Here is a 57,671-nt window from a genome sequence, read left to right as displayed (position 1 = left end):
GCCGGAAGCGCTGCTCGCCGAACTCGAAGGCGGAGCCGCCGCCAGGATCTTCAGTTCGGGCATGGCGGCGACTGCTGCCGTCTTCCAAGCGCTCAGCCACGGCGATCATGTCGTCGTTCAGGACACACTCTATTGGGGCGTGCGCGCGTTTCTGAAACAACTCGCCGTCAAATGGGGCATCGCCATCGACTGGTTCCCGTCGGGCGATCTCGACGCGTTGCGCGCCATGGTACGCGACGGCGAGACGAAGGTTGTCTGGATCGAAACGCCGGCCAATCCGGAAATGACGATCATCGATATCGCCGGTGCCGCGGCGATCGCGCACGATGTCGGCGCGCGCCTTGTTGCCGACAACACGTTCGCCACGCCGCTTGTGACCCGTCCGCTCGACCTGGATGCCGACATGGTCATGCACTCGGCGACCAAGTACCTGAACGGCCACAGTGACGTTGTCGCCGGCGCGCTGGTCACCGCGCGTGACGATGATTTCTGGCAAGAGGTCGCGGCCGTCCGCCATCTTGCCGGTGCGATCCTCGGCCCGTTCGAAGCCTGGCTCTTGATGCGCGGCATGCGCACGCTCGATGTACGCCTGGAGCGCGCCATGGCCAACGCGATGGCGGTGGCCGAGCACCTGGAGAATCACGGCGCGGTCAGCCAGGTGCTTTATCCCGGCCTTGCCAGTTTCGCCGGTCATGACATGGCGCGTGGACAAATGGCCGGCGGTTTCGGCGCCATGCTCAGCATCCGCGTCGGGGGCGGCGAAGATGCCGCCAAGCGTGTATGGTCGGGCTTCCGGGTGTTCAAGACGGCGACGTCCTTGGGCGGTGTCGAGAGCCTGGTCGAGCATCGTGGCAGCGTCGAGGGCGCGGATAGTCCGGTGCCTAAGGACCTGTTGCGCCTGTCGGTTGGCATCGAACACATCGACGATTTGATCGCCGATCTCGACCGCGCCCTGACCCATGCGTGAGGTGAAGCAGAGCCCGTGCCTTTCATTCCGATCAGCGACGAAAACGACCTCCGCCTGATCGGCTTTCAGATTGTGACGGCGGTGCTAATCGCCGCCAACGTCCTCGTCTTCCTGTGGCAGTTAACGCTGGACGACGAGAGCCTTTGGAGCTTTTGGTACAGCTACGGCCTGATCCCGGCGGTGCTGACCGGCGGGCGCGAGTTGATGCCGTCGCTTGAGAAGGTCCCCGCCTGGGCGACGATCTTCACCAGCATGTTCCTTCACTCCAGCTACTGGCATGTCGGCGGCAACATGTTGTTCCTGTGGGTCTTTGGCGACAACATCGAGGACGCCACCGGCCATGTGCGCTTTGTCTTTTTCTTTCTCCTGTGCGGCATCGTTGCCGGCCTCTCGGAGGTGGTCGTTGCTCCCAGCAGTACGGTGCCCGTGGTTGGCGCCAGTGGCGCTATCGCCGGCATACTCGGCGGCTACCTCGTGCTGCATCCACGCCGGCGCCTCCTGATCCTGGTCATGCGCACGGTACCGATACGGCTCAATGTCGGTCTGGTGCTCGTCTTCTGGATCCTGTTTCAGATTGGCGCGGCGCTTGTCGTCGGGGGTGATGAGGACAACGAGACCGCGTGGTGGGCCCATGTCGGCGGTTTCCTGGCCGGTATGGTGTTGATACCTTTGTTCAAGCGGCGCGACATCCCGCTGTTCGATGGCCAGCCTCTGGCATTCGCCATGTTCTACCGGCGGCACGATGCCGCCGACAATCCAGACGAGAAGGACGACAGACCGTGAACAATGGCGACCCAACCGATCTCGATGCCTTCGTGACGTTTATCTATACGCCGGACACACCGCGCGCCTTCGCGTTCTACGAAGAGGTCCTGGCGCTGCCGCTGATCCATGACGAAGGCGTGGCGCGTATCTATCGCATTGCCGGCAGCAGCTATCTGGGAGTCTGTCAGGAAGGCGAGGGACGCCCGTGCGAGCCGCGCGGCCTCTGCTTGTCCTTGATCACCGATGATGTCGACGGTTGGTACGCGCGCCTGACGGCCGAGGGTGTTTCCACCGAAGGCCCGCCCAAAGCACTGCCGCAATATGGCGTCTACAGTTTCTTTCTGCGCGACCCCGATGGCCACTTGATCGAGGTGCAGCGCTTCGACAATCCCGACTGGGCGAAGACATAAAAGGGGAGCGAACACGATGATCGATCTTTATTGGTGGGGCACACCAAACGGCCGCAAGGTCTCCATCATGCTGGAGGAAGTAGGGCTTCCGTACCAGGCGCATCACGTCGATATCGGTTCCGGCGATCAGTACAAGCAGGCGTTTCTGGAGATCAGCCCAAACAACAAGATCCCAGCAATCGTCGATCCTGACGGTCCGGACGGCAAACCGATCTCGGTCTTCGAGTCCGGCGCGATCCTGATTTACCTGGCTGAGAAGACCGGCCAGTTCCTGCCCAGCGAACCACGCGCCCGGTTGGACGTGCTGCAATGGCTGATGTTCCAGATGGGCGGTGTCGGGCCAATGTTCGGCCAGGCCAATCACTTCATCAAATTTGCCAGGGAGGAGGTGCCTTACGCCGTCGAGCGCTACCGCGCCGAGGCTATGCGCCTGCTGGGTGTCATCAATACGCGTCTTGCCGATGTCGATTATCTGGCGGGTGAGTATTCGATTGCCGATATCGCGACCTGGCCCTGGGTCATGCGCGCGGAGTGGTACGACACCAACTGGGACGACTTTCCCAATACAAAACGCTGGTACGACACGATTGGCGAACGCCCGGCCGTCCAGCGCGGCGTTGAAGTCGAGTAAGCAGAGGAACTCCCATGAGCCGCATGTTCAATGACAGCCACCGCGAGCTACAGGACGCCTTCGGCACCCGCCGGATGGCCGACCTCAACATCGAGAGCGACCTGCACGACAAGCTTGAAGAAAGCGAACGGGCCTTCATCGAATCACGGGACATGTTCTTCCTGTCCACAGTCGACGATCGCGGCCGCCCGACCGTCTCCTACAAAGGCGGCGATCCCGGTTTCATCAAGGTCGCCGATCCCGGTACGCTGCTGTTTCCAAGCTATGACGGCAACGGCATGTTCTATTCCATGGGCAACATCGCCGGGAGCGCAGAGGTCGGCATGCTCTTCATCGACTTCGAGAAGCCGCGTCGGATGCGTCTGCAGGGCATCGCCGAACTTGTTCGCGACGAGGCCGTGACCGGCCTGTGGAAGGAGGCCGACCTTGCTGTGCGGGTCGCGATAACGGACATTTGGGTCAACTGCCCGCGTTACGTCCATCGCTACCGCAAGGTGAAGGCGTCTCACTACGTGCCGCGCGAAGGCGAAGAGACGCCGCTGGCCGAATGGAAGCGCATCGACACGCTGAAAGACGGCCTGCGCGACCATGAGCGGCGGGAGGTCGAAAAGCGCGGCACGATCTCCGAGGAGGAGTGGGTGGCCAGAGTCGAGGAGGGTGCCGAGGACGCATGAGGCGCCTGCCGCGCCCAATCCGGAATATTGACGCGGCCTGCCGCCATCACTAGAAACGGCGGCGGAGAGGTGGCCGAGTGGTCGAAGGCGCTCCCCTGCTAAGGGAGTATGGGTCAAAAGCCCATCGAGGGTTCGAATCCCTTCCTCTCCGCCACTAACCCTTGAGAACCCGGCTTCAGAAGGCCGGCCTGCATGACGTTCCATGGGCACAGACGGGCCGATGACATCGCTCGTGGCGTTGTGCTACCCTCCGCGCCGGCGCTGGTGGAGGTGTAAAAGAGTGCGGTCTCAAGCTGCCAATTCGTGTGGTGTCCAAGCGGGTGGTCCATGATCAACCCGTCTAGTCGTGGTGACGGGGCAGCTACAGAAAACACAGACCAAACGAAATCCGAGAGGCGAACGGCGAACTGGAACTATGCCGTTTTTCTGGCTCAGGGCATTGTCGCGAATGCCTCGAAGTCGATAGGCAGCGCGCGGCTCCTACTTCCCTACCTCTATGTTGCGACTGGATCGCCGGTATTTCTGGCCGGCATGCTCATGCCGATCGTGTCGGGCTCGCGGCTGGTCGGACAGGTCGTTGCCGCGCCCTATGTCAGCGCCGCGCGGGGCCGAAAGTGGATCTTGTTCGCCGGCTGGATGATGACGGCGGCCGGGTTGGCCGCGGCGGCGTGGAGTGCCAGCATCGCCGATCACTGGGTCGTCATGCTCATCTTCGCCAGCGCATCCGTCGCCATGGGGCTCGCCAAGGGCATCAATGGTCTCGCGTTCAACGACTTGATGTCGCTCAACCTCAGCAAGTCGCGGCGAAACTCCGGCCTCTACCTGATGTCGGCCGCAGCTGGTGTGGTCACCATTGCCGTCACCTGGTCCATCTACGAATTGTCGGAGGGCGACAAGTCGGTCGTCCACTACGTCAACCTGGCAATTGCTGCGGCGGCGGTCACGGCGGTGGCGGCGGTGATTATTGTGTTCTTCCGCGAGGTCAAGGTCGCGCCGAAGACGCCGCGAGGCGAGGCGGGCGAAGGCCACCCGAGGCGGGAGACAAAACCCAGTTTGTTCGTGCGAATGGAAAAGTTTCGCGACGTCCTGCAGTTCCGCTGGTTCCGCCGTTACCTCTATATGCGTTGCCTGACGACCACCGTCATCGTCGCGATGCCGTTCTACGCCGTGCACGGTGCGACCCACCACGCCGACAAGAACGCGTCGGGCCTTAGCGCCTTTGTTATCGCGACGAGTGTGGCGGTCATCATTGCTGGGCCGATTTGGCAGCGGGTCGGCAAGCGCTCGCAACGGGTCGCGATGGCGCTGGGTTCAGCGCTCGTGGGTGTCGCGGGCATGTGGGCCCTGGCCATCGATGAAGTCTCGTCGCTCCAGACCGTTCTGGCCCATTGTTTTGTCTTCGGCATGGCCGCCGCCGGTATTCAGGCGGTGAACCAGTCGCGCATGCTGTTCCTGATCGACGCGGCGCCGAAAGAGGAGCTTACGTATTATGTCGCGGTGACCAACACGGTGAGCGCGATCCTTGCGCTCGTCGTCGCGGCCTTCTTCGGCTACATCGCGCAAATCCAGGGTGTCATCTGGCCGGTCATTCTGGTGGCAATTCTGAACTTCATCGCCGCGGCTTACTCACTCACGTTGAAGGAGCCGTCGTCCGGCGAAACCAACGGCGTGTCCCAGGGCGCCGAGAGCGCGGCAAAGCCGTGACATGTTTCCGCCACGCGGCTGCCGATCTGCAGATAGGGGCGTGAACGGTCGGTAATGGAGGGTCTCAATCAAACGGCTCAGAAATTCCTGAGATCCTATGAGCAGCAGTACCGGCAGTTTCAGGCAGAGGCGGAGCTTGCCCGGGGCTTCATCAAAGAGGTAACGCGCGGCAGCAGCGCCCTTGTTCACACGATTGCCGCGCGGGCGAAGACGCCGGAATCCGTGCTGCGCAAGATCCGCCGCAAGCATTACAGCGATCCGGATAAGCAAGTCACGGACCTGATCGGCGTCCGTGTCATCACGTTTTACAGCGACGACGTCGATGCGATCGCGGCCCGGCTTCAGGATAACCTGGACATCAACCTGCCGGAGAGCATCGACAAGCGTGTCCAACTGGGCTTGCGCGAGTTCGGGTATCGTTCGGTGCAGCTCATCGCCCGGTTAAAGCCGGCGCATCCCTCGACCGAGGACTTTAAGGTCCTGAAGGGCAGGTGGTTCGAGATCCAGGTCCGGAGCATTCTCGAGCACGCCTGGGCCGAGATCGAGCACGAGGTCGTTTACAAGTCCGGTGTGCGGTTTCCCGAGGAGGTCGTCCGCCGGTTCGCGTCATTGGCCGGGACGCTGGAGCTACTCGACAGCGAGTTTCTAGCCTTGCGGCAGGAGCGCGACGACCTAATCGATGGTTACCGTCATGCCTATACGAAACATGGCGATGATCGAAGGGCGTTCGATGTTGCGCGGCTCTTGGGATACCTGGAGGCCGCGCGGCCCAAAGGGCTGAGTTGGCGCCAAGCGGAGGAGGCCGGAACGCCCTTCCACGCGGGCCTCGACAGCTCTTGCGTCGACGCGCTGAAGGCTGTCGGACTGGGTACGGCGCGCTCGCTCAGTGATGTCTTCAAGTCTCGCCGTTTTCGTTACGCCGCATCCTCGTTCGCTGCATCGCAGGGCATCGCTCCCAAGAGCGTCTCGCATGTCGCTGCGGTGGTGCTTGCGTTGGTCGTGACTGATGCCAACGTCATTCGGCGACACTTTCCCGATGTCGTCTTCGATTCGGCGATCGAGGAGATGATCGAAAGGCGCTTGGCCAAGCGGTCCGGTTGAGAGCGCACGCGCCCGAAGGGCCGTGGCGCAAAACTTCCCCAAGAGGGCCGTTGCGAGACGGCTGGCGCGGGTCGGCCCAGAACCGGTGGGGGTCGGCAAGCGCTTTTCATCGCCGTTTCTGGGCGACACAATGGCTCGGCGCGAAAACAGGGGGCCGCATGAGCGAGACGGACTTTCAGGCCGCGATCACCGCGCGCTATGACGCGCCAATGTATCGGGCGTTGCTTGAGGTCTATGGCGACCAGATCCATCCCGGCTTCTTCGAGACCGGCAGGGAGGACCTGCAGGCGGCGGCCCTTGAAGCGACCAAACGCCTCGCCGAACTTGCCGATCTGCAGCCAAGCAGCTGCGTTTTGGAGACCGCCTGCGGCGTCGGTGGAACGGCGCGGTATCTGGCGGCAGCATACGGCGTGGACATGACGGCGACGAACATCTCCAAGGGCCAGCTTGAAACCGCTGCGGAGTGGACCGCCGGAAAGCCGGGCGCCGAGCGCATTACTTATGCCTTCGCGGATTTCCAGGCGCTGCCCTATGAGGACGGGTCGTTCGACGTCTATTGGTGTCAGGACTCCCTGTTGTTCTCGCCGGACCGCTCGCGTGCGATCGCCGAGGCGGCGCGCGTGCTTCGTCCGGGCGGAACGATCGCGATCACGGATCTGACGGTCGTCGGTATGCCCGCGGGCGCGTCCGAGGCCTTGCTGGCCGAGATCTCGGAGCCAGGCTTCTGGTCGCTCGGTGACTACATCCGGGGCCTGGAGAGTGCGGGGTTCGTGGTCATGGCTCAGGAGGATTGGGGACGTCATGTCCTGCCGTTCTTCGAACGTATTCGCCGCGACATAAGGGACAATCGCGAGAAGCTTGCCGCGTACGCTAGCCTCGCTGAGGTCGACGACACCATCGTGCGTTATGATCTGTGGCGTGACGCCAGCCGAACCGGACATCTGGGTTGGGGCGCCGTCATTGGCCGCAAACCAGAGGAGTGACTTGATGAAGACCACTGACGACGACCTTGCCATTGCGCGTGAGGCCATGAGCAAGGTGCCGTTTCTCGCTACGATTGATCCCTCATCGTGCACGATCGAACGCTTGCATGGTCTGACCAACAAGGTCTACCGGGTCGATGCGCCTGATGGTGCGAGCTACTGCGTGCGCGTGCCCGGCGACGGCACCGAGGGGTTCATCGACCGGTCGGTCGAGCGGGTCAACGCACGAGCAGCGGCCGCTGCGGGCGTCAGCCCGGAGGTCCTCTATTTCGGCGACGACGCGTTGATGGTGACGCCTTTTTTGGGCGATACCACGACCATGTCGCAGGAGCTTCTGCAGACATTGCCGGGCGCGCCGGCGCGGGCCGGAGACGCGTTCCGCAAGCTGCATACCTCGGGCGAGACGTTTGAGTTCCGCTTCGAGCTGTTCGCGATGATCGACGATTACCTGGCCCATCTCGACAAGCTCGGCGTCACCGAACTGCCTGAGGGCTACCATGAGGCGGTCGCCGAGGCTGAGGCCGTGCGCAAAGCGCTGGATGCTCATGAGATGCCACTCACCGCCTGCCACTGTGATCCCATGGTCGAGAACATGCTGGATGACGGCAAGCGCATGTGGATCATCGACTGGGAGTATTCCGGCATGAACGATCCGCTTTGGGATCTCGGCGACTTCTCTGTCGAGGCCGGCTTCAATACCGACCAGGACCGCGACATGATGGAAGCCTATTTTGGCCGCGCGCCCACGGCTTTCGAGCACGGTCGCATGGTGCTCTACAAAGCCATGTGCGACCTGCTGTGGACCCTGTGGGGCCTCATCCAGCACGCCAACAAGAACCCGGTCGACGACTTCTGGGCCTATGCGGTCAATCGCTTCGAGCGTTGCAAGACGCTGATGAACGACCCGTCCTTTAGCGATCACGTGGCGGCCGCGCGGGCCGGCTGAGGCCGCGGATCTGCCACTATCCGCCGCGAAAGCGCGAACGTAAGCGGCCGGGCTGTCTCGCGCAAGTGTCACTATGTGACATAGCTGCGCATTACTTGACAGGTATCATGACAACACCGAACATTTATGGGCAGGGAAACGCAACGTCTTCTGCCGCCATGCCCGGGACCGGCATGGCAGGACACCAAGTGGCCGAAAACCACAATCGGCCCGGGGAATGGGGGAGGTTTGTCGGACAGGGCCGCATCGTTGCCGATGTGCCAGTCACCCAAGTCTTGGGTTACGGCAAGCTGTCGCGATAGCGTCTCTCCAACCATCGCCCCAGTCCCAACCTGCAAGCTCAACAGTGTTCCACCGCAGTGGATGTTGCCGAGTTCGGTGACACCCGCATGTGCTGCCGCATGCCCAGGTGTCGTCGCCAGCCAACAACGGGAGTGAGGTGCATCATGTCGAGGAAGTCACAATCAACAAGCCGCGCTGGCAATCAGACCACGCGTCGACAGGTTCTAAGAGGCGGCGCCGGTCTTGCGGCGGCTGGCGCGGTCAGCTCGCTCGGATTTCCGGCGATAGCACAGTCAAAACCTGATCAGTTGGTGATTGCCTCGGGCGGTGGCGCCTTGGATGAGGCTTACAAGGCAGCCTATTTTGACTCGTTTACCGAAAAGACCGGCATCGAGATCATTACCGCGCCCTATGCGGGTCTTGCCAAGATCAAGTCGATGATCGAGGCAGACAATGTCGATCTCGACATTCTGAACATCGATGCCGCCGAGGCGCCGGTTGCCGGCAACAACGGGTGGCTCGAGCCGATCGACTGGGGCCTCACCGACCGCAGCGCTGTCCTGCCCGCCGCCGCCTGGGACGACCACGTCTATGCCGAGGTTGCCGCCAAGGTCGTCGCCTGGAACACGGACACCCTGGGCGACAATCCGCCCGGCGGCTGGGTCGACATGTGGAACATGGAGGCCTATCCCGGACGGCGCAGCCTGTGGAAGCAGGCCTTTCAGACCCTCGAGGTCGCCTTGATGGGTGATGGCGTTCCGAAGGATCAGATCTATCCGATTGACGTGCCGCGTGGTCTGGCGGCACTCGACAAGATCAAGCCTGAGCTTATCTGGTGGGAGTCCGGGGGACAGTCCGCGCAGTTCCTGATCGACGGCGAAAGCGATGTTGGATCGACGTGGAACGGTCGCGTCTATCAGCCGAAGGTCGATGGTGCGCCGGTGAACTACACATTCAACGATGCGCTGTTCGTCTCCGGTGCATGGTGTGTCGTCAAGGGCGCCAGCAATGTCGGTTGGTCGATGGAGTTCATCGCCCATACGCTTGAGCCGGAGCGCCAGGCAATCTATTCGGAGAACATCCCCTATGGACCGGTTGTTCCCGCGGCATTGGAATTCATCCCCGCGGACCGCTTGCCGCTGCTGCCGAGTTCGGCTGAGAATATCGACAAGGGCGTGTGGTCGGACTTCCAGTTCTGGGCCGCTGATGGTGAAGAGGTCATCAACGAGTTCAACGAGTGGCTCCTGAGTTAGTCACCATGTGCCCGCCGTCAATTTGAGCGGGGCTCATGGCATTTGATCCCAGTGTGAACACGAAAGCCTCGGGCAAGGCGTGGAGCCTCGCCCGGGGCTACTTCGTCATTCTCTCTTTGCCGGTTCTGTTTCTGCTGCTCTTCTTCCTGTGGCCGCTTTTTACCGTTGTCACACGCAGCTTCGGCGTCGACGAGCCGCTGTTCGCCCACTTTCTGACCGTGTTCGACCGGTCGTCGTACATCAAGGTGCTTGGCTACACCTTCCAGGTGGCGGCGACCGTCACGGTGCTTTGTCTGTTGATTGCTTATCCGGTCGCGGCGCTCATCGCGCGGCTCAGGGGCGGCTGGCTGCAGATATCCTTCGCACTCATCCTGGTCCCTTTCTGGACCAGCACGGTGATCCGCACCTATGCGTGGATGGTGCTGTTTCAGCGCAAAGGCGTGATCAATGGGTTCCTGCTTGATCTTGGACTCGTCGATGAACCATTGCGGTTGATGCACAACAACATCGGCGTCCATATCGGCATGGTGCACATCATGCTGCCGTTCATGCTGTTGCCGTTGATCAGTGCGTTCCGCAACATCGACCCCAGCTTCATGCGCGCCGCCGGCGTGCTCGGCGCCAATCCGGTACGCGCCTTCTGGCATGTCTACCTGCCGCTCTCGATGCCTGGTGTCAGCGCGGGCGTCGCGCTCGTCTTCATCACGTCGCTTGGATTCTATATCACGCCCGCCCTGCTTGGCGGTGCGCAGAACATGATGGTTGCCGTTCTGATCGAGCAGCAGGTTTCGATAACGGTCAACTGGGAGCTGGCCTCCGCGTTGGCGACGCTGCTGCTGTTGCTGACCGTCGCGCTCTACATTCTATACGATCGGGTGGCCCGGCGCGCCGGCGCCGGCGGCGTGCTTGAATGATGACGTGGAGAACCACAGGGCGTGTTGCCAAGGTCGCCATGGTCGGGTTCGCGGCGATGGTTCTGCTTTATCTCGTCATGCCCACCTTCGTCATCGTGCCGATGTCGTTCTCCGACAAGCTTTACCTGAGCTTCCCGCCAACCGAGTGGTCGTTCCGGTGGTACGAGGCGATGGCGGAGCGTGTCGACTATCCTCAGGCGCTGTGGAACAGCATCAAGATCGGACTGCCGGTTGCGTTGCTTGCGACCACCTTTGGGACACTGGCCGCACTTGGCGTTGTCCGCGGCCGGTTCTTCGGGGCACGCCCCATGTCGGCCCTGGTCATTGCACCGTTGATGCTGCCGCAGATCATTCTCGCCATCGGTCTCTATCCGGTCATGGCAAAGCTGGGGATGGCCGGAACCTATCCCGGCGTGGTCATCGGCCACACCGTGATCTGCATTCCGCTCGTCTTCATAACCGTCGCGGCATCGCTGAAGGGCTATCACCCGGCCTACGAGTACGCGGCGATGACCTTGGGTGCGGGGTGGTGGCGGACGTTCTGGTACGTGACGTTCCCCATGATCCGTGTTGGCGTCATCGTTGGTGCCATCCTGTCGTTTACCTTCTCGTTCGACGAGCTGATCATCGCGCTGTTCCTGACCAGCCCGGAAACGCGCACGCTGCCGCGTCTTCTTTGGGAAGACTTGCGCCAGTACGTTACGCCGATCATCGCGGCGGCGACGACCCTGGTGCTTTGCCTGTCGTTTGTGTTGTTCGGCGCGCTTGCCGTCGCGCAAAAGCGCCTGCAAAGGGACCGGTCGCCATGACAGGGCAGGGTGCGCGTATCGCATACCGGAACATCGCCAAGTCCTACGGTTCCGTTCAGGCGCTATCGGCAACGACGCTCGACATCGAGCCGGGCGAGTTCTTCTCGATCATTGGGCCCAGCGGATCGGGCAAGACAACTTTGCTGGGCGTGACCGCCGGCTACATACCGCCGACGGGTGGTGAGATCCTGATCGACGGCCGAAACATCGTTGGCGTGCCGCCGTTTCAGCGCAACATTGGGATGGTCTTTCAGAACTATGCGCTGTTTCCGCACATGACGGTCGGCGACAATGTCGGTTTCGCACTTAAGATGCGCGGCGTTTCGAAGTCGGAGACGGCCGAGCGGGTGGGACGGATGCTGTCGCTCGTGCGGTTGGGCGACATGGCCGGCCGCAGGCCCAGTCAACTGTCCGGAGGACAACAGCAACGTGTCGCGCTCGCGCGTGCAGCCGTTTATGACCCCTTGCTGCTGTTGATGGACGAACCGCTTAGCGCGCTTGACAAAAACCTGCGCGAGGCGATGCAGGACGAGATCAAACAGTTCCAGGCGGCGTTGGGCTCGACGGTGCTTTACGTCACGCACGATCAGGCCGAGGCAGCGGCAATGTCTCACCGCATCGCGATCATGAACCAGGGACGGGTCGTGCAGGTCGGGTCACCGCGCGATCTATATGAACATCCGGTCAACCGTTTTGTCGCCAGTTTCCTGGGTGAAGCGAACCTCTTCGATCTCAAGGACATCACCGCCCATGGGAAAGGTACGCGCGCCATCACTACCGACGGGTTTGTTGTTCAGTCCGCGATGGCGCCCGATGGTTCTGGCCAATGTGCCTGTGTTCGACCAGAGACCATCAACCTTGATGTTGCGCCGGTCGAAGCGGACAACTCACTGGAAGGGCATATTGTCGATGCCACGTATACGGCGGGAAGTCTGCGCTATCGCATTCAGGTAGCGCCTGACCTGGTCCTGACCCAACGCACGCCTTCGGTTCGTGGTGCGGCGCTCCTACCCGACGGGACCAAGGTCCAATTGTCATGGCGCGCGGAGGACACGTTGTTGGTAAGCAGTGACTGATGACGTCGGTGATGCGTCGTCGCTGTCAGATTGACCGTTGGTAGGCAAGCGACACGGTCTGAGCCGTTTTCAGCACGATTGACGTCAGCTCGCGCCGCGCGCGCGATACGGTGTAGTCGTCGATGTCGACAGTAAGGGCAAGCGCCGCAATGGGCTGGCCCGCGTAGTCGAAGACCGGGGCGCCGATCGCAATCGCGCGCGGGTGGCAAGCGCGGTCTGTCAGGCTATAGCCGTGCTCCCGTGTCTTGACCAGGGCCTCCATGATGGCGTCGGTCTCGACGATGGTGTGGTCCGTGATCGGTTCGCGTGGCCCCGCATCGATGAGTTCGTAGGCGCTTCGCTGCGGCATGAAGGCCAGGATGGCAAGGCCCGTTGGTGAGCAAAAGGCCGGTTCGCGCACGCCGACCGATGGTCCTTTGATGAGGGAAAGGCGTTTTTCGGCGCCTGCCATGGAAACGAGAACAACGCAATCGCTGCCATTGAGCACGCTGAGCTCGAGCTGGAAACCGCTTTCGTCCGACACGTTCTGCAGAATGGGGAACGCACATGTCACAAGCGGGTCATTGCCCAGATAGGCGACGGACCAACCAAGGACCTTGGACGAGAGACGGTAGCGTCGTGTCTTCTGGTCCTGCGTCAGATAGCCGGCGCCGACCAGGGTCGACAGCAGGCGCCTGGCACCGCTGATTTCCAATCCGCTGACGTGGACAAGCTCGGTCAACGACAGCTCCCGGTGGCCCACGTCAAAGCACTCCATCACCCTCAGACCCTTGAGGAGTGTCTTTGAGACGTTCGACGAGGAGCGTTTTCCGTCGGGCGGTATCGTCGATTGGTCCACTTTGTTACTCCACCTCAGTCAGATCGCTGTATTCTGCATTCGGGCGACGTGGAGATTGGGCCGTGCCCGCCCACCACTGTCACTATATGACAACGATAGTCTATATTTGTTGCGATGTCTCACCCCCACACCTACGATTTCTGGCTCGTTGCCTGGCGCATGGCGGCATGATTGCCGTTGCTCTGCCCCTGCTGCCGGGATGAGGTGGGAGTTGATGTGACGAACACGAGGCGCACCAAGGATCGAGCCGACGTCTTCCTGTGTGACGGGCGCGCCTGGGATCGCGGCCTTCTGATCGACATCGGCTCGACCTTCACCAAGGTCATGGTGATCGGTCCAGATGGAGCCATGCTGGGGCGTGCGCAGGCACCGACGACGATTGATGACGACGTCATGAAGGGAGTGAACGGCGCCCTGGATGCATTGCCGGCCCCGTTGCGTGGCGGTCATGACTGGGCGCTGGCATCAAGCAGCGCGGCGGGTGGGCTGCGCATGGCGTCGGTCGGACTGACCGCCAACCTGTCGGGCCGCGCCGGCGCACTGGCGGCGTTTGGCGCCGGTGCAAAGGTCGTTGCCGACGAACACGGTTTCCTCGACACCGAAGCAATCGGACGCATTGATGCCGCAACGCCGCATCTGGTTCTGCTTTCGGGCGGTCTGGATGGCGGCAATAGCGAAGCTCTGCTGCACAACGCCCGCATGCTGGCTGGGCTGCGGTCGACGCGGGGTTTCATTGTGGCCGGCAATGCGGCGGTGTCCGGCGAGGCTGTCGCGCTGCTTCAGGACGGCGTGCGTGATGTGCGGGTTGTCGACAACGTGTTTCCGCGTGCCGGCGAGATAGCGATGACGGCGACGCGCGAGGCGGTCCGCGATTTGTTTCTGCGTCACATCACCCATGCCAAGGGCCTTGATGGAATGATGGCAGCCTTTGCGACGGAGTGCGAGCCGACGCCGCTGGCGGTCAGTCGGGCGCTGCCCTTCGTACCGGCAAACGAGGGGCCGGTTGTTTTTGTCGACCTGGGTGGTGCGACCACCGATGTGCATTCCCTGGGTGGCGTGCGCGACGATCACAGGGCCGCAGAGGTGCCGGAGCCCGAGGTCATGCGCACCGTCGAAGGTGATCTTGGTATGCGCTGGGGCGCACCAGGCACGGTGGAGGCGATGTCGTCTTCGGCAAGAGCTGCGGCGGAGCAGCAATTGAACTGCGACCTCGGTCGCGAGGCGGAGCGGCGCCGTGAAACACCGTCGTTCCTGCCCCAATCCGACCATGACCGTGCGGTGGATTGTGTGTTGGCACAGGCCGGTGCCGCGACCGCCATCGAGCGCCATGCCGGCAAGGTCGTCGTACGCCATCGCCCGTGGGGCGATCGGTATCACGTGTCAGGAAAGGACCTTCGTCCGACGCGGGTTCTTGTGGCGACCGGCGGCGTGTTTCGCCACGGGCGGGATCCGCACGCCCTCATGTACGCTGCGTTGGGCGACATTCAGGGCGCGCAATCGCCTCGCGACCCAGCCATTGCCGTCGATCACAGTTACGCGCTTTACGCCATCGGCCTGCTGGGCCGCCTTGCACCCGATCTGGCACGCGCGCTGGCGGACCAAACGCTTGATTGTTCCATTGCATCACGCCGACCACGGGAGGCACGAGCATCATGACATCCCAACTTGAGTCTTATCTGCCGCGTGACTGCCCCGACGGCCTCGCCTTACTGGAAGAGGGGCGCCGGATTGGCGACGACGTAACCGTTGGCCGAAGTTTGTTGTGTCAGGACCACGGCGTTCGTTCGGAGGTCGCCTACAAAAAGAAAATGGTCGAGGAAGGCCGGTTGATGACCTCCCTCAACATCGGCATGCAGACCTGGGCGGAAACGGCGCAGGCGCTTGAGAACATCTGGAACGAGTCCGAAAGGCGCGGCTTTCGAATCGATCGCTATCAGATGCAGATGGATCGCCGGATGGGGTTGCCGCCGGAGCTTTGGGAGCGCGCGCCAAAGGAAACCGGCCCGATGCTGGAGACCAAGGATGATTGGCACGCGACCGCGAATACCGTGCCGATCCAGCCCAATCTGGGCGACATGATGATCGGCTCGCCCATGTCCCTCAGCAACGCGCGCAACGCGTTGGAGGCCGGCGTCAACTACATCGGCAACATGTCGCAGTTCGCCTGGAAGTACCCGGGTTGGCCGGGTGACGACGTCGAGCAAATGGCCGAGATGGTCAAAGCACTGGGTCTGATGGCATCGAAACGCGACGACGATGCGATGATGCAGTCGTATCTGGAGGACGGCTTTTGCGCGACCTTCAAGGACTATTGCTCCTATATCGGTTGGGCCCTGTTTGAACGCTATGTCATCAACGAGGTTGTCGGCGCGCGCCTTTCAATTTCCTACGGCGGATTGACTCATAACCCCGTCAACAAGGCAGCCGTTATCTTGTCGCTGGAGGCGATCAAACCGGAAGGTACCTATAACTCCTTCTACCATTGCAACACGACGGCCTACGTTCCGGAGATCGACGAGAACTTTGCGGTCCTCTCGATCGACGATCTCTATCTGATGCTGGCGCAACTCAAGACCAAGAGCGGTGCGGCAACCCTCTCGATTCCCGTCACCGAGGCCTTGCGCGTGCCGTCCTGGGAGGAAATCGTTCAGGCCCAGACGGTCGCCCATCGAATCGCCCGGGATGCGCCGCGCCTGATGGAGAGTGTGAACTGGCCGCATATCGAGGCCTTGAGCGCGCGGATGATCGATGGCGGGCGCCGGTTCTATGAGAACATCATGCAGGGGCTTGAGGAACTCGGTGTGGATATGTCCGATCCCCTGCAGATCCTCTTGACGGTCCGGCGCATGGGCGCCGCCGCCATCGAAAACCGATGGGGTGTCGGCGAGCTGCCGATGTCGGATGCGGAAATGTACGTGCCGGAGGTGCCGACCGATACCTACCTCGACTATGTCGAACGGCGGTCTCGTGTGAAAACGATCTTCAGTTCCGCCGGCATTCCCGAAAAGGATCAGATCCGACTCGTGGTGGGATCAACCGATATCCACGAATACGCCATGTTCCTGATCGTCGAAGGGTTGACCATGGCCGGTATCGAGCCGGTTGTCGCCGGCACAAGCGTCGATCCGGATGAGTTTGCCGATCTGGCCCTGGAGGCGGGCGCGACGGCGATCTTGATCTCTACCCACAACGGCATGGCACTGACCTATGCGCGACAGCTGCAGGATGAGATCGTGGCCCGTGATCTTGATGTGACTGTCGCGATGGGCGGCACGCTCAACCAGGATGTCGATGGCGAATCGACACCGGTGGATGTGCAAGCGGACCTGCGTGCCATGGGCGTCCACGTCTGCAACGACGTGGCGGACCTGTTGCATCTCATCGGTGCCGCACCGTCAAACTAAGGTCAAAAAGAAACGCGCAGTGCGGTGACGCCTGTGGCAGGTACTCTTTAGCGATCCAGGCTCTATGGAAGTCCGGAGCGGTTTCGCCGGCCGTTAGAGCAGGTCGTGCGTTGACGGAACCGCGAATCGATTCCAGCCAACCATAATCCGTACTAACCGTTGGCGAGCTGAAGGCTGGCCTGACTGTGCACGACGACCCTTCTCTTAGCCGGATTGCGGAGCCGGCTGCGGCGATGAACAACCGGGGCGGCGTCGACGACGGTGTCGTCGACGATGTCCGGTTCATTGTCGCCAAAGGTCACCAGATTGACCGGCTCGGCGACGGCGAGCAGATCCGATGCGAACTCGGCACCAATCTGCGCAAAGGCTTGGCGCGCCGTTGGCCAGTCGGCTGACCAGGTGACTGTTGGGGCCGATATCCGATCCGCCTTTTTGGCAATAACGACACCCGTGCCATCGTCGCTCATCGACCAGAGATAACCGTGCGAGGCGATGTCGCCATTGCACCGTCCAACGCGGTAGCGCTTCATGACGGCCTTGAAGGCCTCCAGGTCGCTGTCGCGAAGTCGTAGCTCAATTTGCCAAGACGTCTCGTCCATGTTCGCCCTCTCGCTCGCCAGTCTCCGACCACCGCTCCCAAGTTGGATCGTCCGTCTCCAGGCCGCTCCGGACAAGTAACAGCGCCTCACATATCCGTTGATCATGGCGCGATGCCGGTCAATGACTTGTGATACCGGGACGCTGCCGCGGATTGCGCCGTATCGGGTTCGCGATTTCGCGCGTTCAAGACGGCAAGACGATCGAAACCGGCAAGGCGGCGCCGCAGAGGCTGTGTGGTGATTTACTTACGGCCACAAGCGGAATTACTTGAGCTTCGGCGTGGCATGGTTCGGCGTTCATGCAAGGCGAGCCGCCGACCCATCGATGGGCGGTTCGGCGGGGGACCGCCACTGCTTGCTCCAGTTTACATCCCCATTTGAGAAAATAGGTATGGTCGGTTGTCCTGATACGGAACGCAGCGGCCGCCCGAAACTGATTCGACCGTATCGACCCAACCCATCGGGGATGTCACCGAAGAACGGACAACGCTCCTGACGTGAGTTGCGGGTGTGGGCCCGACTGTTGCCGCACCCATTTGTCCCGGTATGGGACTTCTCTATCGATATGCATGGTGTCGCCAGCATCGAAATACAATCAGAGATAGCAAGAGTGGTGCGGCGTGCTGTTTTGATGTCATGATACCAAACGCAACGCGCGCCATTCTCGGTGTCTCTCACACCAGTGCCGGAGTCGATGTCGCCTCAACCTCCTTCAATTGGAGGCTGGGACGTGCGCCGTGGATGTCCTTACGTAGCTGATTTTATGCCATCAACTTTCTGTGATCGCGCTAGGTTGCCGCACATTGCGTTGATGTCTGACGTTTACCCGATCACGGCGGTGGCATGAGGGTCCGTCGACGATGACGCCAATGCGCTTCCGGACTGGCAGTACTCTGGCGCACGGCTGGGCGACGTCCATAAAGTTGTTTTTTATCAATAGGTTGGTGGGGCCGTGCGAAAAAGATGACTGGACGAGCTTGTGTTGACGTGTGGCGCGTCAAGCGCTCACCAATGGGTCGGTACGGCCGCGTCCGCCCCTGGACGCCGGGCATTTGGTCATTGATGGGGCAATTCACGCGCGCGTCACCCAAAGATCGGTGGCCAAACGGTCGGACGGTGATGGTGAGTGGCCAAATGTCGAGGGTTTCCAAGGCGGGCCGGACATGCATGAATGCGGTTCACGGTCTGACCCAGGCGATTGCGCGATTGGGCATCCTACCCTTACGTAGTTCTACTTAAGTAGATGACCGGATTCTTGGAACTGTAGGTTGCGATCTAACATGTGCTATGGGGAAACCGGATTGTTTGAGCGGATTTCCAATCGAAATGGATAAGCTAGATCTGACGATTGGAAATGTGAGATCCGGAGTGGCACGGTTCATGCATCGGAGGGGGTATGACCATGTGGCCTACATCGCAAACCGTATGGCGGACACGCCGCGATCGGGGTGAGGACGAGCACCCCGGAAGCGGCGTGCCGCGTTTGTTCACGCAATGCGTTGCCTATCCCTGTGGGCAACGTGAGTTACGGATGGATTAACTCCTGTGGTCGAGGTCTATTCATTGGTAGTGTTCATCTCAGCCGGAAGGGTTCTCCAACGGAGATAAAGTAGTGTTTTTGGCTGCGATGAAATTTCCACATCAGGATGTTGCTTAGTCAGAATAGAGAGTTTTTACCCACTAAGCATAGTTGTTCATCTGATGAATAGCTGAGAACCTATCAGAGTGGAAGGTAATAGATATGTCGATCGGGTAGGAGGACTTTTTCGAGTTGTTTCGGAAGCAAAATAAAAGGCAAAGAGCTACCGAAAATCGTTGTGGGGTCGCTGAGTAAGTAAAGCTGGTCCGAGCATTGTGGATAGGAAATCTAAATCGATGGTTCGGACTGACAGTCCAAAAAGGGGAAATCCCATGAGTACCACGTTTATTGTCGACTCCAACCGCCTCTCAAGAGAGGGCATGGTTCGTCTCTTGAGCGATACGAATTTCGATGTCCTGGGTCACGCTGGTGACATTAGCGGTCTTGATGATGGCATGGCTGAGTCCAGCCCGCCTGATCTGCTGCTGCTTGATCTGCCGCGTGAGACCGAGGGGCTGAAAGAGCGTTTGATCGAGCTGCGCGAGCGCGCACCCAACATGAAGGTCGTCGTGCTGACCACGTCGGTGCAGCCGCGGCCGCTTGCTGAATACTTCAGCGCCGGCGTTGACGGCTACCTGCTGAAGGACATCTCGACGGAAGCCCTGATCGGGTCGCTTAACTTGGTTCTGGCCGGCGAGCGCGTGTTCCCGTCTCAACTTATTCCGCTGATTCTCCGCGGTACCTCGGCGATGCCGACGATGGCGAACACGGCGACCGCGGAAGGTGCCAACCTGTCGGACCGCGAGCTTCAGATCCTCGGCTGCCTCGTCGAGGGAGCCTCCAACAAGATGATTGCGAACCGCCTTAGCGTGACCGAAGCGACCATCAAGGTTCACGTGAAAAGCATCCTGCGCAAGATCAACGCACAGAACCGCACGCAAGCGGCGATCTGGGCGCTGAACAACGGCATTGCTGCGGATGCCGGCTTGATGATGGGACCCTCATCGCCCAACTGAGGGAACCCAACACTTGTGCGCTTACGAGGATGCCGCCCCTAGGAAACAGGGGCGGCATTCTCTTTTGTGGGGCTGCCAACGACGGGCGCGTCCGATCAAGTGCCTTAGTGTTGTGGGTCGACCACGGCCTGTCAGTGTGCCCTCAACCGGATCTTGAGGTGCACGGGCCTAGCCCGAGATACATCAGCCCGATATCAACCGTCGTCGCGTGGCAGCCGTCTCGTTGCGGCATCGGCCGCTGAAAACACGAATCGCCCTGTCGGAATCACTTCGCCGACGGTGGTATTGCGGCCATTGACCGCACTACCGCTACCGTCGGCGAAAATGTTGGCAGAAGAGGGCGCCCAGCCAGGCTCGGCGCCGGTACTTACCGTCCGATACTATCCACCCAGGCCGAAGACCTGTGATGTCCAGGTGTTGATGGCATCCGCGGATCCGCCGCCATAACCATAGCCGCCACCGAACGACGGATAGCCGCCGCCACCGGTTGTTGCCGCCACCAGGCGGAACGTCCAGCTTGTCACGGTGATGCCGGAACTCGAACCGAAGCCGAGCAACAACTGACCACCGTCGCCGCTGCCCGTGCCGACGTTCTCAAAGAACAGACCGCCCAGGTCCAAGCCGCGTCCGCGGAACTGCGGGATTATCTCGCCGCTGGCGCTGGTCACGATCGGCACACGGCCGCCGCGGTTGTTTTGGGTGATCGTCAGCAGCGTTCCGTCCGCGGCGCGCATGATGTTGTCGGGCGTCGCGTTGAAAAGTTGCTGGTTGATGATGGCCTGGCGCGCCGCCGTGCTCATGCCGACACCGCCATCGGGCGTGTCGAACGAGAACGGCTCGTTGTTCAACTGGGCGCTGGCCGGTGCCATATGGAGCAAGGCAACTGCACCAATCATGGCTGCCAAGACGAGACGAAATCGCATCGGTTCTCTCCTGCCGTACATGGACGGGGCCGAACCTTCTGGCCCCCCTCATCGCAAATTAAGCCGTAATCTGGACCAAATAATCAAGTGGATTGCGAACAACCGGTATGCAATCCCGCCTAATAACCTTGATCCACCCCTTTAGATCGTCAATTCAAGCTGGTTTCATATGATCGTGCGGCCGGCACGAATGCTTGAATGGCGGCGAAAACAGCGGCTTCAGTTCTGTTTCGCAGTTGCAATTTACCCAAAAGGCTCCTGACGACGTACTTCACGTTGGCTTCGGTCATATCCAATTCTTCGGATATCGTCCGATTGCTCTTGCCTTCGCCAAGCAGCGCCAGAACCTGCTGTTCCGTCGGTGTCAACGATGCCAGCAGCTGAAGGCGCAGTTCGGTCACCGTGAAGGACGGCGTCATGAACGGCGGCACCAGGCAATAGCCGTCGAGGCTGAGCCTGGCGACTTCGGCCGTCAGTGGCAGCTGCTCGTCAACGAACAGCCAGGCATCGACCAGCGACAAAAGGTTTGTTGCCTGCAGCAGGTCATCGCGCCTCAGCGCCACGACGATGGTGGCGCGCCGCGACACCCTGAGCAGATCGGCATACTCCATGTCGTTCAGTTTGGTGTGCCAAACGATCACGACGTTCGGGCGGCCGTTCTCGGAGGCTTGCGTCGGCAAGTCCGACAGGCGCTTGGCCTGATTGAGTTGAATGCCGTGCTCTTCGGCCATAGCCCGCTGAAGCTGGAGCTCTGGCGTGGAGCCTTCGGCTACGATGGCGACATTGAGGGGTCGTGCCGCACTTGTTTCACTTGTTTGCATCCTCATGCAGTCCCTGTTCAGAATTGGTCCCTAATTCTTGCATTACGTTGGTTCGCGCACAGTGGTGCCTGGTTTTTTTGTGCGGCACCTTTATTGGGCGGATGACGAGCGCGGTTGCCTCGCGGCAATCGCGACCGGGTAACATGGTGACTGGCCAAGACGTCTTCTTCATGGCGACGTCACGGCAGCCGGCCGAGCGCGGTCTTGAGGCAGATCGCGCCCATCCTATCGATCGGACGGTATGGCTTTTGACGAGTATCCAAGCTTCTTAACCGGCCAACATTAGATAGGTGTCGCAACAGGCGAACACCACGACCCGCAGTTTGTCAAAAATCCGTGACTACACCACGGGTAAAAAGGTCTACGACTTTGGATGAACGTTAACTAAATATTAAGAACAGTATTACCCTTTAGATAGTAGCCTATCCTTTTTAATTACGAGGAGAGAAGGGGGTAATCCCTTTTCCAGCACGATTAGTACTTCTTAACTCTTACCTTTCTGGACCTCTTCCGTAAGCTTCAACGCACGAGATTTCACGTCATTGCCGGAGGCGATCCGGCGTACCCGGTCCCGGCTGCGAGCGTGACCGAGGTTTGAGGAGGGTCCAGCAAAATGCGTCTATTCGTTCCTGCGGCAATTGCGGCTGTTGCTCTTGTTGTAACGGCTTGCAACACCGGCCCCTACCCGAAGGAAGGCGTGCAGCCTGCCTTCAGCTTCCCGGTTACCAGCAACGACACGCCTTACAGTCAGTGTCTGCGCGCGTTGGGCGGTGTCCAGGGTAATCATCTGCCGGTCTTCGCCGTGGGTGAAGTCGCCGATAAGACGGGCCAGATCAACTATGACGAGAACGGCTACGCGCTGTCGCAGGGCGTTTCCGAGATGGTCATCAGCGCGCTTGCCAAGACCGACAAGGCGAACCTGGTTGAGCGCCTGGACCTGCGCATCCCCCTCGCCGAAGTCCAGTTGGCCGAACAGGGCCGCCTGTCGCGCTCGGCTGATGAATACACCGACCTTCCCGCCAGCGATTTTGTCATCGCCGGCGCGTTGACCGAGCTCAACTACAACATCGTCAGCGAAGGCGCCCAGCTGTTTATCGACGGCATTGGCGGCGGCGCTCGCACGGTGGTGATCAACGTTGCACTCGACATGCGCGTGATCAGCTCGCGCACCTTCGCGGTGCCGTTTGTGGTGAGCCTCCAGAAACAGATTTACGGGTTCGAAGTCGAAGCGAATGTGTTCCGCTTCTTCGGCGACACCCTGGTTGAGTTTGACGCCGGACGGATCAGGAATGAACCGCTCCAGCTCGGCGTCCGTTCCGTCGTTGAGATGGGTGTTTACCAGATCATGACGGAATTCCTTGGTCTGCCCGCGAGCGAGAGCTGCCGTCTCGTTGAGACAGACCATATGGCGTCGTACCTCGAGCAGCTCTAAATCCTGAAAGGAGAATGGTAGTTATGAATACGTTCGGTAAAGCGACCCTTCTGGCCGGCGCCTCCGCCGTTGCCATGGGTCTGGCGAGCACCCAGGCTTCCGCTTTCGATACGGTCGATTGGGACTGGTACGCCGACATCTACGAGAAGGTCCTCATCAAGGTTAAGATCGATCCGGAATTCGACCCCAGTGGTCTGGTCCAGGTCGAGAAGCTTCAGATCTTCGTTGGCGACGTGAAGGCCAACGCTTGGGTCGAGGCCGTCCTGCACAAGCCTGCCGCGCCGGGTTATGACATCGTTCGCTTGGAAAGCGGCGGTTCGGGCTCGTTCGAAGGCAAGTTCAGCGGTTACTTCTCTGGCCACACCCAGGGCAAGGTCCTGGACGAAGAGATCGCCTACCTGACCGAAGAGAAGAAGTGCTGGTGGGGCAAGGGCTGCAAGGAGTGGATCGAGCCGCACTACGTGAAGGACATCGATCCGTTCTATGGCAAGACCAAGGGTCATGTCGGTGGCAAGCTCTATGGTGGCTTCGAGTGGAGCGGCTACCAGGAAGTTCTGGTCCCGGATCCGTTCACGCTTGACCAGCTGCCGTTGGTTGAGATCACCGCGACCGCGATCGGCAACGCCGAGAGCATCGACTCTGACGTGGCCGTCATGGTCCACGAAGGTCAGTTCGTCGTGGGTGATGGCGACCATGCCTACCTGCCGTACTGGCTCAGCGGTAAGAATGAGCACACCCAGCTCGCTGATGCGTTGCTCTACCTGGCCCTCAACGGCCAGCTGGAGAAGGCCAACATCTCGGCCAACGCTGGTTCCTGGTACATCCAGCAGGCTCAGGCTGACATCTCCGCGACGGCTGTTGCCAACTCCAACAGCATCAACGTTGATGCCGCCACGCCTGATGATGCGGTCGTTATCGCTGACCTGACGCAGTTCGCGTATGCCGACGTTACGGCCAACGCTTACCTGGGTCTGCACGTCATCGACAACTACGTTGACCTCGGCACGCTCGACGGTGCTCTGACTTCGGTCACCGCCACGGCCGTTGGTAACGTCTCCAACATCACCGTCTGCGCCGTCAACTGTGGCGACGAGTAAGACTGTGTGAGGTGTAAGGTTCGGATGAAGGTTTAATCATCCGCAAGTGTTGGGAAGCCGGGATGCAGCAGCTGTTGCATCCCGGCGACCCTCCTCTCCCGCAAACATTCTTGGATCGGCAAATCCTGTTCGGAAGGAGAAGAATGATGGTAACAAAGTTTCAGAACATCGTCGCCGCCCTGGCCGTTACGACCGCCATGGGCGTGCTTGCCGCGCCGGCCGGCGCGCAGATGTTCGAACGCGCTTACAGCAACAGCAACCGCGACGGCCTGAGCAGCGCCGTGGTGATGAAGCAGGTCGACGAAGGCCTGTTCTCACCCCAGCAGCCGGTCGTGTCATCCGGCGGCGGCGGCGGCGACGTCCTGCTGTGCGGTTCCGATGAGTCGCAGTCTTCCGCGACCGCCAACTCGTCCTGCATCATTATCGGTGATGGCGCTACCGCGATCATCGACATGGGCCAGGACAGCCTTGGCGATCAGGATGCCAATGCCGAGTCCAACCAGGACGTGAACGGCGACCTGTCGGACGCCCTGGAGGCTTTGTCTGGCGGTTAATGGTTGATCAACCCACAAGGGTTGATGGCTGATCTAGATTTTCTCGTCTCCTGACCTACGCTCGGGGCCGAGCCTAAGAAGTGAATGGCATCTTTAGGGTGTCAAAGCGGGATAGCGCCCGTCTGAACGTCTCATGACGATCAGGCGGGCGCTTCGCGTTGGTTGGGGGGAAGGCAAACCCGAAGAAACGGGCCACCAATCAGCGTCTTGCGTGACTGGTGTCATAGCCTCGTGTTAACGAATTCGGCATTCTCGATGTTGTTGGAAGGGCGTTCCACCCCAACTGACACGATACGGACCGCATCTTGCCGTTTCAGCGGCCGGGTACAGTCGCGATAGCTTTTACTGATTGTGTGCGCGGCTCTTGGCGGGTCGGAAAAGACGTAACTCATGCTTATTCTTGCTGACAATCTGGGCTCCGTTACCGACCAAGCGACCGGGACACGCTGGCAGGGCGAGAAGATCGCTTCGGAAGCCCGGGAACGCTGTCTTGCCTTGAGCGAAGGCGGTATCGGACCCGGTGACACCGTGGCGCTGTGGCAGGGCGGGTCCGGCGCTTTTTTTGCCGATCTGCTGGCCGCCTGGTCTGCTGGCGCGGCGGTCGCTGTCCTCAATCCCGGGTTGACGGCCGATGAGGTGGATGCGGTCATCGGTCATGTTCGGGCCAAGCTTGTCCTGGTTGATGGGGATCTCGATCGTGCCCGCGCCATGTCCAGCATCCCGGTCGTTGATTTCGGCGCGTCGGTCGGTCCTGATCCGGCGCCGCGTACTGATCGCCGGGCCACGCTTGATGATCCCGCCCTTATGCTCTTTACGTCCGGCACGACCGGCACGCCAAAGGGGGTTGTCCACACGTTTCGTTCTTTGGTGGCGCGCCTGGCGCTGAACGAGACGTTTATCGGCCGCGACGATTTTCGCCGAACGCTATGCACCCTGCCGACCCATTTTGGCCACGGCCTGATCGGCAACAGCCTGACGCCGCTGCTCCACGGCGGCGACGTCACACTGATCGCCGGCAGTGATGCGCGTGCGGTCATGCAGCTGGGCGCTGTCATCGACGAGCACGCGATCACGTTCATGAGTTCCGTTCCCGCGCTGTGGAAAATGGCGCTCAAGATGTCGAAGCCGCCGTCCGGCGGCTCTCTTCGTAGGGTACACGTCGGGTCCGCGCCACTCTCGGCGGACTTGTGGTCAAAGATCATCGAGTGGTGCGGCACACGAAATGTCGTGAACATGTATGGCATCACGGAAACGGCGAACTGGATCGGCGGCGCGTCGGCGGCGGCGTTTGAGCCTCAGGATGGCTTGGTCGGACGCATGTGGGGCGGCCAGGCCGGCGTGCTAAAGGACGACGGATCCATTGCCGCCGAAGGCGATGGTGAGATCGTCGTTCAGGCTCCCTCGCTCATGGCCGGCTACTTCGAGCTTGATGACTTGACGGCCGCGGTGCTGAAAGACGGCTGGTTTCATACCGGCGACATCGGTCACGTCGAGGGTGGCGTCGTCCGGCTCACGGGGCGCGAGAAGTATGAGATCAACCGCGCCGGCATGAAGGTCCATCCAGAAGATATCGATCTGCTTCTGGAGCGCCACGACGGTGTTGTCGAAGCCTGCGCGTTTGGCGCGCCTGATCCAATCGTGGGGGAGATGGTTTGTGTCGCTGTCGTCATCGACCAGGGCCACGCCATCGACGACATAAAGTCCTGGTGCCGAGAGCGCCTGGTGCGCGAGAAGAATCCGGAGAAGTGGTTCGTTCTTGACGCCATCCCCAAAACCGACCGTGGCAAGATAAACCGCAACGTGGTTGCGGAGGCTTGCTTTGCTTCCGACTAGGGCGATGATCGCCGCCCCACAACGACAGCCGGCGCACCGCGCCAGGCATTGCGCATAGAGGCGGACGATGCAGCCGACACGACGACGCGAGAAGGCCAAGCCGATTAGGCTGGTTACCAAACGTTTTGTCTTGCGTTCACTTCGGCCGGAGGATGCAAAGAAGCCATTTCTCGATTGGGTCGCCGACCCCGAGGTCATGGGTCCACTCAATCAGGAGGTCGATGACAACCCTCGACGTGAAGTTTGGGCAGCTTCCATAGCCGATTGCGACGGCATCAACAGGTTTCAGATTGGCATCTTCACGCGCCGCACTGGCGATTTTATCGGTGTCTACTATGTGACCATGGACTGGGAGAACCGCAACGGTCTGTTCAGCGTGATGATTGGTGACAAGGCCTATTGGGGCGACAAGGTCGTCCTTGAAACCCGCGCTGCCTTGCTTGATCACTTCTTTCTGCAACGCGGCATGGAAAAGGCTGTTGGCCGTCCGCCTGCGCGAAACATTCCGTCCGTGTTCAATTACAAGGCGGAAGGCTGGCGACTGGAAGGCGTTCTAAAGGGGCAGATCCGATCGATTGACGATGGAAGCCGGTTGGACCAGTACGAGTTCGGTTTGTTGAAGGAAGAGTGGCTGGAGCTGCGTGAGTCGATCGTGGGTGATGGTGGTGTCTGACGGTTCACCCGCGACATCAACCGACGCGCGTGGCGTGCCGCCGGTTGCCTATGCTCAGCCGGTCGATGGCGTGCGCCGCGATGCGTTTTGGCCCGTCGCAGCCGAGGTGGGCCATGCCGGCGGGTAGGGTGCGGTCTCGGCCCAAACCGAAGCCGATCAGGTTGATGACCGATCGCTTTCTGTTGCGTTCGCTCCGGCCGGAGGATGCGGGCGAGCCTTACAGCACCTGGTTGGCGGACCCCGAGGTCATGACGCCGCTCAATCAGGTCGCCAGGTCGCTAAGTCGCGACGAGTTGCGCGGCACAATCCTGTCGCGCGATGGCATCAACGACTTTCTGATCGGCATTTTTGTGCGCCATCCCAGCAAGTTCATCGGGCTCTACTTCATCGACGCAGACTGGCACAACAAGACGGTGACGTTCAGCGTTCTGATTGGCGACAAGTCCTATTGGGGCAGCAATGTCGTCGCGGAGACACGCGCGGTCTTGCTCGATCATTTCTTCGACGTTCTGGGCGCTGAGAAGGCCATCGGCCAACCGCCGGCGCGCAACATTCCGTCGGTGTTCAATTACAAGGCCGAGGGTTGGCGTCTGGAAGGGACGTTCAAGGGTCAGCTGCAGTCCAACCTCGATGACAGTCGGCTCGATCAATTCCAGTTCGGCCTCCTAAAGGACGAGTGGTTCGCGATGCGGAAGGGTAAGAACAGTGACAGCAAGTCTTGATTCAGCACGACAGATCCTTGCCGAAGCGCTTGAAGTGGAGCCGGAGACCGTCTCGGCACAGGCCCGTCTCGGCGATCCCGAAGCCTGGGACAGCCTGGCCCACCTGCGCCTGATCCTGGCGATCGAAGCCAAGCTGGGTCACGAGCTTGGGCCCGATCAGATTATCGCGATTGAATCGCTCGACGACGTCGCGGCGATCCTTAACGGCAAAGCGTCTTAACCGACGCCGCCGCACAGGATAAGCAGACACCAACATGCCGCCGACAGACAAGAAACCGGTTCCGATCCGACTCACCACCGAGCGATTTCTCTTGCGATCGCTGGAACTAAGTGACGCAACCGAGCGGTTCGTCTCCTGGTTGGCGGACCCCGGTGTGATGAAGCCTCTCAACAAACCGACGAGCCAATTGACCGTCCAGCAGCTGGAGGCGATCATCCGAGCCGTCGACGGAATCAAGAACTTCCAGATCGGCATCTTTGAGCGTCGATCCAAAGCGCATGTTGGCAATTTCTACGCGAGCATTGACGACATTCATCAAACGGCGACCATTGATGTGATGATCGGCGACACCGGCTACTGGGGCAGCAAGGTCGTCAACGAGTGCCGCGCCGCCTTGCTCGATCATTTCTTTCGGGTGCGCGGTGTTGAGAAGGTCATCGGCCGTCCGCTCGTGCGCAACTTCCCGTCCGTTTTCAACTACAAGACGCAAGGTTGGCATCTGGAAGGCATCCTGAAGGAGCAGTGGAGATCGTTCTATGGCGAGGGACGGTTGGATCAGTACCAGTTCTGCATGCTGAAGGATGAATGGCGGTCCCGCCGGCAGGCCGACCAGGCAAAGGCCAAGCCCAAGAAAGGTGACCGGAAGAAAGCTGCAGCACGCCGGCGCTCTTGATGGCACTTTTCAGCCAATCGTGTGTCTCTCGCCTCCAACTGGCTTCGATACGCCGGTTTCCTCCGGTTGTCTCACAACGTCCACATTCTGTGGACAAGCTGATGGCCAGACGCGTGGCGGGGACCGTCAGTCGGGCCAGAGCGCTGTCCCAAAGGGATGTTATCCCGATGCACCGCAGGTCCGGCACCTGGCCACATGGGCCGGATGGCGGGTTCTGTTATGATAGGCCGAGCGGATTGGCCTTACGGGATCAGGGCTAGGGAGTGCGTGTGACGACGTATCGAAACGGGCATTCGACCGAGAGATTGGGCAAGAAGCCTATTTGGCGCCGGCACGGCAGTTGCTGGGGTTTGGTGCTTGCGCTTCTGTCTGGCGTGATCGGTTTCGCAGTAAGCAGCCCAATCGTTGCGAGCAAAGCGCGCGCGGTAGAGCCCTACTTCTGTATCGAGCTGGTCTTGTCGAGGAACTGGCCGGCGGCGCAGTTCTATTGCGACGCCGCCGCGATGCCCGACAACACGGGCGTGGTGTTGGCCGAGGGCATTGCCTACTTCTTTGGCGCGCAAGACGCCGGCGATGTCGCCCATGCCGGCCGCCTGTGGCGCGGCCTGCCGCCGTTGGCTGACGAGGGTGAGTGGCGCAATGTTGCCGGCGTCTACGATGCCGAGATCGACATCGTCGAGCGCGAAGCCGCGACCCTCAATCGGCTCGCGCAATACAAGCTTGGTGTGCTGCACGAGACAGGCCACCTGACGACCGCCGACCCACCGGTCGCCGTGTTCCGTTATCAGCAAGCCGCCAATGCCGGCCTGCCGGAAGCCCACATCGCGCTTGCCCGCTTGTTTCAGCACGGCATCGGTGTTGAGGCAGACCCGGTTGCCGCGCAACAGCACTTGTTGGCGGCCATCGAAGCGCGCCCGGCTCTGCGACTTCCTGCCCGACCGGCACCAAGCGAGGCCGTGGCCGATGCAAGTTCCGTCGAAGAACCCATTGGGACAGCCGTATCCAGCGGCGGAAGCAACACTGAAGGTGGCATCCTGGCCGCCATAACCGGTGATGACGAGAACACCCAGAGTGTCGTTGAGTCGAACGACACCCAAACGGACGACACCCAGATTGCGGCGATTGACCCCAACATGTCGGAGGCGGAGCTGGAAGCGCTGGAGACCTCGATCGTGACGGGACAGTTACGCCGGAGAACGATTGTCGGTGACGCGGCCGGGCAGGGGACCGTGGATGGTGACAGCAATGATGTCGACGTCGAGCCGGTCGGCGAGACCACAATCGCCGCCGCCGTACCCGACGACGACGCATCGACCAGCGATGGCGATCGTGAAACCGATACCGGAATTGGTGCCGGTATCTTGGCGGGCCTTTTGGGCAGCGGTGACTCGGTAAATGACGACGAGATCGAGTCGGACGAGCAAGCCGTGGTCCAGCTATGGGATACCGATTCTGGGGTTGCGATCGTGCCGCCTGAGGCATCGGCCGGCGCGGCGGATGTCGAGGGCGAGTCCGAGACGTCCGGGGTGTCCATTCAGTCCGATAGCGCCGTTGCCGACGGCGAAACGGCAGACACGGATTCACGATGGGCGCCGCCTGCCGAGGTCGCGGCGCTGTACTATCCCAAAGAGCCGTTGGAAGAGACGTCAACCGATCTTGCGCCCACGGCTCCTTCGAGCTCCGCCAGCAGTGGTCAGACCGTCGGAAGCGGTGAGTCAGTTAGTGTAACGACCGGTCGCCTTGATACGCGCCAGGTCGATGATGGGCCGAACTTCTCCTGCGCCGACACGGCGACCGGCGCGACAATGGCCATGCCGGTCATTCGCGAAGAAGGCGACCTCGGTGATGAGCCGTCCGAGATAGATCAACAACCGGGCGAGCCGCTAAGCGCAGATCAGCTTGCGTCGTTGGAGGCCGGTTTCCGCGCGAAAGCGGCGGGCGACTTCGACGGCGCGCTTGCAGCGTGGGAGCCGCTTGCCGTGGATGGCTTGCCGACGGCGCAGTATCTCGTGGGTTTATTGTATCTGACCGGCGATGCGCTGCCGCGCAACCTCCGTGCGGCCTATGCCTGGTTCAGCCTGGCCGGTGACCGCGGCCATCAACTGGCGAACTGCGAACGACTTCGCTTGGCCGAGCGCCTTTCACCCGATGATATCGCCCTGGCGAACGATCTGGCCGGGACGCTGGCGCCGATTCCTTAGGGACAGCAGATCGGTTCCGACCGATAGGTCGCCAACAACGATCGGCCCAACGACGGCACGGGCGATCGGGTTCGCGTCAGTTAGAACAGTGGCTCTAGGGAACTGGAGCCGGCCAAGGCGGGGCCGGGGTCTGTTTATGGTGAGACAGTCTCGTCGCCCTCGGTCCACGCCCAGGTCGTGTTGCTGGGAATGGACGTCTGAGGCGCGTCCGCTTGGGCCGTTGTTACCTCGACATCCGAGCACATCATCATCTCGACCGGAAAACTATTGCCCGGCAGACAGACGGGCTGAACGCTGCAGACCTTTTCCGTCTGCGATGACATGGCAACCCCGGTCTGCACGCCCGTGACCACGGACTCATCTCCGTCGGCATCGGTCTCGGCCACGACCTTGTCGGTTTCGGCGTCCGCGGAAACCTCGATCGGTGTGCCGGCATTGCCGCCGCGGGACTCGATCTCGACGTCCTCCTTCGAGGCGCTTCCTTGCGGCCCGCCATCGATCATCGCCAAACAGCTTTCGGATACCTGGTCATCAAGGCCGCTCAGGGCCTCCATGACGTTGGGCGCCTGGCTGGCGGCGGTTTGAGACGGATCGACCATGGCATCCAGAACCATGCCGGCAGCGGTCATACCCAGCGTCGCAGGGTCGCAAGCCGCCGTTGTCAGCAACACGGTCGTTGCTGCGGGAATAATAAGGGAGCGCATGGCCAGGACTATACGCTAGAGCCCCTACCAAGTCTGATGGGTATAGGTCTTAGCCCCTTTGCCTTGGTGATAAGCCAAGAGTTCTATCTTTCGAGCAGAATTTGCTCTTAAGAGGTAGAGGTCCCGTTTGTAGTAGGCCTCCCGATACTTGATTTACGACCCATGCCCACAATCGTTTTTTCTCCGCCCTTGGTAGATTACTTCGCGCCCCAGGTATGAGCCGGCGGCGATTTGGACAGACAACATAGTGGGTGACGGCGATGGCGAACATCAACCTTAAGGAAATGTATGCCATCGCGGCGCAGCACTATTTGGCCGGCCATCACGAAAAGGCCGCCGCGACCTACCGCCGGATCCTTAAGATTGAGCCTGACCGTGCCGACGCAGTTCATCTGCTCGGCAAAATCGAGTTTGCGCGACGCAAGTTCGACACGGCCCTCGAGCTGTTCGAGCGCTGCCTCGACATGGTGTCCGACGATGATCTGAAACTGTTGACGGCGTCGCACCGGATGCGCGGCGAGGTGCTGCGGTCGCTGGGCCGCCACGCCGATGCCGTCGAAGCCTGCCGCATGGCTCTCAGCCTGCAACCCGATAGCACGCCGGCGCTGATCAGCATGGGTGCCGCGCTGCGCGGCCTCGGCCGTTTGGACGATGCGCTGGCTTGCCTTGACTGTGTCATCAAGCTTGAGCCGGAAATGGCGGTGGCTCATAACAACCGCGGCAACGTGCTGCGCGAGATGGGCCGTTCGGCCGAGGCCATCGCGTCCTATCGCCACGCGCTCGCCATCAACCCTCGCATGATCGAGGCGCACAACAACCTTGCCAACGAGCTGCGCAATCTGGGCGAACTCGAAGAGGCGATCGCGTCATACGAACAGGCCCTGAGCATGCGCCCGGACGATCCGGTCTTTCTGGTCAACCTGTTCAATGTCCTGAGCTACGCCTGCGCATGGGAGCGTCGCGCTTGGGTCGCCAACCGGCTCGCCAAGGTCACCGAAGACCAGGTCCAACGGGGCGCTCTTGTTACGGAAACGCCGTTTCTGTGTACCCTTCGAACCGACGATCCCGCGCTACTGTACGATATGGGATCGGCCGCGACCGTCGCGGCATCGCGTAAGGCGCCGACGCAACGTAGCGATTGGCACAAGACCGTTCCCACGCCGAAGGCATCGGATCGGCTGCGTGTCGGCTACTTCATCGACGGCTTGGACAATCAGCCGGCGCGCCGAAAGCTGCAGACGCTGGCACAGAGCCACGATCGCGACCGCTTCGCCGTTTTTGCTTATTGCTGCGGCAACGAGCTGAACCGTCAAAGTCAAATAGAGCGCGTGTGCGATGGCTACACGAACCTGAGGCAGTTGGACGATGTCGAGGCCGCCAAGCGTATCGCCGCGGATGGCCTCGACGTCTTGGTCGACCTGTCCGGTCACCAGCCTGGCGGCCGCCTGGGTATCGTTGCCCAGCGCCCGGCGCCGGTCCAGCTGACGTGGCCCAATCTGGTCGTGACCACCGGACCGTCGTGTGCCGATTTCATGGTCACGGACAATGTGACGGTGCCGCCGGCCAACGCGGAGCACTTTGGCGAGTCTCTGCTTTACCTGCCGGCCGGTCACCAGGTGTTAGGGCACGAATCACTGCCGATCCCGGCGCGCCCCGATCGTCAGTCACTTGGCTTGCCGAGCGAAGGAACCGTCTTTGCCTGTTTCGGCCGGGCGTTGCGTTTCGACCCCGAGGCTTTTGACTGTTGGATGAAGATCCTGGCCGCCCTGCCTGACAGCGTCCTGTGGTTGGGTCGCATGAATCGATTGACGGTGACAAATCTGCGAGCAGCCGCGGCAGCATCCGGCATCGATCCCGACCGGCTGATTATCGCTGGACGCTCGCGCGCCAAAACATCCCATCTCAGCCGTCTGGCCTGCGTCGACGTCTGGTTGGATACCCACAAGCAAAGCAGCGACATGGCGTTGATGGATGCCCTGTGGGCCGGTGTTCCCGCCATTACGTTCGCGGGCAATACGGCGCCGTCGCGCGCCGGCGCCAGCCTCATGAAGGCGGCCGGTCAGGATGGTTTGGTCGTCAATGGGCCGCGCGACTATGTCGCCCTTGCGATCGACCTGGCGCGCCAGCCGGAGCGGCGCGCTCAGATCACTGCGAACCTGGTTGCCGGACGCGATGCCGGTGCTCTGTTCGACAAAGCAGTCGTGATCAGCCGGTTCGAGCAGATGCTGGAGCGTGTTGCCGGGCGTGAACCCGAACTCGCGATGCTTGAGACGAAGCTGCCGAGCCATGCGGGCGTTGCCGGCTCGGCTATCTGACCGCAGCGCTGTCCGTGCCGGACTGGACACGGTTTGCGGAGCCACACCGTTCGACTAACCCTTTCGTCTAGGGAGGGGCTATACCAATTCTCCGGGTTGGAGATTATGGTGAGGCATACCTTCAATGCTCGGAAGCGTAATCCTGAATCATGCTTCGCCAACGCGGGGTGATGGCGTCTAATCAGGCCACTTCGTAAGCGTCTTACGTCCCCACGAGCGCTTCGAAGACGATGCTTCTAGCATCTGAGAAAAGGCCCTCGCCGCTTCCCCGACCCCGACCTGCACCCGCGGCGGGGGCCGCTCTCTCCTCAGCTCCCATCTGTCGCGCTCAGGACCGTCTGCCCGACTCGGCCACCTCTGGCCGCACGCAAGACCGTCATTGGGTGCTCAAACCGCCCAACATGGATTGCGATTGTAAATCCATCAGGTAAAGACGCAGTTCGTGAAGATCGCGGTCGGTCTTCTGAAAAGACAGCCTCACCGGGTGGGCGGTGGCAAACCACTCGCGCAGGCGAAGGTGCGACCAGTCGACCACCTGCACGACCTTGCCGAGATCACGCGCTTGACCTAAACCAACGGTTTCGCCCGGCATGACATGGCACGTGTTGCACTGCTCATCCGCCAGGGACCTGCCGAAGTTGAGATCGGCGGCCATGAGGGTTGGGGAATGGAGGGCCGTCGTGGTCAAGCCCGCAAGAATCAACAGGAAAGCGCGCAAACCGGGCATGGAGTTCTACCTTCGATCCATAAAGATTGCTTTTCGTGTGATCGCCGACATGGACCCTGGTGAAAGATACGGTTATCCGTTGTGACGGGATGATTGAACCTCGCCCGGCTGGCAGTTTACGGCAGAGTTCGGCGCCGGGCACTAACCCTTCAGTCTTGTTGCGTTTCACTACCTTGGACTTGTGGTACGTAAGGATTTGTTCGTAAGTATCAATGTGACATCGGCTGGTCAGAAGTATTACCCGCGAATAATCGACATGAAGCCGTTTGCTTTCTCGATCAACACGGCGCGAACCAACACACTCGGCGCAATCCGGTGTAAATGATGACGGAGGAGACACTATGAAGCTGTTTGGCTCGATCGGGGCTTTCTCGATCGTGAATAGACGAATTCAGTCGATCGCTGCGACGGCGCTGCTGGCCGCGGGCATCTCGATGGCGGCGGACACCGACTCCGCCCAGGCGCAGGATATCGTGCCGGACACGTGGACCGTGGACTGTCAGGCGCCTAAGTGTGTCCTTTACTACGTGACCGCCGGCATGCGGCTCTATATCGGCGAAGAGTTGGAAGGCGACCGCCTCCTGATGGAGATCCGCTTGGGCCCGTCGCTGCCAGGGACGCCCGTCACCATGCGTATCGATACCGGTTATAGCGCCGGCTTGATTGTGACCGAGTGCGCCGACGAAACTAATTGCCGTTTGATTCTTGACATCAGCGAGAACGAGCAGCTGATCGAACAGCTCAAGCAAGGCGGTGATGGCATGACCGCCTATGTCATCGACGAAGGTCAGACGATCATCTTGGTGCCGTTCACGCTAAGTGGCTTCACCGCCGCCTATAACGAACTGATGTCTGGTGGCTAAGAAAGTCGTCGGCGGTACGCACCAGCGTGCCGCCTGATCGACTCCTTCTACGTTCATCATGCCGGATCGTCGCGTTTTCATTGTCAACGATCAAAGGAATGTCCGGGTTCTGCTCGAGACACTCCTGACATCGTCGGGTTACTCACCGGTCTGCTATGACGCTGGCCGGGCGTTCCTGCACGACTTGCCGCGCCTGAAACGAGGCATGGTGTTGCTGGATGTCCGTCTGCCCGACATTGACGGCCTGGAAGTGCTCGCGCGGATCCGCGAGGAGAACACCAGCCTCAAGGTGATCATGATGACCGGCCATGCCGACGTGCCGGCGGCCGTGCGGGCCATGCAGGAGGGCGCCGTCGATTTCATCGAAAAGCCGTTCTCCCAGGATGCCCTTCTATCGAGCCTCGAGCGTGCTTCCAGCGCACGGCAAAAGGCTGCCGGTACCGCCAAGAACACCTCGACGATGGATCGGCTCTCGCCGCGAGAGCGGCAGGTCCTGCAGGGCATCGTCGCGGGCAAGACCAACAAGCTGATCGCCCGGGATCTGGGCATCAGCCATCGCACGGTCGAGGCCCACCGAGCGCGCCTGATGATGAAGTCCGGCGCGGACTCGGTTGCCGACCTCGTTCGAATTGCTCTCCAGGGCTAGAGTTCGACGGGCGTCTAGGAATCAGACCAAAACGCCGCCCCGCACATCCTTGTAGACGGCCAGATAGTCCTGAACCTGCACCAGGGGCCGTTTCGACCACCAGAAGTTCTCCAAGACGAACGTCGTGATTTCGCGCCGCTGGTCCAGGCTGTAGTTGTGGACGTGTGGATAGAGCATGATCATCCAGACGACGGCCATGTACTGCTCGAAATCATCGACGAAGAACTGGACCTCGCTGGTTCTGGACGCGAGCTGGGCGTCTGAAAGAGCAGGGCTCTCGGCCAACACATCACGAAACGCCAGCAGGTCCTGGTCGTTGCGGTGACCGAAGAATCTGTCCGCGAAGTGATTGTAGAGCCAGGTGGTGGTGCCCGGACGCGGCGTCGATGACATCAGCGCCAGGTGAAGCGCGCCCTTGGGTGCCAAGAGGCCCTTGTAGAGGTTCTCCATCAGCGGCGCCCAGGTCGACTTGTCACTGTAGTAGAGCGAGTGGTGGAGCGTGATCAGATCAAAGCGCTCGCCACCCAGGCGCTTGTCCAAGGTACGCTTGGCATCCCGCGGCGTTGCAAACGACGTCGCGTAGTCCCCGACAACCGTCGTTACGCCCTCGATCAACTGGCGTTTGATGCGCCGATCGACCACCGCAAGAGCGGTCTCGTCGATATCAAACAAGTAGAGGCCGCCCTTGAACGCGGCTTCGAGGATGCGGAACTGTGGTTCGTCGCTGCAGCCAAGGGCCAGCGCGCGCAGCGGCAGCGAGAGCGGCACCGTCTTGTTGATGCTGCGGATAACCTTGCTCAGCGAGTCCGCGACATCAGCCTTTTCGTTGGTATGGCGCGACCAGATCTTGTTCTGCTGGTATGTGGTTGAATCTGCGGCGGCTATGCCCCGATCGATCAGCTCTCTTTCGTAGCTTTTCAACATCGTCTTGCTCCCGTTTCTTATTTTTCTGAAATGTGGGGAGCATTGCGCTTTACGGCAAGACGAAATCGACTTGTCAGTTCATGGCCATTTTGTGTCTAGATGCACAGAGGTTTGGTCGGCGTTTAACTGATTACTTGAGCTGCTAGGCACATGCTGCAAAGACGGTGTTCAGTCATGACGCTGTGCTGGCTTACTCCAGTTCGGCGATCACCTGATCGGTCGTGCGCTGACGGCAGTAGCCTTTGATGACGTTCAGAGAATTGTCGTGACGCTCCTGGGAATAGGTCGCGCAAGCATCGCCGACCAGGGTGACGAGATAACCGAGGTCACAGGCATCGCGCACCGCGGACTCCACGCACTGATCGGTGATGAGCCCGCTGATCACCAACTGACGGACACCGAGATTGCGCAGGATGTAGTCGATATGGGTCGACACGAAGACGCTGGACGACGTCTTGGGCAGCCATATCTCGTCGTCGCTGGGCGCGATCTCGTCGATCACCTTGCCGTCCCACGACCCCTTGGGCACGTGGAACCCAGTGATTTTGTAATCCAGGCTGCGGTCGCGTCCGTCCTTGGTCAGGCTTTCGATGGTTGTGTACAAAACCTCGACACCAGCCTTGCGGCAGGCCGCCTGCAGACGCCGCATATTGGGCTTGGCTGTTTGGTCGAGCCTGTCGAAGTAGTAGCCGTAGCGCGCGTCGATGTCGGCCGCGGAAAGCCCGTTGAACTCGCTGCCTTCCGGGTGCGCGCAGAAGTTCTGCACATCGATGAAGAGAAGGGCCGATTGATTGGGTTCAAGAGGGATTTCGCGGCTTGGTTTGGCGGTGTCTGGCATGGCTGTGTTCCGACAAGGTGATGGGCGGTCGATCTAGTTGGCGCGCGGATAGATCCGTTCGGCGTTCTCGGTCGCGATCATCGCGACGATGCGGTCAGCCTCCTTCACGTTGCAGGAGTCCTCGGCAATCCAGCGGTCGAGATGCTGCTTAAGGGCGCGCCGGAACTGAAGCTGACCGAGATAGTAGAGTTCGGCCAGGCCGAACGCGTCGGAGCTATAAAGCTGTTTGTAGAACGGACCCATTTCAAGCGCTTCGCCCAGGATGTCCGCGGCCTGCGGACCGGCGAAGTTCAGGATGACGCCGACGTCGTAATAGACGTTCTGAAAGATCTCGGCGAGCCAGGCCGCCTCGCGCTGGAAGGGATAGTTGTGCAGCAGCGTGCATGGCACCTCCCAGCCTTCCATCGCGCGCAGGTAATCGGTGAAGTGACTGGGATCGCAGGCGTGCATGTAGATGTCGGGGTCGCCGAAGCCGACATGGATCTGCAGCGGCAACTTGTGGTCCCGGCACAATTCGCCGCCGGCCCACAGGCCATGGCGGACAATCTCAACCTCGTTCAGGCGGAACTTGCCGGCTTCTTCCGAGGCCTTGTACCAGCGGTCGACACCGGTTTGGACGTCGCTTGACGACGGCGGTGTTTGATCGATGGCGAAGGTCACGCGGTAGGCGACGATGGTCTTCAGGCCGACCGCGGTCCGCGCGCGTGCCGCCAGTTCTTCCGTGAACGCGTTCGGGAAATCGCCGGCGGAAACACCGCTTCGCGCCACCTCTTCGGCGACGGCTTCGATACGCACGACCTCGTGCGCCGGCCTGTCGGAGAGCTCCGCCATCATCGGCGGGTCGGCGATGTCGTCGCTGCGATGGCCGGTGTCGACCAGCAGGCTCTCCATGCCACAGGCCCGCAAGAGGCGCTTGTTCACCTCTTCGGCGCCCAGCGCACGGCGGCGCTCGACATAGGCTTCGCCGCTGCAGAAGGGTTCGAGGTCGAGCAATGGCGCGCACCAGCGCCGCACCACCAGGCCGAGCGGTTTGTCGAACTGGGACGTACCCGGCGGCGGCGGCTTGTAGCTCTCGCTCATCAACGCCTCAAACGTGGTGAGATCCAGGTCGCTGGGAACGACGCCGTGGCAGTGGTGGTCGATCAGGGGCAGGTCGACATTGGGTTCAGTAGGCATAGCGGTACCTCTCACACATGGCTTCGGGGCTTTGATCGGCGAACATCGCGCTCTCGAACCGTTTCAGGGACGTGTAGGCCTCAATCATGGTCGGCGTGAACCAGCCCATCACAGTCTCGTCGCCGGCGAACGCATCAAGGGCTTCGTCCAGTGATTGCGGCAAGGCGTCGATGCCGAGCTCCTGTCGCTCGGCGTCGCTCAGATCAGCGGGATCGCGGTCGAGCATGGGCGGCAGCGGAAGTTTGCCCCGGATGCCCTCAAGACCCGCGCGCACGATCGCGCCCAGGGCCAGATAGGGGCTTGCTGTCGCGTCGGTCGCGCGGAATTCGATATTGAAGGCCGCGCCACGCTCGGCGGGGTCGTGTTTGGGCGAGGGGCAGATGCGGATTGCGGCCTCGCGGTTTTGAACGCCAACGGTGTTGTAGCCGCAACTCCAGTGATGCGGACCAAGCCTGAGGTAGGAGACCAGGCTCGGCGCGGTCAGCGCCGTCAAGGCCGCCATGTGCCGCGAGATGCCGGCGATGAAGTGCGCGGCGACGTCGCTCAACTCTCCTGCACCGTTGGGGTCGTAGGCGGCGGCATTGCCATCGCTATCGCGAAAGCTCATGTGCAGATGACAGCCGTTGCCGACACCATCGGGCGTCGGTTTAGGTGTCACCGAGGCATGCAGGCCGGAGCGCCGGGCAATCTCTCGCAGGATTTCCCGCGTCACGACCACGCGGTCCGCGCCGGCGACACCTGGCGCCGGTCCACAACTGATCTCGTACTGGCTCAGGCCATACTCCGGCTCGACGGTTTCCAGATCGACGCCGGCGCTATTCAAGGCGGTCACCAGGCGCTCGATGAACGGTGCCACCTGGCGTGCGCTGCTAAGCGAGAAGGGGGGAACCCAGGGCCCGTCGCCACCAGTCAGCAAGAACTCGTTCTCGTAGGCCGAATACAACGTCAGTCCGGTCTCGATCTTCAGATCATCAAGTGCGGCGATCAGGAAGCTGCGCGTACAGCATTCCCAAGGGCTGCCGTCGGCGTTCAGTGAGTTGCACAGGACGAAGTCCAGCGCCGGCCAATCGCCGTCGGCGTCAAGGTGAACCTGGGTCGCGGGGTCCGGCGTCTGGCGCAGTTCGGTCATCGGCCCCCACGGGTTCGGCGCGATATCCTCGAACGGTGTCAGCGATTGACCCGCCGCAGCCCAGCCCAACCCGTGTTCTCGACGGCTCTCGTACGCGCGCTTCGGCACACCGCGTGTGCGCGTTAGCCCGACCAGGTCGTTCCAAACCAGATAGACGACATCCCCCTCGCTCATAACCTAGCTCTGTCCCCCGTCGTCTTCCTGTTCGCTCCAGGTCGACCCGGAGCGCAGCTCCTCGAGCACCTCGATGCGTTGCTTGATCGATGTTCCCATGCGCGCGACCAGCGCGGCCAGCAATGTTTCAGCAACGGCCAGGGACGAGACCAGAGAGTCATAGGGTGACGGCGCCTCGACGCTCGCCGTCAGCACATGATCGGCGAAATCGGCAATCGGTGACAGCCAGGGATCGGTGACCAGGACGATCGTCACGCCACGCTTGGAGGCTCGATGGGCGAACTCCACCGTATCCTTCTGATATCGGCGCAGGTCGAAGACGATCAGGACGTCGCGTCGGCCCATGTCGAGCAGGCTGTCGTTACGCTGCCCACCTTCCGGCGCGATAGTCCGGCAGTTCGGCCGAAACTGGAAGAGATCGGAGAAAAGCGCAGTCGCGCAGGTCTGAGACGAACGCCCGCCGGTCGTCCAGATCGGGCGGCGCTGATCGGCCAACAGCTCCACAACCGCCTCGATCTCGGCGCGCGGCAGGTTGGCAAAGGTCGCGTCGAGCGCCCGTACGAAGGTCTGATGGGCCTGTTCGACAACGTCCTTTGGTTTGGTGTCCGACCGCCGACGCTTGTACATGCGAAGCGGTGAATCAATACGCGCGGCAAGATCCTGGCGCAGCGCCTTCTGGAACTCCGGATAGCCGGCGAAGCCGAGCTTGGTGGCAAAGCGCACGACGGTTGGACCGCTGACCTGGGTGCGCTGGGCCAGTTCGGCAACGGTGTCGAAACCGGCCATCATGTTGGTGGCGAACAGTGCGCGCGCGACCTTGCGTTCGGACGGTGTCAGTTCGGCTGAACGCTGGTGAATCATCTCACCCAGCGTCGTGCGATCGGCGTCTTTGTCCGCTGTGGAGGCCATGTAACAAGCATTACAAAACCGTTCAGGCTGGTCAATCATGTAACATCGCGCTTGACGGCCTAAACGGCAGGTCCCTATCGTTGTTCCATAACCAACCGTTAACAAGGCGGGGGCAAAGGGGTGGGGCAACCGGCTGCCGGCAACGGGTCATCAGCGGGGCCGAGTGGAGGCGTGATGCGGCTGCTGCCGCAAGGCACGATCTCCGGCAGCCTGATTCTCATCATCCCCATCGTCATCGTCACGCTGCTTGCCTGGCAGACCGTTGGCGCCGCCATGCAGGGCACGGTCACGCACTACCTGGTGATGACCGTCGCGGTCCTCGCGTTCAGCATCTTCACCGGTAACTCCGGCATTCTGAGTTTTGGTCACGCTGCGTTCATGGGGCTGGCGGCGCATATCACGGGCGTTCTGACCATCCCGGCGGCGCAGAAGGCGATCTTTCTCCCCGATCTGCCGCTGTGGCTCGCCCAGACGGAAATGAGCTTTCTTGCCGCCGGCTTGATCGCAATCGCCATCGTGACGGTGATCGCCTTTCTGATCGGCGTGCCCATCGCGCGTCTAGGTGGCCCGTCAGCGGCGATCGCGACGTTGGGGCTGCTGATCATCATCTACGGCGTCGTTGTCGGCGCTCGCGATTTCACGCGCGGCAGTCAGGCGCTGATCGGCGTGCCGATTGAGATCAATATTCCGATGGCGTTGATCTTTGCCGTGCTGGCGATCGTGATCGCGCGGTTCTTCCGGGATTCGCTTGCCGGACTGGAATTGCGCGCCGTCCGCGAAGACGAACCGGCCGCGCGCGCCATTGGCGTCAACGCGCCTGGCAGGCGCCTCTTGGCCTGGACGGTAAGCGGCGGCGTCGCCGCGCTGGCCGGGGTTTTGCTGGCCCATTACCTGGGCGTCTATTCGCCCAAGGAGTTCTATTTCCAGATCACGTTCGCGATCCTCGTCATGCTGATCGTCGGCGGTATGACGAGTGTGTCCGGGGCCGTGATTGGCGCGATCGCCGTCACGGTCATGATCGAACTTCTGCGCTCTGCCGAGGACCGCCTGAATGCCGACTATTTCGGCGAACCCACGGTGTTTGGGCTGACGGATATCGGCCTCAGCCTCGCCATCCTGGCGATCCTGTTCTGGCGTCGAGAAGGCCTCTTTGGGTTCTGGGAAGTCGATGAACTCGTGGGGCGTTGGCGGAGGCGGTCCACTAGCTCTGAAGCCGCATTGTCGGCACCGCCTGCCACGGCGAAGATCGCGCCTGACGGCAGCCTTGCCGTCGAGAAGGTGGTCAAGGCGTTCGGCGGATTGCGCGCCGTTGATGGGGCAAGCCTCGTGCTCCGCCCGGGCGAGATCCTCGGGCTTATCGGGCCCAACGGGTCGGGCAAGACAACGCTGCTGGGCACGATCTCCGGGGCCTTGGAGTTGACCGATGGACGGATAGTGCTGGACGGTGACGACATCTCGGACCTGCCGGCGCACAAGATCGCGCGACGTCATGTCGGCCGCACCTTCCAGAATGTCCGCCTGTTCATTCATCTGACCGTCCTTGACAACGTCAAGGTGGCGTTGGCGGCGAGCGGCACGCGCTTGCCGCCTGGCGAGATGGCGGCGCGCTCGCTGGCTTTGTTGAGCGAACTTGGTATCGCCGACTATGCCGACCGCCGCGCCGGCACCTTGGCGTACGGCCTGCAGCGGCGATTGGAGATCGCCCGCGCGCTCGCGCTTGCGCCGCGCTACCTGCTGCTCGACGAGCCGGCGGCGGGCATGAACGAAACCGAATCCGACGAACTGCTGGAAATCCTGGGCCGGTTGCGTGACAGCCGCGGTCTGGGCCTGCTGGTCGTCGATCACGACCTGCGCCTGATCATGCGTTTATGCGACCGCGTGGTCGTCTTGAACAAGGGACAGGTCATTGCCGAGGGCGCACCGGGAGAGGTTCAGGCCAATCCCGACGTGATCGAGGCATATCTTGGCAAACGCAGGGCGGCGTCCCAAGCCGCGCCTGCACCACAAGGGAGGTAAGGATAATGACGATATCCCGTTGGTTGAAGACAACCGCCATGTCGGCGGTGCTGGTCGGCGCCGGGGTCATGGCCGGTCCGGCGGTGGCACAGGACACGCTGATCATCGGCTATGCCGGTGGCCACACCGGCTATTTGGCGCCATACGATCAGTCATCCCTGAAAGGCGTGCAGTTGGCGATCGAGGAGATCAATGCGGCCGGTGGTATCGGCGGCAACATGCCGATCGAACTGATCGTCAAGGACACCCGCTCCGATACGGCTCAAGCCCAGGTGGCCGCCCAAGAGCTGGTCGACGAGGGCGTCCACGTCATGATTGTCAGTTGTGACGTCGATCCTGCCGTCGCTTCGGGCGTTGTTGCACAGGCGGCCGAGATCCCGGCCGTCAGTTCCTGTGCGTCGACGCCGACTCTGCCGGCGGCTGTTGGACCCTACATGTTCAGCAACTACACCGCCGATAACCTGCAGGCGGCCGTGCTGGCCGAGTACGCCCGGGAGCAGGGCTACAATAACGCCTACGTTCTGCTGTCGCGCGACACGCCTTATACCGAAAAGCTGCCTGAGTACTTCTCCGAGGCGTTCGGCAATATGGGTGGCAACGTCGTGATGACCGGCGAGTACACCATGGGTCAGCAGGACTTTTCGGCCGAGGTCACCAACATCACCGGTCTCGACCCGCAACCCGATGTCATCATGACATCGGCGTATGAGCCTGATTTCCCGGCGTTCATCAAGCAACTCCGCGCTGCCGGCATCGATACGCCGGTGCTGGGGTCCGACGGTATCGATTCACCAACCACGTTCTCGCTTGGTGACGTCTCGGAAGGTGTCGTCTTCTCCAATGCCGGTTTCCCGTCGCCGGGAAGCTCCTTGGAGGCCTATGAGACGGCTTACGAGGCGAAGTACGGCGAGCCGAACGACACCATCTTCACGGCGACCGGTTACGACATCATCAAGGTCGTCGCCGCGGCCGTGGAGCAGGCCGGCTCGACCGATGGCGCCGCCATCCGCGATGCCTGGGACAACCTTGAGGATGTCCAGGTCGCGACCGGGACCATGACCTACAAGGGTCAGGAGCGTGTGCCGGTTCGCGTCGTCGCCTTGAACCGTGTCAGCGACGGTCTGCGCGAGCATGTCGGTGACTATTCGCCCGATCCCTCGCAGATCCCCGCTCCGTGAGCGAACGGGACCACGTACTGACGGTTGAGGGGCTCACGGTCCGCTACGGCGCTATTGAAGCTGTGCGGGGCGTGAGCCTCGCCGTCGACGACGGTGGCATAACGACTCTTCTCGGCGCCAACGGCGCCGGGAAGAGCTCGACCCTGAGCGCTATCATGGGACTGGTGCCCGTCGCGGCCGGTTCGGTCGTGTTGGAGGACCGCAATGTCACGGGCGAAGCACCGGAACGCATCGTGCGCCGGGGCATGACCCTGACGCCGGAAGGTCGGCATGTGTTCGCCAATCTGACGGTCCAGGAGAACCTGTCGCTTGGCGCGGCATCAAGGCGCGACCGCGGCGAGATCAGCGCGACCCGAGACGAGATGATGAACCTGTTCCCAGTCTTGGCCGAGCGCCGCGATCAGGTCGCCGGAACGCTCTCCGGTGGTGAACAGCAGATGCTGGCGATCGCGCGTTCGTTGATGTCGAAACCGCGCATACTTTTGTTGGACGAACCCTCTTTAGGATTGGCGCCCCAGATCGTCGACACGATCTTCGAGCTGATTGCGGGGCTTCGTGACCGAGGTCTCACCATCCTTCTGGTCGAGCAGAACGTCGATCTGGCGCTCGAAATCGCCAATCGCGGCTACGTCATGGCATCCGGCGCCATCGTGATGTCGGGTGCGGCCGAGGAGCTGCGGCAGTCGGCCGGCGTTGAGCGCGCCTATATGGGCGTGGCCTAGGCCGGGCGGCGAGGCGGGGCGCCATGGATATTCTGGTACAGCAGACGGTCAACGCATTGTCGCTCGGCGGCACCTATGCGTTGCTGGCGCTGGGACTTGCCATGGTTTTCAGCGTCCTCGGGCTGATCAACTTCGCCCATGGCGATCTGATGACCATTACCGGCTATGGCATGTTCTTCTGCATCGTCGCGGGCCTGCCGTTTCCCGTCGCGGTCATCGTCGGGATTCTGGCGGCGGTATTCGCCGCGGTCTTGATGGAGCGCATCGCGTTCAGGCCGGTGCGCGACGCCAGTACGGCGACCATGCTGCTGACCAGCTTCGCCGTCAGCACCATCCTTCACATGCTGTTCCAGAACTTGATCTCGGCGCGGCCCCGGCCGATCCCAATTCCCAGCATGTTCGCTGGCGCCATCGATATCCTGGGCTTCGACATCGGCGCAATCCAGGCAATCTCGATCTGCGCGACGGCGCTCTTGCTGTTCGCGCTCACCATGTTCTTGCGCCGCTCGATGCTGGGCATCGCCATGCGCGCGGCCTCGCTGGACTTTCCCACCACCCGGCTGATGGGCATCAACGCCAACGCAGTCATCTCGACGGCGTTCGCCATATCCGGCCTGCTCGCCGGCGTCGCCGGTGTCCTGTGGTTGGCACAGCGCGGCTCGGTCGATCCGCTGATGGGCTTTCTGCCGGTCTTGAAAGCCTTTATCGCTGTCGTCCTGGGCGGCCTGGGCAGCCTCTCGGGCGCCGTTGTCGGCGGCCTCGTGCTGGGCATCATCGAGGTCGGCCTGCGCGCATTCTTGCCCGAGGAACTCTTGCCGTTCCGCGAATCCATCGCGCTGTCGCTCGTGATCATCCTGTTGCTGATCCGCCCGGAAGGCCTCCTGGGCCGCAAGGAAGCCATTCGCTAGGGGGCCCGCCATGTCTGCCGTGCAGAAAAAAGATGTTGCTGTCATCGGTGCCGGTATCGCTGGCGCTTCGGCAGCGTTTGCCCTATCTCAGCAAGGTGTTGACGCGGTGCTGATCGAGAGGGATCACCCGGCAAGCGGACCGACCGGCACGTCGTCTGCGGTTTGCCATCTCTTCTATACCGAACCTGAACTGTCGCTGCTGGCGCGGCGCGGCTGCGACCTGCTCAAGGCGGTTCCAGAGATCACCAATCACCCGCATCCAGTGTTTCACGAGGTCGGGATGTTGTGGGCCTGCGGCGCCAACAACGAAACGGTCTGGCGTGAGTCGGCGATCCGCATCCGCGATGGGGAAGGCGGCGGCATCGAGCTCTTGTCGCCGGACGACATGGCCCCGATGGCGCCAGGTTTTGCCATGGACCAGATCGTCCTGGCTTTGTGGGAAGAAGATTACGGCTATGCCGACCCTTATGACGCGACAAACGCCTTCGCGTCCGCGGCCAAAGCGGCGGGTGTCGAGGTCAAGCAGCAGGCGCGCGTCCACGACCTTGAGATCGCCGGCGGCAAGGTGACCGGGCTGTCGCTGGATAACGGCGATCGGCTCGCCGTCGATACGGTCATCTGCGCCATGGGTCCGTGGACCGGTCCGTTCATCGAGGCTCAGACGGGCGCCGCGCTGCCTGTTCACATCGAACGGCACGCCATGGCGGTGTTAGACAGCGGGTCCGCGACCTTGGATATCCTGCCGTTTGCCTGGTGCGACGACATCAACGCCCACTACGCCCGGCCTGAACGGGACCACAGCATACTGATCGGTACCTGGGCGGGTGGCGGCACCGGCGTGCGTAACGATGAGGCCGAGCGGCCCGACAGCCACGACGATCCAAACAATTTCGACAATGGATCGTCCCAGGATGAGTCGGTGTGGATCGTCGAGCAGGCTCTGCCGCGCTTGCCGGCATTGGCCGAGTTCGGCATCAAGCCAGGCTACGCTTGCCTCTACGACATGAGCCCCGACGATCTGCCGGTCGTTGATCATGTGCCCGGCATCGACGGTTTAATCGTGGTAGCGGGCTCCAGTGGCCACGGTTTCAAGCTTGGGCCTGCAATCGGCGAGGAGGCGGTTCGTCTTGCGACGACGGGCGCTTCGGATCTGTTGGCGCCGTTCAGCCTGGAACGGTTCAACTGATGGAGGCGGTCGTGGCGAACTCGCTCCTGGAACGTGACGCCCGCGCGCTCGGCGCGATCGGAAAGCTGAGGTGCTTTCCGCTGACCATCAAACACGCGCGCGGCAACTATCTGATCGAGGAGGATGGGCGCGAGTTGCTCGACATGGCGGCGTCCGCCGGCGCGGCGCTGCTCGGCTATGGCCACCCGGCAGTGATTGAGGCGGCCCAGCGCGGTTTTACCGAGGCCGCCGGTGCGTCCGACATGTTCGGCGCCTCGGAAATGGCCGTCAGCTTGGCTGAAGAACTCCTGGCGATCACCCCGGGGCAAGGTGAACGACGGGTGTGGTTCGGCCACAGCGGCTCGGACGCCAACGACACGGCCATGCGCGCGATCAGCGCGGCTACCGGGCGCCGGCGATTTCTGTCGTTCTACGGCGCGTATCACGGTGGTGTATCGGGCTCGATGTCAGTGTCGAGCCATCCCTCACAGAGCCACAGTCTGCCGCGCGCCGGGCTGGTCCAGATACCTTACCCCAATCCCTATCGGCCGCTTTCCGGTGATGACGCCGCGAAGGCGGTGCTCGACTATCTCGACTTCGTCTTGGAATGCGGCGCGCCGCCGAACGATATCGGCGCCTGTTTTATCGAGCCGCTGCAGTCCGACGGCGGCATGATCGTGCCGCCGCCGGGTTTCATGAAGGCGCTGCAAGAGCGTTGCCGCCGCCACGGCATTCTGCTTGTCAGCGATGAGGTGAAGGTGGGCCTGGGCCGCCCGGGCCGCTGGCATTGCTTCGAGTGCGAGGGGATCGAGCCGGATGTCGTCACCTTCGGCAAAGGGCTGGGCAGCGGCGTGCCGATCTCGGCCATCGTCGCGCCTGCGGAGATCATGGATTTCCAGCCCGCCTTCGCGCTGATCACAACAACCGGCAACGCGGTTTGCACGTCCGTCGGGCGCGCGGTTCTGAAAACCATCGAGGACGAGGGCCTGATCGCCAATGCCGCGGCGCGGGGCGAGCAGATCATGACGAGCCTGAAAGCCATGCAGGCCAAGCACCCCTTGCTGGGCGAGGTTCGCGGCAGAGGGCTTGCAATCGGGTTTGAGCTGGTCGAAGACCGCGAAACCCGCGCCCCGGCGACCAAGGCCGCCGCCAAAGTGGTCTTCCGTGCCTATCAACTCGGCATCGTCTGCACCTATGTCGGCATGTATTCGAACGTGCCGGAGCTGACGCCGCCGCTGACCTTGAGCGAGAGCGAGGCGGATCACGCCGTTGAGGTTCTCGGCCATGCGATCGACGATGTCGAGCAGGGCCGGGTCTCCGATGCCGATGTCGCTGCGTTCGCGGGTTGGTGACGTGGCCCACCCGATGCTGACGGAAAACGATGGCCCGCCCTTCGAGGTGGTCAACGGCGGCGGTGTGGCCGACTGTCTGGTGGTGTGCGATCACGCCTCCGACGTCATACCAGAGCGATTGGGCGATCTCGGGCTGGATGAGCGTCATCTGCGCGAGCATATCGCGTGGGACATCGGTGCGGCGGCAATGACGCGGCGGCTAGCCGAACGTCTGGACGCGCCGGCGGTGCTGGCCGGATTCTCGCGACTGGTCGTCGACTGCAACCGCTACCTGGATGACCCCGCCGCCTTCGTCGAGGTGAGCGACCGTGTGACGGTCCCCGGCAACGCCGCGCTTTCCGCCGCGGCGAAGCAAGAGCGCGCGGATGCCTTTTACCGGCCTTATCACGGCGAAATCGATCGGCGGATCGAAGCCGCCATGGGTGCTGGAAAAGTGCTGACCGTGGTATCCGTCCACACCATGACAGACCGGATGCGAGGCAAAGAGCTGCGTCCCCAGGAGGTGACAGTCTGTTGGGACCGAGACGAACGCCTCGCCCTATCGTTCATACGGAACCTGGAGGCGGTTGACGGGTTGGTTGTCGGCGACAACGACCCCTATGGGCTTGATCTGGGCGAGGACTATACCGTGCCCGAGCATGCGATGCGGCGCGGCCTGCCCCATATCCAGCTGGAAGTGCGCCAGGATCTCGTCGGCGATGCTGAGGCAGCGCTGCGCTACGCTGACCTTCTCTATGACGCCATGGCCGAGCCGTTGGCGTCAAAAGCGGCCCGCGGCCTCGAGCATCACTGGCCGCTGGAAGGCGACGTTCAGCCGCGCCGATAGATGTCGTCCAGGCGTTCGATGTCGTCTTCGCCAAGATACCCACCGCACTGGATTTCGATCAGACGCATGGGCTCATCGCCCAGGTTTTCGAGCCGGTGGATGGCGCCCAGCGGGACATAGGTCGACTGGTTGGGACCGAGGTCGCGGACATCGTCGCCGACCGTGATGCGTGCCGTGCCGCTGACCACGGTCCAGTGCTCCGAGCGATGAGCATGGCGTTGCAGCGAGAGCCGACCGCCGGGTTTGACCATGATGTGTTTGACCTGAAACCCGTCGCCGGCATCGATGCTCTCATAGTAGCCCCAGGGCCGATAGACCTTGGCGGGATCGATCTGTTCGTTGCGGCCACGGTTCTCTAGTTCGGCAACGATCTGCTTGATCTCGTTCAGCCGGTTGCGCGGGGCGACGAGTACGGCGTCTTTGGTCGCGACCACGACCATGTCTTTGAGGCCGAGCGCGGCGACCAGCGGGCCGGAGGAGTCGATCAAACTGCCCTCAACGCCAATGGTGAGCGTATTGCCGCGCTCGACATTGTCGGTCTTTGACCCAGCGGATCGGCGCCATAACTCACCCCAGGAGCCGACATCGCTCCACGCGCAGTCAAGGGTCGTGGTCGCGGCCCTTCTGGTGCGTTCCATGACCGCATAGTCGATTGAGATATCGGATGCCTCAGCAAAGCTCGTCGCATCCAGGCGAATGAAGTCGAGGTCCCTGACCGCCTTGTCATGGGCCTGCCGGCACGCGGCAACCGTCTCGGCGTCGAACGCCTCCAGTTCATCCAGATAGGTCTTGGCCGCGAACAGGAAGATCCCGCAGTTCCAGGTGTATCCGCCTTCTGCCAGATAACGCTCGGCCGTCTTTTGATCGGGCTTTTCCTTGAACGTCGCGACCGCCTGGACGCCTTCCGCGACGGGGTTGTCGGCCGCCTTGATGTAGCCATAGCCGGTTTCGGCGCGATCCGGCACGGCGCCGAAGGTGACGAGATAACCGTCTTCGGCGGCGGGCAGGGCGCGCATGATCGAATGGCGAAACCCTTCGGCGGGCTGGATGGCGTGGTCCGACGACATGATGAGCAGCGTCTTGTCCGGCGCCAGAAGGGCGGCCGCGGCGATTGCCGGTGCGGTGTTGCGCGCGACGGGCTCCAGCACGATGGCGCCGGGCTCGACACCGACTTCGCGCAATTGTTCGGCGACCAGGAAGCGGTGCTGGTCGTTGGCGATGACGATCGGATTGGCGAAACGCGGGTCTTCGGCGACGCGCAGGACCGTCTCCTGGATCAGACTGAGCTCGCCGACCAAGGGCAGAAACTGCTTGGGCATGGAGCGCCGCGAGGCCGGCCAAAGGCGCGTTCCCGCGCCGCCGGAGAGGATCACGGGTGTGATGAGGGGGGCGTTGCCCATGCTGGCGACAGTCTCCTTGTGTTCATGCTGACAGGGCGCGGACTTTACAAGGACGCAGGACAGGCCGCAAAAGGTGACCATGTTCACGCTTTCCCAGATCACTCACGGCCTGGTCCATCCCGGCAATGTTCTGGTCCTGCTCCTGGCCCTGGGCCTTCTTCTGACCCTTGGGCGGCGTTCTCGGCGACTAGGCACATGGGTGATGGGCGTGGCGACGGTGCTGCTGGTCCTTATCCTTGTGTTGCCGATCGGCGCCTGGTTGCTGGCGCCGCTGGAGAACCGTTTTCCGCGACCTGATCCCATGCCTGAGCAGATCACCGGCATCATCGTGCTGGGCGGTGGCCAGGATGCGCGGCTGACCGTCGACCGAGGCGCGGTTACGGTCAACGGTGCGGCCGAGCGCATGATCGAAGGTGTGGGCCTTATGGCGCGTTATCCCGACGCCGACGTCTATTTCACCGGCGGTCTGGGCGTGCCGGGTATGACCGAAGCCGATGTCGCGCGCGCCTTCTTCGAGATGATGGGGGCAGACATGGAGCGCATCCGCTTCGAAGAGGGCGCGCGGAACACGCATGAGAACGCCGTCCTGTTGTATGACCTCGTCCAGCCGGAACCGGACCAAATCTGGCTTATGGTGACCTCGGCCTCGCACATGACCCGCTCGGTCGCCTCGTTCCGTAAGGCCGGCTGGGATGTCATCGCTTTTCCGGTCGACTACCAGACGCCACGAGCAGCCGACTGGCGCATCGGGTTGTCGTTATCCGGCCATCTGCGAAGTCTGGACACCGCGCTGCGGGAGTATGTCGGCCTCATCGCCTATTGGGCGCTTGGCAGAATCGACGATCCCTGGCCCGCCGCGCCAGAGGAGGCGCCCAGCTAGACGTCGCCCGGCTAGACGTTGCCCGGCTAGACGTCGTGATACGCGCGGTACCAGTCGACAAAGCGCGGTATGCCGTCGTCGATGGTGGTGGCGGGCTCGAAGCCCAGGTCGTTCCGGCTCGCCTCGATGTCGGCATAGGTCTCTTTGACATCGCCGGGCTGCATCGGCTCCATGATGAGTTCGGCCTTGAGCTGCAAGGACTGCTCAATGACGTTGATGAAACGCATCAACGGCTCGCTCTTGTGGTTGCCGAGATTGTAGATGCGGTGTGGCGGTGAATCGTCGGGGACGTTGTCGAGGCTCGCCAGGACGCCGGCGACGATGTCATCGATATAGGTGAAGTCGCGCATCATGTCGCCGTTGTTGAAAACCCGGATCGGGCGGTGCTCTGAAATCGCCTTGGTAAAGATATAGGCCGACATGTCGGGCCGGCCCCAGGGACCGTAGACCGTGAAGAAGCGCAGCCCGGTCGCCGGAATGCAGTAGAGGTGGCTGTAGCAGCGCGCCATCAATTCGCCGGCGCGCTTGGTCGCGGCATAGAGCGAGACCGGGTTGTCGACCCGGTCGTCGACCGAAAAGGGGATATCGGTGTTGCCGCCATAGACCGACGACGAGCTGGCGTAGACCATGTGTTTCATGCCGTCGATGTGGCGCGCCAGCTCGAGCATGTTGAGATGGCCTTCCACATTCGCGCTCGTATAGTCGTGCGGATGATCGAGGGAATGGCGCACGCCGGCCTGTGCGGCCAGATGGATGATCCGATCGATGGCCGGGTGCTTGTTGGCTAGGCTTGAAACCGCGTCTTTGTCGGCGATGTCGAGACGTTCGAACGTGAACCCGCGCTGATCGGTCAATGTCGCGAGCCGCGCCTCTTTGAGGTTCACGTCGTAATAGGTGTTGAGGTTGTCGATGCCGACCACCTCATCACCGCGCGCAAGCAGCGCGCGCGACACGTGGGAGCCGATGAAACCGGCGGCGCCGGTCACGAGGACACTCATGTGGTCTTTCCCGTCGATTGTGTCCGGTCATCGCCCACAATGTCGTCCACACGGGGCGGGGAACAGGCGGACAAGCGCTCTTGGTGCTGTCTAACGGTGACGTTCGTCGAACGCAAGGCTGTCGGCGCCGCGCTGGTACACCCCGCCACGGCTGTTGAGAACCGGCTGGAACCCCAGGGAACGCAAGATGTCGCGTGTATGACCGACCCCGCGGGTCGTGGCCGCCGCTTCATAGTTGAAGAGGCTGGCCGGGTCGGCGATGCGAAGCGCCGATGCATCGAGAAGGATATGGGCGGGATCGAAGGGGGGCTCGACCGGTGTGAAGACGGTGCGTTCCGCGATCGCGGTTGGCAGCGCATCGAGATTGCGCTCCAGCGCCGAGGTGTAGCCATAGGAGCTTTCGACACAGACGCGGGTCAGCGGCGCGTGTTCAAGCAAATGGCCGAGGATGCCCGCGATATCGACATTGCCGGTGCCGCACGCCACCCCGACAATCCGATAGCCGTCATCGACCTTGGCCAGGACATGGTCCTTAAGGTGGACCGAATGCACCCACGGTGCCATCGCTGTCGCCGCGTCGACCGGGTCCTCGACAACATTCATGGAGTTGCCGAAGTCGTAGAGCGCTTGGACGGCCCGATGATCGACGGCTTCCAGGATCTGGCCGACCTCGGCGCCGGTGAACTCTTCGTGGTTTTCCAGCAGCAACATGATGCCTTGATCGGCGACCCGTGGGCCCGCCGCTTTCAGGTCGGCAACGGTCCTGGCCATGATATCCGCGGTTGTCCCGGTATGACGGGTGTAGGTCCTCAGCTTGTCGGCGCCGATCTGTTGAGCCGCTTTTGCCATGGTCGCCAGATGATCGGGATCGGTGCCGGAGGTATCCGTCTCGACAAAAAAACCGGCATCGCCGGCCGCCTCGCCGATGGCCTGAAGGCGGCCGGGATCGGTGCCGCCGGCACAGCGGAAGTTCTGGCCATTCATGCTGATGTGAACGCCGGCGACCCCAAGCTCGACCGCCCGGTCGATGAAGGCGAATGCATCGAAACCGGGCTGATGCAGGAAGTGCTGTTCAAAGCTGAAGGTGTGCAGGCCGATGCGGACCGTCTGGGCGGTATCGGATGGCGGCATGATCAGGCCCCGTAGCGCGACAACATGTCTGAGAAGACAGTGTGGTCGACATTGCCGCCGGATGCGACCACGGCGACAGACTTGCCGGCCAGATCGAGCTTGCCGCTGGTGACCGCCGCCAGTGCAGCCGCGCCGCCGGGTTCCAGGACAATCTTCAGATAGCGGTGGGCCAGCGCCATGGCCCTGCCCACATCGTCCTCGCTGACCGCGAAACCACTCGTCACCAGGCGGTTGTTGATGGCGAAGGTCAATTCACCGGGTGTCGCGGCGAGCAGGGCATCACACAGCGATGGGGTGACCGTTTCCACGCGCTGGCGGGCACCAGCCTCCAATGAGCGTTTGGTGTCGTCCCAGCCTTCCGGTTCGGCGGTATGAATGGTCGCGCCCGGCATGCGCTCGCTTAGGGCGATAGCGCTCCCAGCGGTCAGGCCGCCGCCGCCGCAACAGACGACGACGTGATCGAGGTTCACGCCGTGTTCGCCGGCCTGTTCGGCGATTTCCAGGCCCACGGTACCTTGCCCGGCAACGATGTGGGGGTCGTCATAGGGCGGTATGACGGTTCTGCCCTGTTCCCGCGCGATGTCGAGGGCGATGGTCTCGCGGTCGGCGCCATGGCGCGGATAGGTAACGATCTCCGCGCCCCAGGCGCGGGTGTTGTCGAGTTTTACCGCCGGCGCGTCTTCCGGCATTACGATCACGGCTGGCGTTTCAAGAAACCGTGCGGCCGCGGCGACGCCCTGGGCGTGGTTGCCCGACGAATAGGCGACGATCCCGCGCTGCCTGGCCGCGGCATCGAGCTGGCTGATCGTGTTGAACGCGCCCCTGAACTTGAACGACCCTGTCAGCTGCAGGTTCTCGGCCTTGACCAAGACGCGGCCGCCGAGTTGTTCGTTAAGCAGCGGGGCTTCCAGAAGTGGCGTCCGAACGGCGTGTCCGCGAAGCCGTTCGGCGGCGGCCGCGATGTCGCTGAAACCGGGTTCCTTCATGGTGTCTCCAGACGTGGAAGCGGCTCCTGGGGCGCATTCGACCGCGGAACGCACGCGAAACAACGCGCCTTCGATCGGTATCGGACCCATGGTTTGCCCTTCTTGACGATCGGCGCGAAGCTAACCGAGGCTTATGAACTTGGCGAGCCTTGCTTGCAGCACGACGCAACCTGGCATTATGGTGCGCCGATTCTGGCCTTTCACAATCATCAGCCCATGGAGAGTGCGATGTTCAAGGGGTCCTTTGTTGCCCTCGTCACGTTGTTCCGGAACGGGCAGGTGGACGAGAAAGGGTATCAGGAATTCATCAACTGGCAGATCGAGCAGGGGACCAATGGCCTGGTGCCGATGGGCACCACTGGTGAGTCGCCAACCTTGTCGCACGATGAAGACAAGCGGGTCGTCAAGTGGTGCGTTGAGGCGGCCGGTGGCCGTGTCCCGGTCATTGCCGGCACGGGTTCGAACTCGACCTCGGAATGTATTGAGCTGACTCAAAGCGCCAAGGAGTCGGGCGCCGACGCCGTCCTGATCGTCACCGGCTACTACAACAAGCCGACCCAGGAAGGTTTCTACCAGCACTTCAAGGCAGTCAACGACGCCGTCGACATCCCGATTGTCGTTTACAACATCCCGCCGCGCACCGGGGTCGACATCTCGGTCGAAACCATGGCGCGGATCGCCGCGCTGCCGAATGTCGTCGGCTGCAAGGAGGCGACGGCTGCTGCCGATCGGGCCGCCAAGCAGCGCGCGCGCATCGGTCCGGACTTCTGCCAGATGTCCGGTGAGGACGCCGCCGTTCTGGGCCTGCTAGGCATGGGCGGCCATGGCTGCATCTCGGTCACCGCAAACGTGGCGCCGGCGCTGTGTTCGTCCATGCACAAGGCTTGGCAGGGCGGCGACCACGCCACCGCCCTCGACTTGCAGGACCGTTTGATGCCGCTGCATGAGGCGTTGTTCGCCGAAACCAGCCCCGGGCCGGTCAAGTTTGCGGCCTCGCTCCTTGGATACGGCGACGGTTCGGTGCGTTTGCCGCTGGTCGAGCCGGGCGCGGCGACCAAGGAGCGGGTTGCCCAGGCCATGCGCGGCCTCGGGTTGATCGCGTAACGGCATCATGGCCAAAAAGAAGGCCGAACCGACGGGCCAGACCGTGGCGCGTAACCGAAAGGCGCGCCGTGACTACTTTTTGGATGAGGAGTTCGAGGCCGGTATCCAGCTGACCGGCACCGAGGTCAAATCGTTGCGGGAGGGCCGCGCGACCATCAACGAGGCGTTCGCGCGCGAGAAGGACGGCGAGATCTGGCTCGAAGGGATGCATATCCCTGAGTACGACCCCGCCGGCCGGGCGAACCATGAGCCCAACCGGTCGCGCAAGCTCTTGCTGCACCGGCGCGAGATCAGCCGCCTGATCGGCGCCACGAATAGGTCCGGCCAGACCCTGGTTCCCTTGAGCCTCTACTTCAACCGGCGCGGCATCGCGAAGGTCTCTTTGGCGCTAGCCCGCGGTAAACATACGTATGACAAGCGCCAGGCGGTCCGTGACCGTGACTGGCAGCGGCAAAAGGCGCGGCTGCTGCGCGACCGCGGCTGACCCGCCCGTCGAATTCAAAGACGCTGCTGGATCTGGGCGAAAACAGCCTCGAACATGGCCGGGGTCAGACGGCCGGTGTTCGTGTTGAGGCGCGAGCAGTGGTAGCTGTCGACGAGCGATTTGCCGTCGCCGAGATCGTGGTCGGCGGCATGGCCAAACCGAAACCGTGACTGCTTGTGGCCCAGCGCCCGCAACACCGCATTGTGGGAGATCCCGCCCAAGGCCAGGATAACGCGCAGTTTCGGCATCGCCTCCATCTCGCGGGTTAGAAAATCGTTGCAGGCGCTGATCTCACCGCCAATTGGCTTGTTTTGGGGCGGCACGCACCTGACGGCGTTCGTGATGCGGCAATTGACCAATTGGAGGCCGTCATCTGGTCGTTTTTGATAATCGCCCTTGGCAAATCCGCTCTTGATCAGCGTCGCATAGAGCAGGTCGCCGGCGCCATCGCCGGTAAACGGTCGCCCGGTCCGGTTGGCGCCTTTGAGGCCCGGCGCGAGGCCGACAACCAGAAGACCAGCGTCTTTCGGGCCGAATGCGGGGACCGGCGCGTTATGCCAGTCGGGATGGCGCGCGTTGATATCGTGCCGGAAATCGACAAGGCGCGGACAGAGCGCGCAATCGTCGGTCGGCGCGAAGCGCGTCACGACGTGCGGATGACCACCGCTTCGTCGTCATCGTCCTCGTAATCGTCATAGTCGTCGTCGGTGTGCGCGACGGGCCGTTCGACATACTTGCGGGCGATGACGTCGGCGATATCGGCGATATCGATGAAATTGTCTGCTTGGCGCCGTAGATCGTCGGCCACCATCGGCGGCTGGGTTTTCAGGCTGCTGACCACGGTGACACGCGTTCCCTTGCGTTGTACGGCCTCGACCAGGGACCGGAAGTCGCCATCGCCGGAAAACAACACCGCGTGGTCCATGAATTCGGCCATCTCCAGCATATCGATCGCCAACTCGATATCCATGTTGCCCTTGATCTTGCGGCGGCCCATGGCGTCGGTGAACTCTCGG

56 protein-coding genes and 1 tRNA gene (1 of these 57 running past the window's edge) are annotated in these 57,671 nt (G+C 61.8%); 40 read left to right on the top strand and 17 right to left on the bottom strand.

Annotation, left to right across the window (positions count from 1 at the left end):
• The 14 genes from AAF563_13765 to AAF563_13700 all read left to right on the top strand — a co-directional run.
• Positions 1–967, top strand: the end of a protein-coding gene (locus tag AAF563_13765; GenBank protein MEM7122345.1) for an aminotransferase class V-fold PLP-dependent enzyme. Its footprint begins 1,322 nt before the window's first position; only the last 967 of its 2,289 coding nucleotides appear in the window; the start codon falls outside the window, past its left edge; it ends in the stop codon at positions 965–967.
• 15 nt (positions 968–982) lie between these two features.
• The gene (locus AAF563_13760; protein MEM7122344.1) at positions 983–1,750 is read left to right on the top strand and encodes a rhomboid family intramembrane serine protease; all 768 of its coding nucleotides are present in this window, start codon (positions 983–985) and stop codon (positions 1,748–1,750) included.
• Entirely contained in the window at positions 1,747–2,142 is a 396-nt protein-coding gene (locus AAF563_13755) for a VOC family protein (GenBank protein MEM7122343.1), read from the top strand. Before AAF563_13760 ends, AAF563_13755 begins: the two co-directional genes overlap by 4 nt.
• 16 nt (positions 2,143–2,158) lie before the next feature.
• Entirely contained in the window at positions 2,159–2,773 is a 615-nt protein-coding gene (locus tag AAF563_13750; GenBank protein ID MEM7122342.1) for a glutathione S-transferase N-terminal domain-containing protein, read from the top strand.
• 14 nt (positions 2,774–2,787) lie between these two features.
• The gene (locus AAF563_13745; GenBank protein MEM7122341.1) at positions 2,788–3,447 is read left to right on the top strand and encodes a pyridoxamine 5'-phosphate oxidase family protein; all 660 of its coding nucleotides are present in this window, start codon (positions 2,788–2,790) and stop codon (positions 3,445–3,447) included.
• Between the two features lie 63 nt (positions 3,448–3,510).
• Positions 3,511–3,601: transfer RNA gene (locus AAF563_13740), tRNA-Ser, on the top strand.
• A gap of 173 nt (positions 3,602–3,774) precedes the next feature.
• Positions 3,775–5,151: an MFS transporter gene (locus AAF563_13735; protein ID MEM7122340.1), complete on the top strand. Its 1,377-nt coding sequence runs from the start codon at positions 3,775–3,777 to the stop codon at positions 5,149–5,151.
• A gap of 54 nt (positions 5,152–5,205) precedes the next feature.
• Positions 5,206–6,252 carry a hypothetical protein gene (locus AAF563_13730; GenBank protein ID MEM7122339.1) on the top strand — a complete coding sequence of 349 codons (1,047 nt, stop codon included), beginning with the start codon at positions 5,206–5,208 and terminating at the stop codon, positions 6,250–6,252.
• 158 nt (positions 6,253–6,410) lie between these two features.
• Positions 6,411–7,235: a methyltransferase domain-containing protein gene (locus tag AAF563_13725; GenBank protein MEM7122338.1), complete on the top strand. Its 825-nt coding sequence runs from the start codon at positions 6,411–6,413 to the stop codon at positions 7,233–7,235.
• 46 nt (positions 7,236–7,281) lie between these two features.
• Entirely contained in the window at positions 7,282–8,181 is a 900-nt protein-coding gene (locus AAF563_13720) for a choline/ethanolamine kinase family protein (protein MEM7122337.1), read from the top strand.
• A gap of 617 nt (positions 8,182–8,798) precedes the next feature.
• Positions 8,799–9,716: an extracellular solute-binding protein gene (locus tag AAF563_13715; protein MEM7122336.1), complete on the top strand. Its 918-nt coding sequence runs from the start codon at positions 8,799–8,801 to the stop codon at positions 9,714–9,716.
• A gap of 35 nt (positions 9,717–9,751) precedes the next feature.
• Positions 9,752–10,630, top strand: coding sequence for an ABC transporter permease (locus AAF563_13710; GenBank protein MEM7122335.1), 879 nt, complete (start codon positions 9,752–9,754; stop codon positions 10,628–10,630).
• Positions 10,627–11,439 carry an ABC transporter permease gene (locus AAF563_13705; GenBank protein MEM7122334.1) on the top strand — a complete coding sequence of 271 codons (813 nt, stop codon included), beginning with the start codon at positions 10,627–10,629 and terminating at the stop codon, positions 11,437–11,439. The genes AAF563_13710 and AAF563_13705 overlap by 4 nt, the downstream gene beginning before the upstream one ends.
• On the top strand, positions 11,436–12,515 hold the full coding sequence (locus tag AAF563_13700; protein MEM7122333.1) for an ABC transporter ATP-binding protein: 1,080 nt from the start codon (positions 11,436–11,438) through the stop codon (positions 12,513–12,515). Before AAF563_13705 ends, AAF563_13700 begins: the two co-directional genes overlap by 4 nt.
• Before the next feature lie 25 nt (positions 12,516–12,540).
• On the opposite strand, the gene AAF563_13695 is transcribed toward AAF563_13700, so the two are convergent.
• Positions 12,541–13,353: an IclR family transcriptional regulator gene (locus tag AAF563_13695; GenBank protein MEM7122332.1), complete on the bottom strand. Its 813-nt coding sequence runs from the start codon at positions 13,351–13,353 to the stop codon at positions 12,541–12,543.
• Between the two features lie 216 nt (positions 13,354–13,569).
• Here AAF563_13695 and AAF563_13690 point away from each other — a divergent pair, with 216 nt between their 5' ends.
• Both AAF563_13690 and AAF563_13685 read left to right on the top strand, forming a co-directional pair.
• Positions 13,570–15,009 carry a glutamate mutase L gene (locus tag AAF563_13690; protein ID MEM7122331.1) on the top strand — a complete coding sequence of 480 codons (1,440 nt, stop codon included), beginning with the start codon at positions 13,570–13,572 and terminating at the stop codon, positions 15,007–15,009.
• A complete protein-coding gene (locus AAF563_13685; protein ID MEM7122330.1) occupies positions 15,006–16,757 on the top strand; it encodes a hypothetical protein in 1,752 nt (583 codons plus the stop codon). The genes AAF563_13690 and AAF563_13685 overlap by 4 nt, the downstream gene beginning before the upstream one ends.
• A 152-nt stretch (positions 16,758–16,909) precedes the next feature.
• On the opposite strand, the gene AAF563_13680 is transcribed toward AAF563_13685, so the two are convergent.
• Positions 16,910–17,356, bottom strand: coding sequence for a hypothetical protein (locus tag AAF563_13680; GenBank protein MEM7122329.1), 447 nt, complete (start codon positions 17,354–17,356; stop codon positions 16,910–16,912).
• A gap of 1,911 nt (positions 17,357–19,267) precedes the next feature.
• Here AAF563_13680 and AAF563_13675 point away from each other — a divergent pair.
• A complete protein-coding gene (locus AAF563_13675) occupies positions 19,268–19,951 on the top strand; it encodes a response regulator transcription factor (protein MEM7122328.1) in 684 nt (227 codons plus the stop codon).
• 380 nt (positions 19,952–20,331) lie between these two features.
• On the opposite strand, the gene AAF563_13670 is transcribed toward AAF563_13675, so the two are convergent.
• The gene (locus tag AAF563_13670; protein ID MEM7122327.1) at positions 20,332–20,874 is read right to left on the bottom strand and encodes a hypothetical protein; all 543 of its coding nucleotides are present in this window, start codon (positions 20,872–20,874) and stop codon (positions 20,332–20,334) included.
• 149 nt (positions 20,875–21,023) lie between these two features.
• Complete coding sequence (locus AAF563_13665) at positions 21,024–21,695, bottom strand: helix-turn-helix transcriptional regulator (GenBank protein MEM7122326.1); 672 nt, start codon at positions 21,693–21,695, stop codon at positions 21,024–21,026.
• 802 nt (positions 21,696–22,497) lie between these two features.
• Here AAF563_13665 and AAF563_13660 point away from each other — a divergent pair.
• From AAF563_13660 to AAF563_13615, 10 genes are all read left to right on the top strand, one after another.
• On the top strand, positions 22,498–23,127 hold the full coding sequence (locus AAF563_13660; protein ID MEM7122325.1) for a CsgG/HfaB family protein: 630 nt from the start codon (positions 22,498–22,500) through the stop codon (positions 23,125–23,127).
• A 23-nt stretch (positions 23,128–23,150) separates the two neighbouring features.
• Positions 23,151–24,224, top strand: coding sequence for a hypothetical protein (locus tag AAF563_13655; protein ID MEM7122324.1), 1,074 nt, complete (start codon positions 23,151–23,153; stop codon positions 24,222–24,224).
• A 146-nt stretch (positions 24,225–24,370) separates the two neighbouring features.
• Positions 24,371–24,778, top strand: a complete 408-nt coding sequence (locus AAF563_13650; GenBank protein MEM7122323.1) for a hypothetical protein — start codon at positions 24,371–24,373, stop codon at positions 24,776–24,778.
• Between the two features lie 390 nt (positions 24,779–25,168).
• Complete coding sequence (locus AAF563_13645) at positions 25,169–26,611, top strand: long-chain fatty acid--CoA ligase (GenBank protein MEM7122322.1); 1,443 nt, start codon at positions 25,169–25,171, stop codon at positions 26,609–26,611.
• Between the two features lie 67 nt (positions 26,612–26,678).
• Complete coding sequence (locus tag AAF563_13640) at positions 26,679–27,284, top strand: GNAT family protein (GenBank protein ID MEM7122321.1); 606 nt, start codon at positions 26,679–26,681, stop codon at positions 27,282–27,284.
• On the top strand, positions 27,277–27,411 hold the full coding sequence (locus AAF563_13635) for a hypothetical protein (GenBank protein MEM7122320.1): 135 nt from the start codon (positions 27,277–27,279) through the stop codon (positions 27,409–27,411). The genes AAF563_13640 and AAF563_13635 overlap by 8 nt, the downstream gene beginning before the upstream one ends.
• A 37-nt stretch (positions 27,412–27,448) precedes the next feature.
• A complete protein-coding gene (locus tag AAF563_13630) occupies positions 27,449–28,006 on the top strand; it encodes a GNAT family N-acetyltransferase (protein MEM7122319.1) in 558 nt (185 codons plus the stop codon).
• On the top strand, positions 27,990–28,226 hold the full coding sequence (locus AAF563_13625; GenBank protein ID MEM7122318.1) for an acyl carrier protein: 237 nt from the start codon (positions 27,990–27,992) through the stop codon (positions 28,224–28,226). Before AAF563_13630 ends, AAF563_13625 begins: the two co-directional genes overlap by 17 nt.
• A gap of 91 nt (positions 28,227–28,317) precedes the next feature.
• Entirely contained in the window at positions 28,318–28,899 is a 582-nt protein-coding gene (locus AAF563_13620; protein MEM7122317.1) for a GNAT family protein, read from the top strand.
• 269 nt (positions 28,900–29,168) lie between these two features.
• Positions 29,169–31,100, top strand: coding sequence for a hypothetical protein (locus AAF563_13615; GenBank protein MEM7122316.1), 1,932 nt, complete (start codon positions 29,169–29,171; stop codon positions 31,098–31,100).
• Positions 31,101–31,234: 134 nt separating this feature from the next.
• On the opposite strand, the gene AAF563_13610 is transcribed toward AAF563_13615, so the two are convergent.
• On the bottom strand, positions 31,235–31,804 hold the full coding sequence (locus AAF563_13610; protein ID MEM7122315.1) for a hypothetical protein: 570 nt from the start codon (positions 31,802–31,804) through the stop codon (positions 31,235–31,237).
• A 260-nt stretch (positions 31,805–32,064) separates the two neighbouring features.
• Here AAF563_13610 and AAF563_13605 point away from each other — a divergent pair, with 260 nt between their 5' ends.
• Complete coding sequence (locus AAF563_13605) at positions 32,065–34,119, top strand: tetratricopeptide repeat protein (protein ID MEM7122314.1); 2,055 nt, start codon at positions 32,065–32,067, stop codon at positions 34,117–34,119.
• Positions 34,120–34,495: 376 nt separating this feature from the next.
• Here the strand turns inward: AAF563_13605 and AAF563_13600 are convergent, their stop codons facing one another.
• Positions 34,496–34,846 (bottom strand): hypothetical protein, encoded by a 351-nt coding sequence (locus tag AAF563_13600; protein MEM7122313.1) that lies wholly within the window; start codon positions 34,844–34,846, stop codon positions 34,496–34,498.
• A gap of 341 nt (positions 34,847–35,187) precedes the next feature.
• On the opposite strand from AAF563_13600, the gene AAF563_13595 reads away from it, so the two are divergent.
• Together AAF563_13595 and AAF563_13590 are read left to right on the top strand one after the other, a co-directional pair.
• Entirely contained in the window at positions 35,188–35,709 is a 522-nt protein-coding gene (locus tag AAF563_13595; protein ID MEM7122312.1) for an invasion associated locus B family protein, read from the top strand.
• Positions 35,710–35,767: 58 nt separating this feature from the next.
• On the top strand, positions 35,768–36,355 hold the full coding sequence (locus AAF563_13590; GenBank protein MEM7122311.1) for a response regulator: 588 nt from the start codon (positions 35,768–35,770) through the stop codon (positions 36,353–36,355).
• 21 nt (positions 36,356–36,376) lie between these two features.
• Here AAF563_13590 and AAF563_13585 read toward each other — a convergent pair whose 3' ends face one another.
• From AAF563_13585 to AAF563_13565, 5 genes are all read right to left on the bottom strand, one after another.
• Entirely contained in the window at positions 36,377–37,279 is a 903-nt protein-coding gene (locus AAF563_13585) for a class I SAM-dependent methyltransferase (protein MEM7122310.1), read from the bottom strand.
• A gap of 190 nt (positions 37,280–37,469) precedes the next feature.
• A complete protein-coding gene (locus tag AAF563_13580; protein MEM7122309.1) occupies positions 37,470–38,117 on the bottom strand; it encodes an isochorismatase family cysteine hydrolase in 648 nt (215 codons plus the stop codon).
• Between the two features lie 33 nt (positions 38,118–38,150).
• Positions 38,151–39,293, bottom strand: a complete 1,143-nt coding sequence (locus tag AAF563_13575; protein ID MEM7122308.1) for an amidohydrolase family protein — start codon at positions 39,291–39,293, stop codon at positions 38,151–38,153.
• On the bottom strand, positions 39,283–40,596 hold the full coding sequence (locus tag AAF563_13570) for a glutamine synthetase family protein (protein ID MEM7122307.1): 1,314 nt from the start codon (positions 40,594–40,596) through the stop codon (positions 39,283–39,285). Before AAF563_13570 ends, AAF563_13575 begins: the two co-directional genes overlap by 11 nt.
• Positions 40,597–40,599: 3 nt before the next feature.
• Positions 40,600–41,505, bottom strand: a complete 906-nt coding sequence (locus AAF563_13565) for a MurR/RpiR family transcriptional regulator (protein MEM7122306.1) — start codon at positions 41,503–41,505, stop codon at positions 40,600–40,602.
• 174 nt (positions 41,506–41,679) lie between these two features.
• Here AAF563_13565 and AAF563_13560 point away from each other — a divergent pair, with 174 nt between their 5' ends.
• Genes AAF563_13560 through AAF563_13530 form a run of 7 tightly spaced genes read left to right on the top strand, consistent with a single transcriptional unit; the run spans position 41,680 to position 49,672 of the window.
• The gene (locus AAF563_13560) at positions 41,680–43,521 is read left to right on the top strand and encodes a branched-chain amino acid ABC transporter ATP-binding protein/permease (protein MEM7122305.1); all 1,842 of its coding nucleotides are present in this window, start codon (positions 41,680–41,682) and stop codon (positions 43,519–43,521) included.
• A gap of 5 nt (positions 43,522–43,526) precedes the next feature.
• Positions 43,527–44,699, top strand: a complete 1,173-nt coding sequence (locus tag AAF563_13555; GenBank protein ID MEM7122304.1) for an ABC transporter substrate-binding protein — start codon at positions 43,527–43,529, stop codon at positions 44,697–44,699.
• Positions 44,696–45,421 (top strand): ABC transporter ATP-binding protein, encoded by a 726-nt coding sequence (locus tag AAF563_13550; GenBank protein MEM7122303.1) that lies wholly within the window; start codon positions 44,696–44,698, stop codon positions 45,419–45,421. The genes AAF563_13555 and AAF563_13550 overlap by 4 nt, the downstream gene beginning before the upstream one ends.
• A 23-nt stretch (positions 45,422–45,444) precedes the next feature.
• Complete coding sequence (locus tag AAF563_13545; protein MEM7122302.1) at positions 45,445–46,329, top strand: branched-chain amino acid ABC transporter permease; 885 nt, start codon at positions 45,445–45,447, stop codon at positions 46,327–46,329.
• Between the two features lie 10 nt (positions 46,330–46,339).
• The gene (locus tag AAF563_13540) at positions 46,340–47,515 is read left to right on the top strand and encodes an FAD-dependent oxidoreductase (protein MEM7122301.1); all 1,176 of its coding nucleotides are present in this window, start codon (positions 46,340–46,342) and stop codon (positions 47,513–47,515) included.
• 11 nt (positions 47,516–47,526) lie between these two features.
• The gene (locus AAF563_13535; GenBank protein MEM7122300.1) at positions 47,527–48,846 is read left to right on the top strand and encodes an aspartate aminotransferase family protein; all 1,320 of its coding nucleotides are present in this window, start codon (positions 47,527–47,529) and stop codon (positions 48,844–48,846) included.
• A 13-nt stretch (positions 48,847–48,859) separates the two neighbouring features.
• On the top strand, positions 48,860–49,672 hold the full coding sequence (locus AAF563_13530) for an N-formylglutamate amidohydrolase (GenBank protein ID MEM7122299.1): 813 nt from the start codon (positions 48,860–48,862) through the stop codon (positions 49,670–49,672).
• On the opposite strand, the gene AAF563_13525 is transcribed toward AAF563_13530, so the two are convergent.
• Positions 49,657–51,072 (bottom strand): mannose-1-phosphate guanylyltransferase/mannose-6-phosphate isomerase, encoded by a 1,416-nt coding sequence (locus AAF563_13525; protein MEM7122298.1) that lies wholly within the window; start codon positions 51,070–51,072, stop codon positions 49,657–49,659. The two genes, AAF563_13530 and AAF563_13525, sit on opposite strands and share 16 nt — an antisense overlap.
• Positions 51,073–51,151: 79 nt before the next feature.
• Here AAF563_13525 and AAF563_13520 point away from each other — a divergent pair, with 79 nt between their 5' ends.
• Positions 51,152–51,952 (top strand): YdcF family protein, encoded by an 801-nt coding sequence (locus AAF563_13520; protein ID MEM7122297.1) that lies wholly within the window; start codon positions 51,152–51,154, stop codon positions 51,950–51,952.
• Between the two features lie 26 nt (positions 51,953–51,978).
• Here the strand turns inward: AAF563_13520 and AAF563_13515 are convergent, their stop codons facing one another.
• From AAF563_13515 to AAF563_13505, 3 genes are all read right to left on the bottom strand, one after another.
• The gene (locus tag AAF563_13515) at positions 51,979–52,950 is read right to left on the bottom strand and encodes an NAD-dependent epimerase/dehydratase family protein (protein ID MEM7122296.1); all 972 of its coding nucleotides are present in this window, start codon (positions 52,948–52,950) and stop codon (positions 51,979–51,981) included.
• A 90-nt stretch (positions 52,951–53,040) separates the two neighbouring features.
• Positions 53,041–54,081: a sugar phosphate isomerase/epimerase gene (locus tag AAF563_13510; GenBank protein ID MEM7122295.1), complete on the bottom strand. Its 1,041-nt coding sequence runs from the start codon at positions 54,079–54,081 to the stop codon at positions 53,041–53,043.
• 2 nt (positions 54,082–54,083) lie between these two features.
• On the bottom strand, positions 54,084–55,067 hold the full coding sequence (locus tag AAF563_13505) for a threonine/serine dehydratase (protein MEM7122294.1): 984 nt from the start codon (positions 55,065–55,067) through the stop codon (positions 54,084–54,086).
• A gap of 228 nt (positions 55,068–55,295) precedes the next feature.
• Between AAF563_13505 and dapA the strand changes: the two genes are divergently transcribed.
• Complete coding sequence (gene dapA / locus AAF563_13500; GenBank protein ID MEM7122293.1) at positions 55,296–56,171, top strand: 4-hydroxy-tetrahydrodipicolinate synthase; 876 nt, start codon at positions 55,296–55,298, stop codon at positions 56,169–56,171.
• A gap of 7 nt (positions 56,172–56,178) precedes the next feature.
• On the top strand, positions 56,179–56,655 hold the full coding sequence (gene smpB / locus AAF563_13495; GenBank protein ID MEM7122292.1) for an SsrA-binding protein SmpB: 477 nt from the start codon (positions 56,179–56,181) through the stop codon (positions 56,653–56,655).
• Between the two features lie 14 nt (positions 56,656–56,669).
• On the opposite strand, the gene AAF563_13490 is transcribed toward smpB, so the two are convergent.
• Both AAF563_13490 and AAF563_13485 read right to left on the bottom strand, forming a co-directional pair.
• Positions 56,670–57,302 carry a uracil-DNA glycosylase gene (locus tag AAF563_13490; GenBank protein MEM7122291.1) on the bottom strand — a complete coding sequence of 211 codons (633 nt, stop codon included), beginning with the start codon at positions 57,300–57,302 and terminating at the stop codon, positions 56,670–56,672.
• Positions 57,299–57,671, bottom strand: a 373-nt coding sequence (locus tag AAF563_13485; GenBank protein ID MEM7122290.1) for an NYN domain-containing protein, incomplete at its 5' end; no start/stop codon positions are given. The genes AAF563_13490 and AAF563_13485, both read right to left, overlap by 4 nt.

Source organism: Pseudomonadota bacterium (assembly GCA_039028155.1).
In the GTDB taxonomy this organism is placed as follows: Bacteria; Pseudomonadota; Alphaproteobacteria; order SP197; family SP197; genus JANQGO01.
Note: the sequence above shows the minus strand (reverse complement) of the source record. Positions and strands in the feature narration are given on the sequence as shown.

Excerpts from the sequence above, each read along its gene's own strand:
- AAF563_13640 (MEM7122321.1), top strand. The coding sequence starts at position 26,679 with ATGCAGCCGACACGACGACGCGAGAAGGCCAAGCCGATTAGGCTGGTT.
- AAF563_13645 (MEM7122322.1), top strand. The coding sequence starts at position 25,169 with ATGCTTATTCTTGCTGACAATCTGGGCTCCGTTACCGACCAAGCGACC.
- AAF563_13680 (MEM7122329.1), bottom strand. The coding sequence starts at position 17,356 with ATGGACGAGACGTCTTGGCAAATTGAGCTACGACTTCGCGACAGCGAC.
- AAF563_13565 (MEM7122306.1), bottom strand. The coding sequence starts at position 41,505 with ATGGCCTCCACAGCGGACAAAGACGCCGATCGCACGACGCTGGGTGAG.
- AAF563_13630 (MEM7122319.1), top strand. The coding sequence starts at position 27,449 with ATGACCGATCGCTTTCTGTTGCGTTCGCTCCGGCCGGAGGATGCGGGC.
- AAF563_13710 (MEM7122335.1), top strand. The coding sequence starts at position 9,752 with ATGGCATTTGATCCCAGTGTGAACACGAAAGCCTCGGGCAAGGCGTGG.
- AAF563_13585 (MEM7122310.1), bottom strand. The coding sequence starts at position 37,279 with ATGTTGAAAAGCTACGAAAGAGAGCTGATCGATCGGGGCATAGCCGCC.
- AAF563_13750 (MEM7122342.1), top strand. The coding sequence starts at position 2,159 with ATGATCGATCTTTATTGGTGGGGCACACCAAACGGCCGCAAGGTCTCC.
- AAF563_13540 (MEM7122301.1), top strand. The coding sequence starts at position 46,340 with ATGTCTGCCGTGCAGAAAAAAGATGTTGCTGTCATCGGTGCCGGTATC.
- AAF563_13675 (MEM7122328.1), top strand. The coding sequence starts at position 19,268 with ATGAGTACCACGTTTATTGTCGACTCCAACCGCCTCTCAAGAGAGGGC.
- dapA (MEM7122293.1), top strand. The coding sequence starts at position 55,296 with ATGTTCAAGGGGTCCTTTGTTGCCCTCGTCACGTTGTTCCGGAACGGG.
- smpB (MEM7122292.1), top strand. The coding sequence starts at position 56,179 with ATGGCCAAAAAGAAGGCCGAACCGACGGGCCAGACCGTGGCGCGTAAC.
- AAF563_13730 (MEM7122339.1), top strand. The coding sequence starts at position 5,206 with ATGGAGGGTCTCAATCAAACGGCTCAGAAATTCCTGAGATCCTATGAG.
- AAF563_13590 (MEM7122311.1), top strand. The coding sequence starts at position 35,768 with ATGCCGGATCGTCGCGTTTTCATTGTCAACGATCAAAGGAATGTCCGG.
- AAF563_13735 (MEM7122340.1), top strand. The coding sequence starts at position 3,775 with ATGATCAACCCGTCTAGTCGTGGTGACGGGGCAGCTACAGAAAACACA.
- AAF563_13530 (MEM7122299.1), top strand. The coding sequence starts at position 48,860 with ATGCTGACGGAAAACGATGGCCCGCCCTTCGAGGTGGTCAACGGCGGC.
- AAF563_13580 (MEM7122309.1), bottom strand. The coding sequence starts at position 38,117 with ATGCCAGACACCGCCAAACCAAGCCGCGAAATCCCTCTTGAACCCAAT.
- AAF563_13610 (MEM7122315.1), bottom strand. The coding sequence starts at position 31,804 with ATGCGCTCCCTTATTATTCCCGCAGCAACGACCGTGTTGCTGACAACG.
- AAF563_13665 (MEM7122326.1), bottom strand. The coding sequence starts at position 21,695 with ATGCAAACAAGTGAAACAAGTGCGGCACGACCCCTCAATGTCGCCATC.
- AAF563_13745 (MEM7122341.1), top strand. The coding sequence starts at position 2,788 with ATGAGCCGCATGTTCAATGACAGCCACCGCGAGCTACAGGACGCCTTC.
- AAF563_13570 (MEM7122307.1), bottom strand. The coding sequence starts at position 40,596 with ATGAGCGAGGGGGATGTCGTCTATCTGGTTTGGAACGACCTGGTCGGG.
- AAF563_13720 (MEM7122337.1), top strand. The coding sequence starts at position 7,282 with ATGAGCAAGGTGCCGTTTCTCGCTACGATTGATCCCTCATCGTGCACG.
- AAF563_13725 (MEM7122338.1), top strand. The coding sequence starts at position 6,411 with ATGAGCGAGACGGACTTTCAGGCCGCGATCACCGCGCGCTATGACGCG.
- AAF563_13605 (MEM7122314.1), top strand. The coding sequence starts at position 32,065 with ATGGCGAACATCAACCTTAAGGAAATGTATGCCATCGCGGCGCAGCAC.
- AAF563_13685 (MEM7122330.1), top strand. The coding sequence starts at position 15,006 with ATGACATCCCAACTTGAGTCTTATCTGCCGCGTGACTGCCCCGACGGC.
- AAF563_13505 (MEM7122294.1), bottom strand. The coding sequence starts at position 55,067 with ATGAAGGAACCCGGTTTCAGCGACATCGCGGCCGCCGCCGAACGGCTT.
- AAF563_13700 (MEM7122333.1), top strand. The coding sequence starts at position 11,436 with ATGACAGGGCAGGGTGCGCGTATCGCATACCGGAACATCGCCAAGTCC.
- AAF563_13600 (MEM7122313.1), bottom strand. The coding sequence starts at position 34,846 with ATGCCCGGTTTGCGCGCTTTCCTGTTGATTCTTGCGGGCTTGACCACG.
- AAF563_13555 (MEM7122304.1), top strand. The coding sequence starts at position 43,527 with ATGACGATATCCCGTTGGTTGAAGACAACCGCCATGTCGGCGGTGCTG.
- AAF563_13515 (MEM7122296.1), bottom strand. The coding sequence starts at position 52,950 with ATGAGTGTCCTCGTGACCGGCGCCGCCGGTTTCATCGGCTCCCACGTG.
- AAF563_13560 (MEM7122305.1), top strand. The coding sequence starts at position 41,680 with ATGCGGCTGCTGCCGCAAGGCACGATCTCCGGCAGCCTGATTCTCATC.
- AAF563_13705 (MEM7122334.1), top strand. The coding sequence starts at position 10,627 with ATGATGACGTGGAGAACCACAGGGCGTGTTGCCAAGGTCGCCATGGTC.
- AAF563_13650 (MEM7122323.1), top strand. The coding sequence starts at position 24,371 with ATGGTAACAAAGTTTCAGAACATCGTCGCCGCCCTGGCCGTTACGACC.
- AAF563_13670 (MEM7122327.1), bottom strand. The coding sequence starts at position 20,874 with ATGCGATTTCGTCTCGTCTTGGCAGCCATGATTGGTGCAGTTGCCTTG.
- AAF563_13575 (MEM7122308.1), bottom strand. The coding sequence starts at position 39,293 with ATGCCTACTGAACCCAATGTCGACCTGCCCCTGATCGACCACCACTGC.
- AAF563_13520 (MEM7122297.1), top strand. The coding sequence starts at position 51,152 with ATGTTCACGCTTTCCCAGATCACTCACGGCCTGGTCCATCCCGGCAAT.
- AAF563_13545 (MEM7122302.1), top strand. The coding sequence starts at position 45,445 with ATGGATATTCTGGTACAGCAGACGGTCAACGCATTGTCGCTCGGCGGC.
- AAF563_13595 (MEM7122312.1), top strand. The coding sequence starts at position 35,188 with ATGAAGCTGTTTGGCTCGATCGGGGCTTTCTCGATCGTGAATAGACGA.
- AAF563_13510 (MEM7122295.1), bottom strand. The coding sequence starts at position 54,081 with ATGCCGCCATCCGATACCGCCCAGACGGTCCGCATCGGCCTGCACACC.
- AAF563_13525 (MEM7122298.1), bottom strand. The coding sequence starts at position 51,072 with ATGGGCAACGCCCCCCTCATCACACCCGTGATCCTCTCCGGCGGCGCG.
- AAF563_13655 (MEM7122324.1), top strand. The coding sequence starts at position 23,151 with ATGAATACGTTCGGTAAAGCGACCCTTCTGGCCGGCGCCTCCGCCGTT.